Origin of the sequence: Staphylococcus sp. FSL W8-1270 (genome assembly GCF_038007165.1) — a bacterium.
In the GTDB taxonomy this organism is placed as follows: domain Bacteria; phylum Bacillota; class Bacilli; order Staphylococcales; family Staphylococcaceae; genus Staphylococcus; species Staphylococcus hominis.
On sequence record NZ_JBBOWQ010000001.1, the window covers coordinates 1,324,892 to 1,382,562 of the forward strand.

The window sequence follows — 57,671 nt, forward strand, 5'->3', positions numbered from 1 at the left end:
TTGATAATGAAGTATATGAATTTATTTATGCATCGGAGAGTTTTATTACTACATCTATTTTATTAGGTGCAACAAAAATTGGAGAAGTATGGGCAATGGTTTGTTTGTCATTAATGCTTGTTGCTTATTTAATGCTTAAACGTTACAAAATTGAAGCTTTATTTTTTGTTATCACAATGTCACTATCAAGTATATTAAATCCCTTACTAAAAAATATTTTTGATCGTGAACGTCCAACATTACTACGTTTAATTGATATTTCTGGATTTAGTTTTCCTAGTGGACATGCAATGGGTTCGACTTCATTTTTTGGAAGTGCAATGTATATTGCTCAGCGTAGAGCATCAGGAAGTACAAAAGGCGTCATTATTGGACTATGTGCGGCACTTATTTTACTCATTTCTATTTCAAGAGTTTATTTAGGCGTGCATTATCCAACTGATATTATTGCAGGAATCATTGGAGGTGCTTTCTGTATCGTTCTTTCAACTTTAGTATTAAAAGGATTACATGAGCCTACAACCTTATAAATAATAAATAAGTGCGCCTTATTTGGCGCACTTATTTATTATTTACGTCTCGTTTTAAAACGAACGTTTATTAGTATTTACGGACATATAAATTAAGGGGGGAATGGCTTGAAAATGATTATAATTCTAAGTATTTTAAATTATGGGGGAAACTTAGATTTAATTGATAATCATTTTCAATTAATATTATAACTTATTGATAACGATTGTCAATTAAAATCTTACTTTTATTTTATTCATTCTATTAACAAATAATTTTTGTGATAGAATATTGGTTATGTTATGAGAAGTCATACGTTTATTAAAAAAGAGGTGTCTGAAAAAATGACTAATATTTTAATCGTCGAAGATGAACAAAATTTAGCCAGATTTCTTGAATTAGAATTAACACATGAGGGTTATAAGGTGGACATCGAATATGATGGGGAACCTGGTTTAGAAAAAGCATTAAATAACGATTTTGATTTGATTATTTTAGATTTAATGTTACCAAATATAAATGGCCTAGAAATTTGTAGACGTGTACGCCAAGTGCAATCAACACCAATTATTATCATCACTGCTAAAAGTGATACTTACGATAAAGTGACTGGATTAGATTATGGTGCAGATGACTATATAGTAAAGCCCTTTGAAATTGAGGAGCTTTTTGCAAGAATTCGTGCTGTATTACGTCGTCAGCCTCATAAGGATATTATCGATATTAATGGTATCAGAATAGATATTGATGCATTTAAAGTAACTGTTGATGGTAAGCAATTAGATTTTACTAAAACTGAATATGATTTATTGTATCTATTAGCAACGAATCGCAATCACGTACTACAACGTGAACAAATTTTAAATCATGTATGGGGATATAATAGTGAAGTAGAAACGAATGTGGTTGATGTATACATCAGATATTTAAGAAATAAATTGAAACCTTTCAATAAAGAAAAAGTCATTGAAACTGTTCGTGGTGTAGGATACGTGATTCGATAATGAAAAATCATACATTACAATATAAATGGATGACTATCACTACATTGATTATGTTTACGACAATTATTTTATTTTGTCTTATTATTATATTCTTCTTAAAAGATACTTTAAGAGAAGGAGAAGTGGATGAAGCAGAACATAGTTTAAGTGATATTGTCAATTTAATTCAAACGCGTCCGATTAATAATATATCGATATTAGATTTAAGTGCTTCATTAGAAAATTATGAAGAAGTCATTATTTACAATCATACAGGTCAAAGAATAATGAAATCATCTAATGAAAGTACGATTCAGTTTATACCTAATAATAATTTACAAAAGACCGATCGAATTCAAGTAATGCGAAATAATGGAAAAGAGTATTTAGTTATTACTGAACCACTTCATAGTCCAAACTTTAAAGGTTATAGCGTACTCATTCATTCTCTTGAGCATTATAACAACTTAGTAAAATCACTTTATATTATTGCTGTTGTTTTTGGTCTACTTGCTACAGTGATTACTGCATGTATTAGCTATTTCATTTCTAAAAATATTACAAAACCGCTAGTAACAATGTCTAATAAAATGAATCAAATACGACGCGATGGTTTTCAAAATAAATTAGAACTTGATACAAGTTATGAAGAAACAGACAATTTAATAGAAACTTTCAACGAAATGATGTATCAAATTGAAGCCTCTTTTAATCAACAAAGACAATTTGTTGAAGATGCTTCTCATGAGTTAAGAACACCACTTCAAATCATTCAAGGCCATTTAAATTTAATTAAACGTTGGGGTAAGAAAGATCCTGCTATTTTAGAAGAGTCTTTAAATATTTCACTAGAAGAAATGAATCGAATTACAAAGCTAGTAGAAGAATTATTATTATTAACCAAAGATAAAGTAAATATGCAATCCTTAGAAAAAGAGGACGTTGATATCAATGAAGAAATTCAATCACGAATTAAGGCACTTCAACAATTGCATCCAGATTATCTATTTGAGATTGAATTAGAACAAAAACCTTTAGTTTTACAAATTAATCGTCATCAATTTGAACAATTAATCTTAATTTTTATAGACAATGCTATGAAATATGATAAAGAGAGAAAGCATATATGTATTAAAACACAATTGCGTAATAAACAAATAAGTATTGAAATTACCGATCATGGCTTAGGCATACCAAAAGAAGATCAAGAATTTATTTTCGATCGTTTCTATAGAGTAGATAAATCTAGAGCAAGAAGCCAAGGTGGTAATGGCTTAGGGCTTTCAATTGCCGAAAAGATTGTGAGTCAATATGGAGGTTACATTTCTGTAGATAGTGAACTTAATAAATTCACAACATTCAAAATCAATTTTAAATAAAAACACAGATGATTATCATCTGTGTTTTTTTATTAATATAAAATTAAAAAAGTTTATCTTTATTGAATTTTTTCTTTTTACATAATATTCAGTCAATAGTCTTTATCAATAGTTAAAATAGTGCTATGATGGTTTTGTAAGCGGTTTAACTATTTTGTGGAGGGTATAATATGGCAAAGGATAAAAGGGATGTTACAGAAGCTCCAGTAAATTTTGGGGCAAATTTGGGTCTTATGCTCGATTTATATGATGATTATCTTCAAGACCCAACTTCTGTCTCAGATGATTTACAAGTGCTTTTTAGTACAATAAAAAATGGCGAAGCACAAGTTAAAGCTAAGTTTACCACAGATGGGAGTGGTACTTCAGCAGATGATAGCACAATCAAACGTGTCATGCGATTAATTGATAATATTAGACAATATGGTCATCTAAAGGCTGATATTTATCCTGTAAATGCGCCTAAAAGAACGCATATCCCAAAATTAGAAATTGAAGATTTTAATTTAAATAAAGAGACATTAAAAAATATTTCATCTGGTATCGTATCAGATCACTTTAGTGATATATACGATAATGCTTATGAAGCGTTAAAGCGTATGGAAAAGCGTTATAAAGGCTCTATTGCGTTTGAGTACAATCATATTAACAATAATAAAGAACGTACTTGGTTAAAACGTCGTATTGAAACACCTTATAAAGCTACCATTAATAGTGATGAAAAAATTAACTTATTTAAAACACTTGCTCATGTTGAAGGTTTTGAAAAATATCTACATAAGAATTTTGTTGGAGCAAAACGTTTCTCAATTGAAGGTGTAGATACATTAGTGCCAATGTTACAACATACATTGAAGCGTGCTGCTCAAGAGGACATTCAGAATATTCAAATTGGAATGGCACATAGGGGACGTCTCAATGTTTTAACACATGTATTAGAAAAACCTTATGAAATGATGATCTCAGAATTTATGCACACGGATCCAATGAAATTCTTACCTGAAGATGGCAGTTTAAAACTTACTGCTGGTTGGACAGGAGACGTTAAATATCACTTAGGTGGCGTTAAAACTACTTCTTCATATGGTATTGAACAATGTATTTCTTTAGCAAACAATCCAAGTCACCTAGAAATTGTAGCACCTGTAGTTATAGGAAAAACACGTGCTGCTCAAGATGATACACATCATGCGGGTGGACCAACTACAGATTTCCATCACGGTATGCCAATTATTATTCATGGAGATGCTGCATATCCTGGTCAAGGTATCAATTTTGAAACAATGAATTTAAGTAATTTAAATGGTTATTCAACTGGCGGAGCACTACATATAATTACAAATAACCGAATTGGTTTTACAACTGAACCTATTGATGGTCGTTCTACAACGTATTCATCAGATATCGCTAAGGGGTACGATGTACCTATTCTTCATGTGAATGCAGATGATGTAGAAGCGACAATTGAAGCAATTGATATTGCTATGGAATTTAGAAAAGAATTCCATAAAGACTTTGTCATTGATTTAGTAGGTTATCGTCGATATGGACATAACGAGATGGATGAACCATCTATTACAAATCCAACGTTATATCACAATATTAGACAGCATGATTCAGTTGAAGTGATTTATGGAAATAAACTTGTAGATGAAGGTATTTTAACGAAAGAACAAATGTCTGAAATCATTGATTCTGTACAAAAAGAAATGCGTACTGCTCAAGATAAAATTGATAAATCAGATAAAATGAATAGTACTGTAATGAATAAACCTGAATCGCTTCAGTTACCTTTACAAAGTGATAAAAAAGAGTTTAGCTTTGAACATTTGAAAGAAATTAATGATGCAATGTTGAACTATCCTGAAGATTTCCAGGTATTTAGAAAATTAAATAAAGTATTAGAAAAACGTAGAGAACCTTTTGAAAATGAAAATGGCCTAGTTGATTGGGCTCAAGCAGAACAATTAGCTTTTGCAACAATTGTTCAAGATGGCATATCAATTCGTTTGACAGGTCAAGATAGTGAACGTGGCACATTCAGTCACAGACATGCTGTACTACATGATGAAGACAATGGCAATACGTATACACCGCTTCACCATGTACCAAATCAAAAAGCAACATTTGAAGTGCATAACAGTCCATTATCAGAAGCTGCAGTCGTAGGCTTTGAATATGGATATAATGTTGAAAATAAAAATAGTATGAATATTTGGGAAGCCCAATATGGAGATTTTTCAAATATGGCACAAATGATTTTTGATAATTTTATGTCATCTGCCAGAGCCAAATGGGGCGAGCGTAGTGGTCTAACTTTATTCTTACCACACGCTTTTGAAGGTCAAGGTCCTGAACATTCATCAGCACGTTTAGAAAGATTCTTACAACTGGCGGCTGAAAATAATAGTACAGTGGTCAATCTATCAAGTTCTAGTAACTACTTCCATTTATTACGTGCACAAGCTAAAAGTTTAAATACTGAAGCGATGAGACCATTAATTGTGATGTCACCTAAGAGTTTGTTAAGAAATAAAACAGTGGCTAAGCCAATTAGTGAATTTACAACTGGCAGTTTCAAACCAATTATTGTTGAAGATGCTCAAAAAGCTAAAGTAACAAAAGTCATTTTAGCTTCTGGAAAAATGTTTATTGATTTAAAAGAAACATTAGCAAAAGAACCTAATGAAAATATACAACTTATTGCTGTGGAAAGATTATATCCTTTCCCAGAGGAAGACATTAAAAAAGCTTTAGAAGAATTACCAAATTTAGAATCTGTTGCTTGGGTTCAAGAAGAACCTAAAAACCAAGGCGCATGGTTATTTGTTTACCCATATCTTAAATCTATTGTTGGACATCAATATAATTTAAGTTATCAGGGTAGAATACAACGTGCAGCACCTGCCGAAGGTGATGGAGAAATTCACAAACTTGTTCAACATAAAATTATTGAAAATAGTGTCAAAAATAACTAGGGGGAAATATAATGGCAGAGGTAAAAGTTCCAGAATTAGCAGAATCAATTACAGAAGGTACAGTTGCAGAGTGGCTAAAAAACATAGGGGATAATGTTGAAAAAGGAGACGCTATTCTTGAATTAGAAACTGACAAAGTGAATGTTGAAGTTGTATCTGAAGAAGATGGTATACTTCAAGAACAACTTGCATCTGAAGGCGACACTGTAGAAGTGGGCCAAGCTATTGCAATTGTCGGTGAAGGTAAAGGTAGTACAAGTAGTTCAAGCAAATCACAAAATAACGATTCAACTTCTGAAAATGAAAACATAAAAACAGATTCTGCAGAAACTAATCATTCAACACCACGCACTTCTACTGAAGCACAAGGTAGCGATACAAGTTCAAATGACGACTCAGAATCAATCAATAATAAAAGAGTGAATGCAACGCCATCAGCACGTCGTCATGCTCGTAAAAATGGTATTGATTTAAATGAAGTAGCTGGAAAAGGTAGCGATGTGATAAGAAAAGAAGATGTTGATAATCGTCAAAAAACAAGTCAATCTAATCAAAATACTCAACCTAATTCACAACAAGAAACATCTAAAAAATCAACTGCTAATACGCCTAATAAACCAGTGATTCGTGAAAAAATGTCTAGAAGAAAGAAAACAGCTGCAAAAAAATTATTAGAAGTATCTAATAATACCGCAATGCTCACAACATTTAATGAAGTTGATATGACAAATGTAATGGAATTAAGAAAACGTAAAAAAGAACAATTTATTAAAGATCATGACGGCACTAAATTAGGATTTATGTCATTCTTTACTAAGGCAGCAGTAGCAGCACTCAAAAAATATCCAGAAGTTAATGCTGAAATTGATGGAGACGATATGATTACTAAACAATACTATGATATTGGTATTGCTGTTTCAACAGATGATGGATTATTAGTACCATTCGTTAGAGATTGTGATAAGAAAAACTTTGCTGAACTAGAAAAATCAATTGCAGATTTAGCAGTAAAAGCACGTGATAAAAAACTTGGATTAGATGATATGGTAAATGGTTCATTTACAATCACTAATGGTGGTGTATTTGGTTCTATGATGAGTACACCAATTATTAATGGTAATCAAGCTGCTATCTTAGGTATGCATTCAATTATCACTCGTCCAATTGCTATTGATAAAGATACAATCGAGAACAGACCAATGATGTACATTGCATTAAGCTATGACCATAGAATTATTGATGGCAAAGAAGCAGTTGGATTCTTAAAAACAATTAAAGAGCTGATCGAGAGCCCAGAAGACTTATTATTAGAATCTTAATTTCATTTATTAAAGCGCTAAATATATTGAAATCTTAATCATAAATTGATAAAGAGTAGAATAAGTTCATAATGAATTTATTCTACTCTTTTTAAGTTTTAGTTATATTAGCATTAAAAAAATTACGCTAGAATATTTCGATATTATCATTAGTTAAAAATAAATATGTAATATAGAAATAAAAGAAGATAACGTAAATGTATCCTAATAATGAGAATATAAAAAATAGCAGAGAAGCGCATCCCTCATTATCCATTTATGACTTTTCCAAAGCAGATGCTAACATGTATAAAAATGATAAATTAAGTATTATATTTGGACAAAAAACAGCAAATATTCTTAAGAGTATTACAAAAGAATCTATTAAAAAATAATAATTATTAAAACTACAATAAGTTAAAAACGAACTTTATATAATTTATCAAGTTTGTTTTTAGACAATTAAATAACCTATGATATACCCCCCTACCTTTATAAAACAAGGTAGGGGAGGGGTATAACATATATATTATCTTATATATATGTTATTTATTATACAAACTTTAATCATTTATAATATTTTTATTTACGTATATTTTATAATAAAAAACAATACTCTTATTTAAGCGTTCAACATATTATTCATATATAAAATACGTTATAATGTTTAAGAAAAGATATATAAATGGGAGTGTCGATGAATGAGTGGACTAAGAAGTGTTACGATTGGAACAAGTGATCTCTCAAAAACACAGAATTTATTTCATAATATTTTAGGTCTTAATGTTGCAACAAAAAGACAGGCATTACGTTTTGGTGATGCTGAATTAAATCCTGGTACAAGACTTCACTTTGTAGAAGTTCCTAATCCTAATTATAGAAATGTACATATATCAAGCGTGGGATTAAGAACACCATCGAATGCTGGTTTAGAAGAATATCAACAAATATTAGAAAAAAATAATATTCAATTTAGTTCAATCACTGAATTAAACGGTAATCAGCACTTTAATTTTAAAGATGATAATCATCAAATTTTTGATATCTATTCTAATGAACTGAATGTTGGTATTGGATTAGGCACACCTACTTTTGAAAGTGCTGTTAATCCTCTTCACCAAATTCAAGGGTTGGGACCAGTAATTATTAAAGTAAACGAATTATTGGTTACAACTTCTATCTTTAAAAATGTATTTAATTTAACGCATTATGCTGAATATGAATCTACTGAATTTCCTGATCAAACTGTCCAGGTATTTAAAATCGGAGATGGTGGACTTGGTGGAGAAATTCATTTATATCAATCTAATGAACAAGTTGAATTAAAAGAAGAAGGAATTGTGGAACAAATTGAATTCAGTACAAATTCAACTGAAGACTTTGAACATGCACGAAAAGAACTGGATGAAATTGGTATTCCTTATCAAATATTAAATCAAGGTGATGCTCAATCGTTACGCATTACTGAAGGTAGCGGCATCTCTTTCATATATACTTTAGAAAAAAAATAATATAATTCATTTTATTGGAGGATTTAAAATGGCAATGTTACATGAAGATTGGAAATCACGCACACCAATTAAACAAGTGATGGTAGTTAATACTGATGCAAAAAAATTCACAGTATCAGATATGCTTACTATTGGAAAACAATATGATGTCATCAATGAAACTGAAGAATATTATCAAATCATTGATAACTCTGGTCTAGTAGGTGGTTATTACAAAGATTATTTTAAAGAAGTTTAAATACATTCAATTTCTAAAAGATAACGATTAAATTAAGACTCAGAGTGATGTACCAATATCTATACATTTATACACGCTCTTGGTCTATTTTTTCATCTTATAAAGGAGAATATTAAAATGCCAAATAATCATTATATCAATTCAGATCAATCTGTATTCAATGATGCACAAGCATTGTTTAATTTAAATAAAAATATTTTATTAAAAGGCCCTACAGGCTCTGGTAAAACACGATTAGCTGAAACTTTAAGTGAAGTAGTCCAAACGCCGATGCATCAAGTTAACTGTTCTGTTGATTTAGACGCAGAGAGCTTATTAGGTTTTAAAACAATAAAAACAAATGAACAAGGTCAACAAGAAATTATTTTTATTGACGGCCCAGTTATAAAAGCCATGCGAGAAGGTCATATCTTATATATTGATGAAATCAATATGGCTAAACCTGAAACATTACCTATTTTAAATGGCGTATTAGACTATAGACGTCAGTTAACCAATCCATTTACTGGAGAAGTAATTAAAGCAGCCCCTGGTTTCAATGTAATTGCTGCGATAAATGAAGGCTATGTTGGTACATTACCAATGAATGAAGCATTAAAAAACCGCTTTATTGTCATACAAGTTGATTACATTGGAGGAGACATTCTTAAAGATGTCATTAAACAACAAAGCCAGCTTCAAGATGATGATATAATTAAAAAAATCATTAAATTTAATGAAGACTTACGTACAATGTCAAAACAAGGACAAATTTCAGAAGAAGCAGCTAGTATTCGTGCGTTAATTGACTTAAGTGACTTAATTACAGTTATGCCAATAGAGAGAGCAATTCAGCGTACAATTATCGATAAACTTGAAGATGAACGCGAACAGCAAGCCATCAGAAATGCAATCGAACTAAACTTTTAGAGAGGGATTATTATGAGTGATCGTTTTATAAAATTTAATGATGAGCAGCTAGATGCTAAGCAAGTCATGATGTTACAAGATTTAGCGCGCTTACTACTGAAAAACGAACAAACTAAAGTAAAAATTCAAAAGTTCCCTTATTATGATCCTATTAATAATACTTTAATTACAAGTTGGTTTTGGTCTCATCGTCCAAAAGATATTGAAAGTGCAGGGTTAAAAACAGATGTCATGCTCGCTGCATACGGTTATAAAATGATGGACGAAGCTATCGTAAATGAAGTTCTTCATGATAATGAATTTAGCCATCCCAAATTTTATCATCAACTCTTTAGATTGCTAGAAGATATGCGCGTTTTTAATTTTATTAAAGAGGAGCGACCTAGCACTGCTAAACAAATTGATTTAAGAGTAAAAACTCGATTATCTTATACGGAATCACAAATTAAATTCTATAAAACAAAAACGGTATATACAGATTTACTTTTCTTATATTTAGAGCGCGCATTTTTAAGTCAAAACTTCTTTGATATACCCACGATACATCCACAATTAGATGACATATTAAATCACATGTTTCAATATTTACCTGATTTTTTCCAAAATGAATCATCTGAAGATAATATGTATCTTGCACAACGTGTCATGTTCCAAATCGATGAAATGTTATCACATGATATGTTAAATGAATATTATCATCTTCCTAGAAAAGTATATGAAGCTATTCATGAAATGTCTTACGAGGATATTAAACGTATGGATGCAAGTAATGTTGATGGCCAAGATAATACAAACGAAGAAACTGACACTACATCAGCCGAAGCTGAAACAAACGCTCAAGATAGTAAATCTGAAGGTGGCGCTTATCTTGAAATGGAATTACATGAAGGTGAAAATAGTGATGTTATGAGTGATAACGACACTGCACGTGAAGGTGATTCAACTGATGATATGACAGATATGATGACGAAAAAAGGACGTGGCTCTAATCATGCACTTGATCGTGATGAAGGCGGTTCTATAGGTTCTAATCCATCATTTGCTTTACGTGGTATTAATGAAAATGTCGAAATAGAATGGAAAGTACCTGATATAGAGCCAGAGTATATTTCAAGCTACCAGCAAGTTAAAAATGAAGTACAATTTGAAACTAAAGATTTAATTCAGATTATAAAGAAAACCATCGATAGAGAACATGTTGACGAACGTCATAATTTGACTAAAGGTCGTCTTCAACGTGATTTAACCAATTGGTTTATTGATGATCAATATAAATTGTTTTATAAAAAACAAGACCTTAGTAAAACATTCGATGCGACTTTTACATTACTGATTGATGTATCTGCTAGTATGTTTGATAAAATGGAAGAAACGATTAAAGGCGTCGTATTATTTCATGAAACATTAAAAGCACTCAACGTTAAACATGAGATACTTGCTTTTAATGAAGATGCTTTTGACTCTGATGATCGAAAACAACCCAATATCATTGATGAAATCGTTCATTACGATCGTTCAATCATGGAAAAAAGCGGACCACGCATTATGTCATTACATCCTCAAGATGATAATAGAGATGGCGTAGCTATACGAATTGCAAGTGAACGTTTATTAAGAAGAAGTCATCAACAACGTTTCTTAATTATCTTTTCAGATGGGGAACCTTCAGCGTATAACTATGCTCAAGACGGTATTTTAGATACGTATGAAGCTGTGGAAATGGCGCGTAAATTTGGAATCGAAGTATTTAATGTCTTTTTAAGCCAAGATCCTATTACTGAAGATATTGAAGAAACCATTCATAATATTTATGGACAATTTGCATTATTTGTAGAAGGTGTTGAAAATTTACCGAGTCACTTATCACCATTGCTAAAAAAATTATTATTAAAATCTTTCTAATAATTAAACTGTATATTGATTTATAATATTCAAATTTTTGTGACATACATAGACTTGTCAATTCTTTTTGTGCTAGAATGTTAAATATTGCAAACATATACATAAAAAGGAGCAATTCTATGAATAAACATACTTGGATTATCGGCTTTACGCTATTTGCTATGTTTTTTGGCGCAGGTAATCTAATTTTTCCTCCTAATTTAGGACAAGAAAGTGGTGCCTATTTCTGGCCAGCAATTTTAGCTTTTTGTTTGACTGGAATAGGCTTACCATTACTTGGAGTAGTCGTTGGGGCACTTGATAAACAAGGATATATTGGTGCCTTTAATAAACTGTCACCGAGATTTTCAGTTATCTTTCTCATTATTATTTATTTAACCATTGGACCTCTATTTGCTATACCACGTACTGCATCTACGTCTTTTGAAATGACTATTACACCCATTACGCATTCAAATAGTAATATGTCTTTATTCATTTTTACACTTATTTATTTTATTGTTGTTTTATATTTATGTATTAATCCTGGTAAAATAGTAGATCGAATTGGATCTTTATTAACTCCTTTATTATTAATTACAATTTTGGCCATGATTATTAAAGGATTTGTAGATTATAAGGGACACAGTTCATCTCATGGAAATCCAGAGATATATTCTTCAAATATAGAAAGTTTTTCACACGGCTTTATTGAAGGGTATTTAACAATGGATGCAATTGCAGCAATTGCATTTTCAATGATTGTGGTTAATGCCATTAAAGCAACAGGAGTTAAACACACCAATCAAATATTTAAACAAACAGTTATAGCTGGATTTATTGCCGCTTTAGCATTAATTTATATATATGTTTCTTTAGGCTATATTGGTAATCATATGGGAATAAGTCAAAATACGATTACATCTCTAATGGCTAAAAATCAAAATATAGGAACTTATTTACTTACTACCATGGCTACAAACGGCTTTGGTATTCTAGGAAAATACTTACTAGGTATCATTGTTGCTTTAGCTTGTTTAACTACAGCTTGTGGACTTATTGTATCTGTGAGTCAATACTTTTATAGTATATTTTCAAAAATTAGTTATAAGGTATATGTTATAGGTTTTACAATTATCAGTTTTATATTGGCTAATTTAGGATTAAATTCTGTTATAAACATGTCTGTTCCTGTGTTAAGTATTATTTATCCTGTAGCCATTACTATGATTATTTTAATTTTACTTGCGCGTTTTATTCCAACTAAACCTATTGCGCAACAAATACCTATTATTATTGTTAGTCTTGTTTCAATTGTAAGTACAATAAATACATTAGGTTTAATAAAATTAAATGTTATAAATCATTTACCCCTTAAGCAATATTCTTTAGAATGGTTACCTATAGCTATCATTTCAATCATAATAGGGTATATCGTATCTAAGTTTATAAATCAATCGTATATTGTTTATCAAAAGGAATAGATATACTAAACACCGGTTACTTCTTTAAATGAGAGCAATCGGTGTTTTAATTTTATCTATTCTTTTTTCATAGTAAGTAAATGTTCTTTTAATTCATTCTCGAGTTGTGATAATTCTCTTTCAGCTTGTTGACGTTTTTGACGTCCATTATATTGAATTTGCAGTGTTTGTTCAATCGTTTCAATGATGTCATTTTGAGTCGCTTTAAGCGTTTCAATATCTACGATACCACGTTCATTTTCAGTAGCCGTTTCAATTGCATTTTGTTTTAACATGGCTGCATTTCGTGTAAGTAAATCATTTGTGGTATCAGTAACTGCACGCTGAGCTGTTACAGCATTTTTTTGTCTCATTAAAGTGAGGGCAATAGCCATCTGATTTTTCCATAAAGGAATACTTGTGAGAATAGAACTTTGAATTTTTTCAGCTAATGCTTGGTTCACATTTTGAATCATACGAATTTGCGGCGCTGTTTGAATTGCAATTTGACGTGATAATTGTAAGTCATAAATTTTTTTATCTAATCGATCAACAAATTGTTCCATATCAGCGACACTTTGAATATCCATTTGATTACCAGATTGTTCTGCATGTTGACGCAATTTAGGCAATTCATTAGCATTTATTTCTTGTTTTTTACGCTGTGCAGCAGCAATGTATAGAGAAACATCATCAAAATATACTTTATTTTGTTCATAAAGATGATCGAGTAACTGAATGTCTTTAGTTAAATTTCCTTTATGCTTATCTAATTGAATGGTGATTCTATCAACTTGTGAACTTACAGATTGCATTCTAGAAAATACTTCATTTATTGAAGCTTTTGTTCGTCTAAATAAACGTTTAAGTTTAGATTGATTGTCTTGATTCAAGTCATCAGGATTAACTTCTCTTAACTTAGACATTAATTGATTTAAAGTATCACCAATAGGACCCACATCTTTCGATTGAACTTCATCTAACATTTGATGTGAAAATTGAGACATGTTCTGCTGTAGATGTGTCCCAAAAGATAATAGGCCTTCACTATCTAGTGGTTTGATTTGTTGACTAATTGAATCAATTTTTTTTAAATCTTGTTCGTTAAATTGTTGTTCAAAGTCTTGCTTAACATTTTGAGTTGAAACATCATGCGTTTGATGATCTATATAATCATCTAATGGATGTGAGTTAATAAATTGGTCTTTTTGATTCATTTAAAAATTCTCTCCATTCTTATCATAACTTTAAATTATTATTTTTTATATCGCTTGTGTTGTAACCGATTAAGTTCCATTTCAATATCTAAACGCTCATAATCATCTTCATTAAGTCTTTTTAAATCTGCAATAAGTGTACGTTTCACCTCATCTAAAGTAATACGTGTTTGCTCTAATTTTTGCTTTTCTTCAGCAGATTTTTTTGGCATTTTAGATAAACGGGTATATGCATCAATTAAATTTAGTGCATTATCTATATGCGAATAAAAGAAACTTTCTACTTTGAAAAATGATGAAGGTCTCTGTTTAACAGCAAAATGAATAGACTTAGAAATTTTATAAATATCATTAATTTGACGAAAATCTTTAATCGATCTGATATTAATATATGATTTTAAAATATTACGAATTTTATTATGTGATTGATTGAGTTGTTGATTAATAAAACGATAGTCTCTACGTGATAATCCAATTTCATTTAAATATTTTTTGGATGTCAATCTTTGAGTAGGAAAATAAGATACAAAAAACATTCCAATACCTATTAGGGCATCAAGTATAAAGGATAAATCAAATCCAAATACACTTGTCACCCATGAGATAATAGCTATTGGAATTCCTACTAAAACACCCAGAAGCCGAGAAAGGTTATATCTCAATATTCATCTTCCTTTATTTAATAAATCGTTTTAAATTCTGAGTATCTATTTGTTACGTCTAAATCTTCAATACTATAATCAGAAACTGAAGATGCAGGAGCAGCACCAGCAATCACTTTATCAATGAATGATTTTATTTGTTCCTCGTCACCTTGAGCATATATATCTACATAATCCTCAACATTTTGAACAGTACCAAATATATCAAGTTTTTTTGCAATTAATTCAGTATGATGACGGAACCCTACACCTTGGACAGTTCCAAATACTTGTATATGTTTATGTTGCATCATTATCACCTCTACATTATATTATACGTATTTTTCCTACAAAAAACTAATAATTAATATACATATCATCTTTATCTCAATTAAAAGAACGAAGTCTTTAAGCTTGAATTCGTCTAAAAAAAAGTTACAATATTTATTAGAGTTTTAATTTGAGAGGGGACTTAGTCATGTGGACAGTTGCAAAGATTCGTGCTGACTACGAGGGATGGTGGTTATTTAGCGACTGGACAGAAAAAATCGTAGAACAACATCATTATAGTAACTATGAAGAAATGTTAGAAGATTATCAATCAATTATTAAAAAAAGTAAAAAATATTATAATAATTATGTTATTGGGAAATATAATATTTATGCATTTTATAATAATTGTGATTTAAATTTTTGTGAAGATTGTGATGAAGATTTACAAATATTTTATAGTTTTATTGTTTTAAATAATAAAGAAGTTTATTATAATCTACCAAAAATTAATTAAAAGAGAATTTTCTATAATTGTATTGCAATTTAGTTCAAACTAACATATAATAGTTATCAAGCAATAGTTTTATTCCATATTGCAAAGAATATCTGTAATATTGATTGATAGCATTTTGTTATTTATACATATTTATAACACGTATTTTTTGTAATATGCGAATAATGCATATTGAATGAATTTTAGTCTTGGAGGTTTCACAATTATGAAACAAGGTACAGTTAAATGGTTTAACGCTGAAAAAGGTTTTGGCTTCATCGAAGTTGAAGGAGAAAACGACGTATTCGTACACTTCTCAGCAATTAACCAAGAAGGTTATAAATCATTAGAAGAAGGTCAATCAGTTGAGTTTGAAGTAGTTGAAGGCGATCGCGGTCCTCAAGCTGCAAACGTTGTTAAACTATAATTTATAGATTGCAAAAATTGACTTTAGTAACACCTTACCAAGATGTAGGGTGTTTTTTATATATAAATGAGGCTGGGACATAAATCTCAGAAAAAATAGCCAGTAAAAGAGTTTTTAAAAACTCTTTTACTGGCTTCTTTATTATGGTGCAACTTGAACGGGTAAGTATAAACTTTCTCGTTATTTTATTTTGTATCATTAATTATTAATTGACGTAATGATTGACGTTTGATAACTTCACGTGCTTTTCCATCTTTTAAGAAGAAAACAGGTGGTTTTTGCATTTGATTATAATTAGATGCCATAGAGTAATGGTATGCGCCAGTAGATAAAATGGCTAAATAATCTCCACGTTTTACAGAAGAAGGTAACATAGCATCTCGGATAATAATATCTCCAGATTCACATAATTTTCCGGCAATAGTTACCGTTTCGTCTGCCTTCTCATGACGATTTACAAGTAATGCTTGATATTTGGCTCCATATAAAGCAGTTCTAATATGATCACTCATACCACCATCAATAGAAACATATTTATTTACTTCAGGAATGTCTTTAATTGTTCCAACTTCATATAACGTAATACCCGCTTCGCCAACAATTGAACGTCCTGGTTCAATACCAATTTCAGGAACGTCATAGTTTAATTTTTCTGATTCAGATTTAATCGCATCTGTAATTTCAGCAATACCTTCTTCAATAGGGAAGCTTACATCACCTTCGACATATTTAATACCAAAACCGCCACCTAAGTTAAGTAATTCAACTTGGATATGATGCTCGTTAAGCCAATTTAAAACAATTTTAGCTGTTTCAATCATAGCTTCAGTACCCTCAATTTGTGATCCTACATGGAAATGTATTCCTTTTAAATGAAGATGTTTTGATGCTTCGACTTTTTCAACTGCTTGAATTGCAAGACCATGGCGAATTGAAAGACCAAATTTACTATCTTCTTGACCAGTTTGAATAAATTCATGGGTATGCGCCTCTACGCCAGGATTCACACGAATGACAACATTAACTCTATCACTTGCATAGCGATCGATTAATTCAATTTCTTCTAAAGAATCAATAACAAAGTAGCCAACGCCACTTTCTAAAGCATATTGTATTTCACGTTTCGTTTTATTATTGCCATGGAAGTGGATGCGACTAGGGTCAAATTTAGCCTCTAATGCTGTATAAAGTTCGCCTTCAGATACGACATCTAATTGTAAGTTTTCTTCTTGAACTAACTTTACCATTTGAATGCAAGTAAAGGCTTTAGAAGCATATGAAATATTGTATTTTAATCCACTTTTTTGAAAAGCATTATGAAATCGACGCATTTGATTGCGAATTTCATCTTCATCATAAACAATGGTAGGCGTACCAAAACTTTGAGCTAGTGTTTTCAAACTTGTACCCGCCATTGTTAATTCACCGTAATCATTATATTTAACTGACATTTTATCTAAACTCCTTTATAAGAGAATCGTGATTCATCGCACTAAGTTGTTCTGAATTAGCGCCAACACCTTTGAATGTGTATTCATCAATGCGTATATCATTATTATATAGTATCACTTCATCTTGTGCATGAACATCATCATCGACTTCAACAAACATATGACTCATCATTAATGCTCGAATAGGGTAACGTTTGCCATTAATTAATGCTTCGTGTGTTGCACGTTTTTTTAAAATACCATCACCATAGCCAATATCAACAACTGCAAGATGTGTATGATCATGCGTTGCTTCAAATGCAAAACTATAACCACAATAATCACCTTTATTTACTTCACGAACTTGAATTACATTTCCTTTTACGGTTAAGGCTTGTTCAATCTCATGTTCATCTAATTTGCTATATGGTCTTGAACCATATAAAGCGATACCTACACGTGCATGTGTATGATAGGGAAGAAGTTGTTGTCCTTCACGATAATAACTCGCACTATTTTGCGCATGGATAAGTTCAAATTGGTATCCTTCATTTAATAATGTATTAACGACGTTTAACCATGCTTCACGTTCAATCCCATATTCTGGAACATCAAATTCATCTGCATATCCAAAATGCGTCCATAGGCCAACGATATTCATTTCACTTCCATTATCATTTTCATGATGATGAAGTACTTCTTTAATTTCATCAAGATTTTTGAAACCTGAACGATGGAGTAAATTTTCAAATTCTAAGTGAACATTAATATCTTTTAATTCACTTTTGTACTGATAATAATATTCTAAAGAGGGAAGCGTCATTTGAATATTATTATTTCGAACTGTATCAAAGTCATAAACTGCATTCATTAAAAAAATTGTAGCATGAGGTGCAAGTTTACGAACTCTCACTGCTTCTTTTAAGGAAGTCGTACTAAATGTATGGATACCTGCTTCTAAAAATGTTCTTACTGCAAACTCTAATCCATAATGATAAGCATTATTTTTTACAACTGCCATTATTGATTGATTATTCTTTACTTTAGTTGCATTTCTTAAAAAGATTTTTGAATCAACTGACCAAACTGCTGTCAATTTAATTTACTCCTTTCCATAATGGTTCAATATTTGTTCATAGTAATTGGCAACATCAATAAGCACTTTTTCGTCAAAATTTAAATGCGATGTATGTAAGCCTGTGATAAAGCCTTTATCTTCACTTCGAGTTCCTACAAAAGCAAAGTAAGACGGTGCTAATTGTTGGCCATAAAAACTAAAGTCTTCGCCGAATAAAAATGGCAGAGGCTTTTCAATAACTTTTAAATTAGCAGATAGAATAGATTGTTCAACGATATGACGTAGTTTAGGACTATTCATTGTAGCAGGATATCCTTCTTCAAATTTGACTTCACAATCAACATTGAATAATAATTTCACACTTTTTGCAATTTTATTCATTTGATTTTTCACGATATTTAAATCAGTGGCATTATAAGTACGAATAGTTCCTTCTAAATAACCATTACTAGGAACCGTATTAATTGCTTCACCTGCATTAAAGTGGCCCATATGAACAATATTACGTTTTAGTCCATTTAAATGATATTGCTGTATTTGACCAACTTGATTTAAAACATGAATCAGTGCTTCGCCACATGAATGACCTTGCTCTTTATCAGCTACATGACTAGATAATCCTTTTAAGAAAAAACGATATTCAGTGGCACTTGCTGTAATTTCTTCATCGCGTATCACGACTTGTCCTTCGTCAGCGAAAGGATTTACATGAATGCCAAATACTGCTTCAATAGGATATTGATTAAAAGCACCGGCTTTAATTAAGCGATTTGCGCCACCGCCTGTTTCTTCAGCTGGTTGGAAGATAAACACGACATTATGAGGTAATTGATGTTGATCAGCCATCGCCTTACATCGTTTAACAAATAACATCAATGCTGTTGTATGACCATCGTGACCACAAGCATGCATCACATTATCTGTTTGACTACGATAATCGACATTATTTTCTTCAAAAATGGGTAGGGCATCAATGTCTGCCCGAAATGCAATTGTATGGTCACTATTACCTTCTAAATATGCAATAGCACCCGTTTCAAGAGGTTGCTCGTAAGATACATTTAATTCATCTAAAAATCGAGTAATATATTGAGTTGTCTCAAATTCATGAAGACTTAATTCTGGATGTTGATGTAAATGTCTTCTATGTTGTGTGACAAATTCTAATTCGCTCATCTTAATCAATCCTTTATTCATTTATTATTCAACTTATGTATTCATTTAATCGTAAAGGCTGAGAACATGTTGTCCCAGCCTTTAGCATTCAATTATTCAAGTTTGTCATTAATCATTTAATTTTCTTAACGCTGCAACGATTTCTCGTTTAGAGTCTTGAACTTCAGATGTTTGTTTAATGACTTTAGCAGGTGTACCAGCTACAACCGCACCAGCAGGAACATCTTGAGTCACGATAGCACCAGCAGCTACAATAGCGCCTTCGCCAACTCTTACACCTTCTAGAATAACTGCGTTTGCGCCAATTAATACATTATCTTCGATTACTACTGGAGAAGCACTAGGTGGCTCAATAACGCCCGCTAATACTGCACCGGCACCTACATGAACATTTTTACCTGTTGTCGCACGACCACCTAATGTTGCATTCATATCAATCATAGTACCTTCACCTACAACAGCGCCAATATTGATTGTTGCTCCCATCATCACAACGGCACCGTCTTCGATAATAGCTTGTTCACGAATGAATGAACCTGGTTCAATACGTGCATTTGTATTAGTTAAGTCTTTTAAAGGAATAGCAGAATTACGACGGTCCATTTCAATTTCTAAGTCAGTAATATATGATTGATTGGTTTCATAAAATGTTTTCCAATCATCCGCTTCACAAAATATTACTTTTGAATCATCAGATCCGAATACTTTAAATGTATTAGGAAAAGTGACGTCATTGAATTGTCCATTTACGTATACTTTTAATGGTGTTGATTTTTTAGCATCACTAATATATTGAATAATTTCTTGTGCAGATAAGTGTTGTACCATAGTTTAGAGTCTCCTTAAGTTATTTTATAAGTTGTCAAATGTATAGAAACCATTTGATTTTGTGTTTAATTTTTCAGCAGCTGTAATTGCGCCATTTGCAAAAATGTCCTTAGATTGCGCTTTATGAGAAATGGTAATTGTTTCATCTGTGCCAGCAAATAAAACATCATGTTCGCCTACAATTGTACCGCCACGAACTGAATGAATACCGACTTCATCTTTTTCACGTTTTTCAGTTCGCTCATGTCGATCGTAAACAGGCGTTACATTTTCACGTAATTCTTTAATAACATCATAAAGTTTGACGAGTGTGCCACTTGGCGCATCCACTTTTTTATTATGATGAGCTTCAGTTAACTCAATATCATAATCTTGTAAAAGGGGAACAGCTGCTTCTAGAATTTTAGTTAATGCATGGATGCCATAACTCATATTTGCACTGAAGAAAACAGGCATATGTTCGCTTAATTGTTCTAATTTTTGAATCAGTTTTTCTTTTTCACCAGTAGTAGCAATCACTAAAGGTAATTCAAACTCTTCATCTAATAAAGGTAATAATAGATTAGGATTAGAGAAGTCGATCGCTACATCGGCTTCATTTTGTGCGTCTGCAATATGATGATAAGCTTTATATGGTGAATGTTGATGTTCTTCTGGCTCAATTGTACCAACAATCTCATGACCTTTTTCTTCTGCTAATCTGGCAACGCGTTGATTCATTGTGCCATATCCAATGAGTAAAATTTTCATTTTTATTCCTCCGTTTTAAATGCTTTATAAGCATTCACTAATACATTTGCTTTTTCTTTCTCTAGTGGTAATAAAGGTAATCTTAATTCATAATTTCCAAATCCTAAATGACTTGTTAGAGCTTTAATTGGAATAGGGTTGACATCAACTGAAAGTGCATCTAACAATTGACCTATCGGTTCAAAGTCTTTCTCAATTTCTTTCCCATTTTGTTTAGCATCATAAAGTGCTTGAAATTCTTTCGGAATAACGTTAGCAATGACAGAAATTACGCCATTACCTCCACGATTATAGAATTCTACGACATTATCATCATTACCACTGTAAAAAGCAAATTCATCTTGATGAATACGTTTTTTCACTTCTTCGTAATAGTTAAAGTCATTTGTAGCATCTTTAATAGCTACAATGTAATCATTATGACTTAATGTTTCGACTGTTTCAGGATCAATTGTCATATTCGTTCTTGAAGGTACATTATATAAAACAACAGGTAACTTAACTTCATTCGCGATGGTTTCAAAATGTTTAATTAAGCCACGTTGATTCGTTTTATTATAGTAAGGTGTGATTAACATAATACCATCTACACCTAATTCTTTAGCACGTAATGAAGCTTGAATAGATTTAGCTGTATTATTTGTACCAGTTCCAGCGATAATAGCCACTTGATGATTAACTTGTTTAATCACCACTTGAAGTACTTTTTCTTTCTCTTCTTCTGTTAAAGTAGGGCTCTCTGCTGTAGTGCCGTTTACAATAATTGCTTTAACATTATTATCAAGTAAAAATTGAACATGTCGTTCTAATGCTTTATAGTCAACTTCATTATTAGTAAATGGAGTAGCAAGCGCTACACCTACACCTTCAAAAATATGTGCCATATTATCTAGCTCCTTTTAATTTAATGACTTGTTCTAACACTTGAACTGCATTTAAAGCTGCACCTTTAAGTAGGTTATCTGAAGTACACCAAACATGGAAAGTATTATCAAGTGAGTCATCACGACGAATTCTACCTACAAACACTTCATCTTTACCTGTTGAATTAATAGCTAAAGGATATTCATTATTTTCAGGATTGTCTACTAAAACAACACGATTATCGTTTTCAAATAAATCTTTAATTTCTTGAACTGTTGCCTCTTTATCAAGAGTAACATCAATTTCTACGCTATGACTATCTTGAACAGGTACACGTGCACATGTTGCAGTCACACGTAAGTCAGGTTGTCCTAAAATTTTTCGTGTTTCATCAATCATTTTTTGCTCTTCTTTTGTATATCCATCTTCTAAAAAAACATCAATATGTGGTAAAACATTATTATAAATAGGATGTGGATAAGCTTCTGGAGCTTTACCATTCGCACCTTCAGCTAAGTCTCTCTTACCTTTAACCCCTGAACCCGAAACTGCTTGATATGTTGTATAAGCTACACGTTTTAATCCAAAAGCATCGTATAAAACTTTAAGTGGCACGACCGACTGAATTGTTGAGCAGTTAGGATTAGCAATGATACCACGTTTAAATTCTGGTTGGTTAACTTCTGGTACAATTAAATCCACATCGTTTGTCATACGCCATTGACTTGAATTATCAATAACAATTGCTCCAGCTTTTTCGAAAATAGGGGCAAATTGTTTACTTGTTCCGCCACCTGCACTCATTAGCACGTAATCAAATTTTTCACTTGCTGCTTCTTCTGTAAGTTCTTGAACTGTATATGTTTTCCCTTGAAACTCAATTTCTTTACCTGCTGATCTTGCTGATGAGAATAATACCAACTCATCAAATTGGATATGTTTACGATCAATTGTTTCTAACATTTTTGTTCCGACTAATCCTGTTGCTCCAACTACTGCTAATCTTGTCATAAAAGAATCACTCCATTTAAATATTAATTGAATTTTGAATTACTTATTTTAACTTAAGTTTAAATATCAAAAGCATCGTATAGAACTTCAACCGCTTTATTTCCATTTTCTGCATCAATAACATAAGAAATACTAATTTCAGAAGTTGTTGTTTGATAAAATGGAATATTAGAATTAATTAACGTAATAAATGCTTTTGAAGCTACACCAGACATATCACGCATTCCTGAACCAATTAACGAAATTTTGACGTAAGCTTCATTAATTTTATAATCTAAAGCATCAAATGTTGTAGAAAGTTCCTCTAAGATACTTGAAATTTGTTGTACATCACTATCTTTAATAGAAAAAGATAGTTGTAAACCTTCAACATTTACGATTTGAGAAATCATATCCACATTAACTGAACCTTCATCTAAAGCAGTAAATAATTGAGTTAGAAGGCGATTATCTGGAAGAGGGTAACTAATTGTTACATGCATCATATGTATATCTAATGCAACTCCAGTTACGGCTTTTTTTTCTAATATTTCTGTTCTTGGCATAATCCATGTTCCTTTCACATTTGATAACGTTCTACCTAAATACAAGGGGATATCATAATTTTTAGCAAGTTCTACACTTCTTGTTTCTAACACACCAGCACCTAAAGCACTCATTTCCATCATTTCTTCATAAGACACATAATCTAAACGTTTTGCCTCACTCAAAATTCTTGGATCAGTAGCATAAACGCCATCAACATCAGTGTAAATTTCACAAGGGATTTGATTACTAGCTGCTAATGCAACAGCAGTCGTATCTGAACCACCACGACCAAGTGTAGTTAACTCTAATTCGTCGTTCACTCCTTGGAAACCTGCTACAACTAAAACATCCTTGTCTTTAAATTCCTTATTAAATGTTTCAGGATTAATTTCTGCAATTCGACTTTTTAAATGATGACCTACTGTTTTGATACCTGCTTGATATCCAGTCATAGCTCTAGCACTTACGCCAATATCATTTAATACCATCGACAAATAAGAAACTGTTTGTTGTTCACCAGTTGTTAATAATAGAGCAAGTTCTTCATCTTTTGGAGTTGTTGTAAGATGAGAAACATTTTCCATTAATTGATCTGTTGTTTTGCCCATAGCACTTACGACAACAATAAGTTGTTCACCGTCATCTACACGGCGTTTAAGCATTTCTGCAATATTTTTTATCTTTGTAAAATCGGCGACAGATGAACCACCGAACTTCAAAACACGTCGTTTCAAGATTTTACCTCCTAGAATTTAGGGGCACACGTCATAAAAAAGAGCAAGTTCGGAATGTGCGAACTTGCTCGTAATTTATATACAAGTGATGCACTCCATTATTAAATAATAATGACAAACTCTCAGCTCTTAACCACAAAGTCCAACGAACGCTTACTGCGGTTGCAATTCGTTTCGGCATCGCACCCTTTCTATATTAGCCGTGGCAGACAGTGTTCTAATATATACTAATGATTGATGCGCCTCATCAATTTCTTATTCAATTACTATGTTTTTAATTATACATAAGCACCTTTTAACTGTAAACCGATTATTGTGATTTTTTGAAATAAACTGAAAATTATTGAAGTAATATTACTGTTAAAGAAAAGAGATAGTAATAATAAGTAATTTGTATAAATAATAACAATAATTCGAAAATAATAGTATTTTATAAAAAAAACTGTCGCTAAAGTTCGTTATTTAGCGACAGTGTTATGCATAGTTTAAATTTTAAAAATAGAAGATGCTTTATTAAAATCCTATTATTTTAATTTTGTAACACACCAATTTCTTTTAGATATTCTTCATATGGCAATTCTTTAGATAAACTACCTGGTTGGTTTAAATCAATCACGCGATTAGCGATTGTGTTAATAAATTCAAAGTCATATGAAGTAAAGATAATTGATCCTTTGAATGAAGCTAATCCATCGTTAACAGCTGTAATGCTTTCTAAATCAAGATGGTTCGTTGGCTCATCAAGTAGTAAAACATTGGCACTTGAAAGCATCATTTTACTTAACATACAACGTACTTTCTCTCCACCTGATAATACACTTGCTTTTTTCTTAACTTCTTCACCGCTAAATAGCATACGTCCTAAGAAACCGCGTAAAAATGTTTCAGTTTGTTCATCTTCAGGAGCATATTGACGTAACCATTCAACTAAATTCATATCTACGCCTTCGAAGAAATCAGAATTATCTTTAGGGAAATAGCTTAATGAAGTTGTCACTCCCCATTTAAATGAACCTTCATCTGGTTCCATTTCACCAGCAAGTATTTTTAATAGGGTAGTTTTAGCAATTTCACTATCGCCAATTAAAATAGCTTTATCATTTGGATTCATAGTGAATGAAATATTATCTAAAACTTTTTCACCCTCAATTGTTTTTGAGATACCATCAACTACTAATAAATCATTACCAATTTCTCTTTCTGGGGTGAATTTCACATAAGGATAACGTCTTGAAGATGGTTGAATATCATCAAGTTCAATTTTTTCTAATTGCTTCTTACGACTTGTTGCTTGTTTTGATTTTGACGCATTCGCAGAGAAACGAGCAATGAAGTCTTGTAATTCTTTGATTTTTTCTTCTTTTTTCTTGTTTTGTTCTTGAGCCATTTTTTGAGCAAGTTGACTTGATTGATACCAAAAATCATAGTTACCAACATAGACTTTGATTTTACCAAAATCTAAATCTGCAATATGTGTACATACATTATTTAAGAAATGACGATCATGAGATACTACAATGACAGTATTTTCAAAGTTAATTAAGAAATCTTCTAACCAACTAATGGCAGGAATATCAAGACCATTGGTAGGCTCATCGAGTAATAAAACATCTGGATCTCCAAATAAACTTTGTGCCAATAATACTTTTACTTTTTGATTATTTTCTAACTCTGACATTTGCTTATCATGTAAATCTGGGGTAATACCAAGTCCTGATAGTAGGGAAGCTGCATCTGCTTCGGCATTCCATCCATTCATTTCAGCAAATTCACCTTCTAATTCAGCTGCACGAATGCCATCTTCATCACTGAAGTCAGGTTTCATATAAATTTCGTCTTTTTCTTTCATCACTTCAAATAGACGTTCATGTCCTTTTATAACTACATCTAATACACGTTCATCTTCATAAGCAAAGTGATCTTGTTTTAATACTGCTAAACGTTCATCTTTTCCAAGAGAAACATGACCCGTTTGTGAATCAATTTCTCCAGATAAGATTTTTAAGAAAGTAGATTTACCTGCACCATTCGCACCGATAAGTCCATAACAATTACCTTCAGTAAATTTAATATTTACATCTTCAAATAGTTTACGATCACCAAAACGTAAACTTACATCCGTAACTTGTAACATTCATTTACTCCTTTATTCATCGTTTATCTAACGCAAAAAATTATATCATATAATGTTCCTATATTCGACCTTATATCATTTATGCCAATGATACTTTATAAAACTCATGTTATAATACTTAGAAATAAACTGCTTAAAGGAGACAACTATGGCATTAGACAAAGATATCGTTGGTTCAATTGAATTTCTAGAAGTTCTTGGATTGGAAGGCTCTACTTATTTATTAAAAGGTCCAAATGGTGAACAAGTGAAGTTAAATCAGTCAGAAATCAATGAGGAAGATGAATTCGAAATTGGAGAAGAATACAGTTTCTTCATTTATCCAAACCGTTCAGGTGAATTATTTGCTACTCAAAATATGCCTGACATTACAAAAGATAAATATGATTTTGCAAAAGTATTAAAAACAGATAGAGATGGTGCAAGAGTAGATGTTGGTTTACCAAGAGAGGTGCTTATTCCATGGGAAGATTTACCTAAAGTTAAATCGTTATGGCCTCAATCAGGAGATTATGTATTAGTCACATTAAGAATCGATAGAAATCATCAAATGTTCGCACGTTTAGCTAGTGAAACAATTGTGGAAAAAATGTTTACACCTGTATCTAATGATGATATGCAAAATCAAGTATTAAAAGCAAGACCATATCGTTTATTACGTATCGGGACTTTTTTATTAACTGAGGATGGTTACAAAGTGTTTGTACATGAGTCTGAACGTAAACATGAGCCAAGATTAGGCGAAGCTGTAGAAGTACGTATTATCGGACATAATGAAAAAGGTGAATTGAACGGTTCATTCTTACCCCTCGCACATGAACGTTTAGATGAGGATGGTCAAGTTATCTTTGATTTGTTAGTAGAGTATGATGGAGAACTTCCATTTTGGGATAAATCAAGTCCGGAAGCAATTAAAGAAGTATTTAACATGAGTAAAGGTTCATTTAAACGTGCAATTGGTCATTTATATAAAAGAAAAATTATAAATATTGAAACTGGAAAAATCACATTAACTAAAAAAGGTAAAAGTCTTATTCAAGAATAATGAGTTCATGAAAATCGAGTTTCTTCCATATTATATAGATAGTTCAAAACCATTGAAAGGTAACACTCTCGATGGTTTTTTTTATGGGTTTTATTTATATAAAACATAAGTTTTTTGATAAATTAACAAAATATTTACAATTACTCTATTTTACATTAACAAAAGGTATGTAATATAAGCATTGTAAGAAATACATATAACATTTTGGGTTATCTATAATTAGGAGGATGTTTTAATGAAGAAATGGCAATTAGTTGGTACAACTGTTTTAGGTGCTACTGTTCTTTTAGGCGCATGTGGCGGTGGAAATAGTGGCGGCAGTGGTTCAGGAGATGGAAAAGACCTTAAAGGTTCTGCAAAAGGTGAAGGTTCATCTACTGTTGCTCCAATCGTTGAAAAATTAAATGAAAAATGGTCTAAAGATCATCCAAGCGCAACTATTTCATCTGGTCAAGCAGGTACTGGTGCTGGTTTTGAAAAATTCATCGCTGGTGAAACTGACTTCTCACAAGCTTCTAGACCTATCAAAGATGAAGAAAAACAAAAATTAGAAGACAAAAACATTAAATATAAAGAATTTAAAATTGCACAAGATGGTGTAACTGTTGCTGTTAATAAAGATAATGACTTTGTAAAAGAATTATCTAAAGATCAATTGAAAAAAATCTACAGTGGCGAAGCTAAAACTTGGAAAGATGTAGATTCTAGCTGGCCTAACAAAGAAATCAAAGCTTTCTCTCCAAACTCAAGTCATGGTACTTATGACTTCTGGGAAGAAGAAGTTATGGATAAACAAGATATCAAAGCTCAAAAAAATGGAGATACTAACGTTATCGTTCAATCAGTTGAGAAAAACAAAGAAAGTATTGGTTACTTCGGTTATAACTTCTATAAACAAAATAAAGATAAATTAAAAGAAGTTAAAATTAAAGGTGACGATGGTAAATCTGTAGAACCTACTAAAAAGACTATCCAAGATGGTTCTTATCCTTTAAGTAGACCATTATTCTTATATGTTAAAGAAAAATCATTAGAAGATAATGATGTTATGAGAGAATTCTTGAAATTCACTTTAGATGACAAAGGTAAATCAGCTGAAGATGCTGGATACGTTGCTTCACCAAGCAAAGTTTATAAAGATGAAATTAAAGAATTAGATAAATACAAAAAAGATTCTGACAAATAATAATCATTATTAATATAAAGGGCTGGGAATTAACAACTCATGTAACATTCATTTACATGAGTTGTTCAGGATATATACATGGGTGATTGTTAAAGTGTTTTAAATTAATTTGAACTCATTCGTTACCTGATAATTTCCTGCTCTTTTTTTAAAATCTATTGGGAGAAATAAAAAGAGAGGGTTATATATGGCTTCTAACACTAATGTTAGAGAGATGATAGCTAAAAATAACGCTAAAAAAGGTGGATTTTCTGATAAAATCGTGCCAATTATTTTAGGAATTATTGCTGCCATCTCTATTTTAACAACTATCGGTATATTATTTACATTAATCACTGAAACAATCACATTCTTTACACGTGTTTCAATTACTGAGTTTCTTTTTACTAAAGATTGGAATCCTACAAGTTCTGACCCTAAATATGGTATTTGGGCATTAATTCTTGGTACTTTAAAAATTACTTTCATTGGTACTTTAGTAGCTGTTCCTATCGGATTAGGCGCTGCAATCTACTTAAGTGAATATGCAAGCGATAAAGCAAGACGTATTATTAAACCTATTCTTGAAATCTTAGCTGGCATTCCAACTATCGTATTCGGTTTCTTTGCTTTAACTTTTGTAACACCTTTATTAAGAACATTTATACCTCAACTCGATAGTTTTAACTCTATCAGTCCTGGTATCGTGGTTGGAATAATGATTGTTCCAATTATTACAAGTATGAGTGAAGATGCAATGGCTTCTGTACCTAATAAAATGCGTGAAGGTGCTTTTGGTTTAGGTTCAACTAAATTTGAAGTTGCAACTAAAGTCGTATTACCAGCTGCCGCTTCTGGTGTAATTGCTTCAATTGTACTTGGTATTTCTCGTGCTATTGGTGAAACAATGATCGTATCATTAGCTGCAGGTAGTTCACCGACATCATCTTTAACATTAACAAGTTCTATTCAAACAATGACAGGTTATATTGTTGAAATTGCTACAGGTGATGCGACATTCGGTTCAGATATTTACTATAGTATTTATGCAGTTGGCTTCACATTATTCATTTTCACATTAATTATGAACTTAATTTCATACTGGATTTCTAAGCGTTATAGAGAGGAGTATTAATATGACAGCAACGACTGATCCAAGAACTAAAGGTTTAGTTGACAAAAGTAAAGTCGAAAAAAACCTATCTAGTCGCGATAAAAAAAATAGTCTTAATAAATGGCTATTCTTTGCATGTATTGTATTTGCTTTAATCGTTCTTGCCGCATTACTGATTCAAACACTTGTAAAAGGTGTAGGACATTTAACACCTGAATTCTTTACAAGTTTCTCATCTTCAACACCATCACAAGCTGGGATTAAAGGCGCATTAGCTGGTACATTATGGTTAATGATTACTATCATCCCAATCTCTATTATCTTAGGTGTTGGTACAGCAATTTATCTTGAAGAATACGCACGCGATAATATGTTTACAAGTTTCGTTAAAATTTGTATTTCTAACTTAGCTGGTGTGCCTTCAATTGTATTTGGTTTATTAGGATTAACATTATTTGTACGTGGCGCTGGTATTGAATCATTATCTTTAGGAAATACTGTTATCGCTGCTGCTTTAACAATGTCATTACTTATCTTACCGATTATTATCGTTTCAAGCCAGGAAGCGATTCGTGCCGTACCTAATTCTGTAAGAGAAGCATCTTATGGTCTAGGTGGAAATAAATGGCAAACAATTAGAAAAGTGGTTTTACCCGCTGCTTTACCTGGTATTTTAACGGGATTTATTTTATCACTTTCACGTGCATTAGGTGAAACAGCACCATTAATCTTAATCGGTATTCCAACTATTTTCTTAGCAGTACCATCTGGTTTATTCTCAATGTTTACTGCTTTACCAACTCAAATTTATACTTGGGCTAAAATGCCACAAGCTGAATTCCAAAACGTGGCTTCAGCAGGTATTATCGTATTACTTGTTATCTTATTATTAATGAACGGTTTAGCAATTTTCTTACGTAATAAATTTTCTAGAAAATATTAAGCATTTTATTATTAAAGTTATTTGGGATAGAGAGAAAGATTTCTGCTTTCTCTCTTAAAATAAAAGGAGTTTTATATATGGCAAAAATCAACGTAGATGAAAAGAAAAAGAACATTGAACAACATACAAATGATGTTGTTGATCAACACTCAAATCACACTCATCCAACAAACGACAATCAGTCTCAAAAGACAACAATTGTAACAACTAATAGCGAAAATAAAAAAAATATTAAACCTGACAGTGAAAGAAAAGTAGTTTATTCAACTCAAAATTTAGATTTATGGTATGGTGAAAATCATGCTTTACAAAACATCAATTTAGATATCTTAGAAAATAATGTCACTGCTATTATCGGTCCTTCTGGTTGTGGTAAATCAACGTATATTAAAACATTAAATCGTATGGTTGAATTAGTACCATCAGTTAAAACTGCTGGTAAAATTTTATACAGAGAACAAAATATTTTTGATAACAACTATTCAAAAGAAAAATTAAGAACGAATGTAGGAATGGTATTCCAACAACCAAATCCATTTCCTAAATCAATTTATGATAATATTACTTATGGTCCAAAAATCCATGGTATTAAAGATAAAAAATTACTTGATGAAATTGTTGAAAAGTCATTACGTGGTGCTGCAATTTGGGATGAATTAAAAGACAGATTACATACAAATGCGTATGGATTATCTGGGGGACAACAACAACGTGTTTGTATTGCTAGATGTTTAGCAATTGAACCAGATGTTATTTTAATGGATGAACCTACATCAGCATTAGATCCTATCTCTACTTTAAGAGTTGAAGAACTGGTTCAAGAATTAAAAGAAAATTATTCTATCATTATGGTTACACACAACATGCAACAAGCTGCACGTGTTTCTGATAAAACAGCATTCTTCCTTAATGGTTATGTAAATGAATATGACGATACTGATAAAATCTTCTCTAATCCTTCAGACAAACAAACAGAAGATTATATTTCTGGTCGTTTTGGTTAATGCTTAATGAAAATTATTAGACAAAAATATGAAGGCCAATTGGACGATTTAATTAAAGAACTTCGTCGTCTTGGTCTTCGTGTTTATTCAAATGTTAACAATGCTATTGAATCATTAAGTGAAGATGATAGAAACTTTGCTAGACACGTCATTGAAAAAGATAAAGAAATTAACAAATTTGATTATGACATTAACGAACAAGTAATCATGTTAATTACGAAACAACAACCAATTGCTACTGATTTAAGAATGATGATGGCAGCTTTAAAAATTTCTACTGATTTTGAAAGAATGGGGGATAATGCTGCAAATATCGCTCATATTCGACTAAGAGTAAAAATTACAGATCATTATGTCTTAACACGTTTAAAAACAATGGGTAAACTTGCATTATTAATGTTAGAAGACTTAAATACTGCTGTTAAAAGTGAAGATTTAACATTGATTAAAGAAATTATCGAACGTGATAAAGATATTGATGATTTATACGTGAATATTGTTAACACAACTTATCTAATTGATAATGATCCATTTGTAGCTGGTCAAGCGCATTTAGCTGCACGTAACTTAGAAAGAGTAGGGGATCATGTAAGAAATATAGCAGAAAGTATTTATTATTACTTTACTGGTGAACATTTTGATAAATATGATCGTTAAACTACTTTATAGTTGATAGTTTTATTCAAACTAAAAAAATCAAAGTAAAGGAGTGAGACACGATTCATTTTGAATCGTGTCTCACTCCTTTATAATATATTAATTATGTTCAATTTCATTTGTAAGTGTTTCTACTTCATCTACTAATTCTGAAATATACGCAATAGTAGATTTAAGTGGGGCATTTGTTGTTATATCAACGCCTGCTACTTTTGCAAGTTCAACTGGATTTTTACTTCCTCCAGCTTTTAACGTTTCTAACCATGCATCGACTGCTTTTTGTCCTTCTTTTTTAATTTTTTGAGAGACCACTGTGCCAATAGTTAATCCAGCTGAATACGTATATGAATATAATCCCATATAATAATGTGGTTGTCTCATCCACGTTAATTCCATTCCATCAGTAAGTTCAACCGCATCACCAAAGAATTGTTCATAAACGTTTCTCATTAACTTATTAAGAACGGGTGCTGTTAAAGATTCACCGTTATCAACTTTTTTGTATACTTCTCTTTGATATGCTGCTTCCAGTAAATGCGTGACCATATTATGATAATATGTGCGAGATATAATTGAGCCAATCACCCATCGTTTAAACCGTGCATCATTACTATTACTAAATAAGTAGTTTGCCATCAGCATTTCATTCATTGTAGAAGGTGCTTCTACAAAATACATAGATGCTTCTGAATCTAATAAATGTTGATGTTTTTGTGACAATGTAAAATGACCAGCGTGACCCAATTCATGCGCTAATACGAAAGTTTCTGCCATTTTACCTGTCCATGAAATAAATACATATGAATGCGTAAAATAAGGGCTAGCACAATACGCACCAGTATCTTTACCTTTATTTTGAGCAAAATCAATCCATTGATGATTATAAGCATTATCAACCATTTTAATATAGTCATCGCCTAAAACACCTAAAGCACCGTGAATATATTGTTTTGAGTCTTCTATTGAAATATCTGGTTCATAACTAGGATCAACTGATATTTTTAAATCTTCAAATCGCATTTTATCTAAGTTATGAATTCTTTGCAGTATTTTAGCATATTTTTGCATCACAGGTGCTAAATCACTCATGATGACATCAATTTGTCTATCATACATTTCACGTGTAACTTCTTGTTCTTGTAGTAAATAATCTATAACAGAATCATAGCCTCTTAAATTAGCCTCAATTTTTTCTTGTTGTACATGTTGATTATATGTTGCAGCTGTTGTGTGTTGATATTTACGCAATGCATTACTAAAAGCTTCGAAACTTTTACGTCTAAACTCTGGATCTGAACTGTCTTCATACTCATTTTCAAAAGTTGCATAATCTAAAGGATACATTTCATGATTATGTTCAAACGATTCAAACGCAATATCAAGCATTTTAGTTGTTCCATAGAGTTCATAAGCACTTTGAAAAGTAGGCGACAAACTGGCAAGCACTTCTTCAACTTCTGAAGATAATTGATAAGGTTTACGTTTTATTAATTTTTCTAGATAATGAGGACTATTGAACTGCTCTTTTAGCTCTTTTAATTTATCATCAGAGAGTATCATTATTTCAGATTCAACAAATGATAATAAACTAGATATCTTACCATAAGATGTTGATAGTTTGGCATTTAATGTTTGCGCTAATTCATTTGTAGTATCAACACTTAATCTAAGTTCAGCATAATTACCTAATCGATCAAATTGTATAAGTAAGTCTTCATATTCTTTAAGTGCATCTAGAATAATTTTAGTTTCTGATAAATTATTTTTATATTTTTGATTAAATTGAGCGGATTTCTCTAATACATCATTTAAAGTATTATAAAATGCTTCATCATTCGTAAATAAATCTTCTAAATTCCATTTTTCATTATCTGGAACATGTTTTCTGAGTGGTAAGCCTGTGTTCATTTTATTCACTCCTAAATAGTTATTCTCATATATATTATACATAATATTATTTGTAAACTCAGTTTTAAGCCTTTAGTCTGAGTCATTTTAATAATTAAGAAGGTATAATTATTTATAAAAGTATTGTATATTACATATTATAAAATATAAAAGTTGAGGCGTTTTTTATGACGATATTTGATATGCCAAATTATCTTTGGATCACAATCCTAGCAATGATGGTATTAACTGTCTTTTGTACATTGGTACTGAAAAAATGGTTTTCAGCAGCAGTAATTACCTTCGTTGTTTTAGCAGTATTAGCTTTCTTTATTCCTAATTTTTATAATATAACGTTCCAGCCTTTATTAGGCTATGCCGCTTTTCTTGCCATTATCAGTTTAATGATTAGTTTCCTTTTATGGTATTTTACAAGAGGATGGCGCCGAGAACGTAAAGAAAAGCAATTGGAAAAAGAGATGAAAAAATATGATAACGACGAGTACATGTATCGTCGTCGTGATAGAAGATAAATATAAGGGAGTAGGATAGAATTCATTTTGAATTCGTTATCCCACTCCCATTTATATTTTTAATAGTGTATAAAAGGATTATTTTTTAAAGGCTTTTTCAATTTTGTTTAATTGATGAATAGTTGTTTCAATGCCACCTTCACTAAAATACCAAGCATTAGCTTCAAATTGATAGACTTGGTGATTTTTTATTGCTTTCATATCTTTTATCACTTGATTATTCAAAGCAGAAGGTAACGTTTTGTCATCCGCATTTTTAGTTCGATTAATTACAAACAATTTATCAGGATTAATTTTATTTAAATACTCATTAGTAACTATATTACCAGCTGAATTTGCTTTCATTTTAGGATCAGCGTGGTTAATTCCTAAATCTTTATTTAAGAAGCCTCCAAATCTACCAGTTGGTCCGAAGGCACTAATGCCTTTATCATCAACATTTAAAAGTAATACGGTATCTTTATTAATTACTTTTTTAGCCTCTTTCACTTCTTCACTTAATTTATGATTAAGTGCTTTTGCTTTTTCTTCTTTTTTGAAAATTTTACCAAACAATGTCGTATGTTCTTTAATTGATGAAATATAATTATCATTATCGGGACTAACAAATAAAATCTTAGCATTAGGCGCCGCTTTTTTCATTTCATCTATTGTTTTCGTATGTGCTTGTCTAAATGAAGCAAAGATAACATTAGGTTTTGATTTAGCTAATTCATCATAATTAGGTCTTCCTGGATTGCCTAGATTTGTATATTTACTGTTTTTAAATTCCGAAAGGGAAGAAGGCAAAAATGAAGCACCTTGTCCTTTAGCAATAGAAACTATTTTGTCTTGAAGTCCCATTTGCTGCATAATATCTAACGCGCCATAATCTAGTACTGCTACACGTTTCGGATTAACTGGTACTTTAACTGTTTCTGTTTTATTTTTGCCTCTACTATGTGTATGATTCTTATCCTTAAATTCATATGTATTTTTTACTGTAATGGTATCTTTACTAGATGAAGAATTTGAATTCGATTGCTTATCACATGCTGATAAGATTAAAATAACTGATAAAATTAATAGAATATATTTAAATGATTTTTGCATTTTCTAACCTCCTAGAAAGTATTATAATAGAAAATGATAATCATTATCAATTAAATATTTACATTTTATTATCTTATTTTACCTAAAATATTACATATTCCTTTTATATTGTTGGTGATTTCTTTAACATGTATATTAGACTTAAAATAAGTAGCCTTATTGACTTATTTGATGATTTTAAAAGGGGTATGTTGCTCATAATACTGGAAAGGTATATTTAGTAAAATCGTGTTAATAGACGAGACGATAGTCAAACTTATAAGAATGGATCACTTTTTATGATATTAAAGTCTTTCTTTGAAATAATTGTTATTAGAAATAATGGTTCCAATATCACCGATAATCTTTAAATTGATAAGGTAGAACAAAAGATATAAATTATTTATCTGCAAATTCATATGGTATCTTGCATTATGTAAACTAGCTAAGCATTCAATAATTGATTCATTACTATATTAATTATCAAAATAAATTATGTCACAAATATCGAACACTAAATTCATATTAGTATTTTCTACATTATATATAATACATATAATGTAGTTGATTTTTATCATAACAAATTATAACTAAGTCAATCATTTTAGATAGATCAATGTTAACCAAAGAATGATAACTAAAATATATCATTGAAGTGTCATTAAAATAGAATAGGTCCCCTGATCGTTATATATACAACTTCCTATAATATATATTATGTAAACTAAATTGTCGAAATCTGTATTTTTATATGAATATCTTCAATTTAAGCTTTTTAACAAAATACAGATTATTTAAAGTTTTAATATATACCTTAACTCGTTTACATATGCCCATGCATTCTAATTTTAGTAGTATTTATTTAAAGTTATTTTTTCTACAGTTCGATAATCATTATCTAAAGTATTGAATCATGGATATTGGCATTACGATTCATACAATCGTTCTTAATTATTTCTCAAAATAATCTAAAGCGGAATGATTCCAATTAGATTAGTTATTTAATAATATAATAACTATGTATTTATTATTCAAATTATAAAACACTATAAATTTCATTTATTATAAAATATTAAAAATAAATTTCTTTTGGTGTATCATTGATAAAAATAATTGATATGCTATTATTAATTTGTAGGATGCAACTTGTATTTACAACTTAGAATTTACCTACACTATTTATAATTAGTCTCTATCACTAATTATAAAAAAGCATACTGGCAAGATTGCCAATATGCTTTTTATTCTAATTGTTATTTTTTAATCTTCTTACGTATACGATTCAATGTTTTAAATAGCCAATATTTAGGTTTATTAATTGGTTTATAGAAATCCCCAATTAACTCCTCGATATACACATTAAACCCTCTTTTAAAGCGATAAACACCATAATCTTCACTATTTTCAGTAAAATCACCAGATAAACCATAAAAATTATATCGATCATATCCATGATCAAAGCAATAATTCATCATGAACCAATGCATCATATATGGTCCCATATAATTATTGTATTTTTCTGATGAGCCACCTGAGAAATAGTTTACTTCATAAGCATTTGCAAAGTATACTCCAGAAGCTAAGTTTAAAATTTGTCCATCAGTTTGACGTAATTCACTTGCATGTAAGAGTTCTTTTTGGTCGTGTTCTATTTGTTTATCTAGTTCAGCAATTTTTTTCAGCTGTTTGTCACTTTTATTTTCTTTAGACATCATTTGATCACGACGCGTTTCTTTATCATTTAAAGAGGTTTGCAATGATTTAATATAGTCATCTAAATCAATATATGCTAATGGCACTAATGCTTTATCGCCGTATGTATCTATAAAATTATAAAAATATTCATCTGTTTTTGATACAAAACCAGTACGTACTTCTGTTTCACGATACAAGTCTAAGAAAATGTTTAGTTCATCTCTTTTAAGAAATCTTACTTTTACTCCATAGTTTATCGCTTTATTTATATTTCTTTTACGTTGACTATCAAACTGCTTTTTCAATGATGCAGGTGTTTCACCTTTTAGATAATTTACGCCCATCCATCTCACTTGACTAGAGCGATCGTATTTCGTAGTGAAACCATGATGTTCGTAACCATGTGATTTAAATAAATTAACTAAAGCATCATTTTTTTCATGACCTTCTACCGAATTGATATCTTTATCATAAATTTGATAAATCCAATATGGATCAAGTTTTACATATAAACATTGATGTTGGTGTAGGTATTTTTCTAACTCTCGTAGGTAAAAATCAACAAGACCTAAATCGGAATAATCCATCACTGGTCCACGATTTGAATAGTATACATAACTTCCCATAGTTGGAATTTTTGAGAAAAGACTTGCAGCAATCACTTTATTACTTTCATCTTTTACACCTAATAACACAACTTCAAATCCGTCATTTTCTCTAGTTTTTATATTTTCAGTAACTTGGAAGTAATGACTCTCTAATGATGGATTTTGTACGAAGGTTTCATATTCTTTAACTGTTAACTCTGTAAATTTCATATTCGCACTATTCCCCTCTTAATTCAATCTTTTTTTAATTTTTTTAAGTATTGTATATAGTGAATACATTGGTTTATTTATAGGTTTAACGAAATCACCAACATATTCAATTACATCTGCATTAAATCCCTTTTTAAATTTCACAACACCTGCATCTTCAGCATCATCTGTAAAATGACCACTAATCCCATAAAAATTATAACGGTCAATGTCATGATCAATTGCATAATTAATCATAGTCCATTGAACTGCATAACTTCCAGCGAAGTGTCTATATTTATTTGACGTTCCACCTGCATAATATACAACTTCAAATGGATTAATAAAGAAGAATCCAGCAGATATTGGTAATTCGTTACCGTGTTCTAATTGAAGTTGTGTTGCTTCATCAATTTTTTGCTCATTTGCTTTTAATTGCTGTTCTAAATTTATTTTTTTATTTTGTGCTTTTTTGTTATCTGGTCGTTTTTCAATATCTTTTAGAGCTTTGTTTAAGTCTTTATTTAATGTCTGACGTTCTGCATGAAGTTCTTCAAGATATTCATCAAATTTTATATATGCGAGAGGTACTAATACTCTATCTTTAAAATGATCAAATCGATTATAGTAGAAACTATCCTCTCTATCAGAAAATTCTTTAGTCTCTGATGTATCTTCCATAAATGATCTGAAAATAGGTAATTCTTCTTTAGTAAGAAATCTTACTTTAACACCATTTTTTTGGACTTTTTTAGTATTTCTTTTTCGTAAACTATCCATTCCATTTAATACATCTTTAGCAGTTTTATCCTTTAAATTTAAAACTGAATGGAACCGAATTTGTAATATTGGATCAAATCCTGTTGTAAACCCTTCGTGTTGATATCCTAATTGCTTCATTTTATCAAAGAACCAATCATTCCCAGCATTCCCTGTAATATCACCATCATGATTACGATATTGATAAGGCAAATAAGGGTCTATACGTACGTATAAACAACGTTGCTGTTTTAAATATTTACTTAATTCATTAAAGAAAAAGTGAACGAGCTCTTTGTTTTCATAATCAATGACTGGACCACGATTTGAATAAAAATATTTAAAAATTTTCATAACGGGTACAGCAGTTAGCATACAAGCAGCAATGACTTCATTATCTTTATTTTTAATTCCTACTAAATGAGTTTCAGTTTTCTCGGCAACTTTTAACTCATAATTTTCAGTCATTTGTGTAAAATGGCTATATGGCATTTTTTCAGTAAAATCGCCAAATTCTGTAGCTGTTAAATTTGTAAACTTCATTATCTCTATAACTCCTAATTTAGAATCTTTATTTAATTTGAGTTGACTAATTTTAAAATTTTAGCTTATGTATATGTTGTGAATACGCATCGGTCTAATCTCAATAAGTATACACTAGATAAGGTTAAAACTAAAATATAAACCTGTATATACTTCCAATTAACCTAAATGCTCTTAAATTCTTGGCTTCTTCTATCTTCTCCAAATAATAAGAGCTGAAAAAGAATGATTTTCAGCTCTTAAATTCATATCTAATTTTATTTTAAATCAATTAATACTACATTGCTACTAATTCTTAAGTATTTCATGCTATGAATACTCTAAATAGCTTTTATTTTATACTATGCTAATAGTTATTTAAAATTTGTCTAATCTCCCTTAAGTATTCTCCTGTTTGATTTAAGTCATCATTTTCAAATCTTCGAACGATTTCACTTCCAATAACAACACCATCTACATCTTTTACCAAATCTTTTATATGGTCTGTAGTTCTTATTCCAAATCCTGCTACAACTGGAAGAGCTGTAAAAGATTTAATCATTTTTATCTGGTCTTTAAGCTTTGGATGAAACGTTCCATCTTCTCCTGTAGTAGCATTCATCGTTACAGTATAGATAAATCCTTCAGCATGTTTTGCTATATTTTGTATACGATTTGTATCTGCCGTCATTGCTATTAATGAAATTATTTTTACTACTCTATTATCATTTAAATGTTGTTTTAATTGTTCTATTAATTCAAATGGTAAGTCTGGAATAATTACTCCATAAACACCAATATCATCGCATTTTTTAAAAAAGGCTTTTTCTCCATAACTTAAAATAACATTATAGTATGTCATTAGGACATATTTACAATTAATTTCGTTTTGATGTTTATCTAACTCATCAAATATATAGTCGATTGTTATATTATTTTGAAGTGCTTCATGACCAGCTTTCATAATGATAGGTCCATCAGCTACAGGATCTGAAAATGGAATACCAATTTCTATCATATCTGCTCCACTTTTATCAAGTAATTTTACATTTTCTAAAAATTGTCTATTACCCATGATATAAGGAATAAATAATTTACTCATTTTTATCCTCCTTTCTTTGTTGGATATATTGTTGAATCGTTTCCATATCTTTATCTCCACGTCCAGATATTGTCACTACTAATATATCGTTTTGTTTCATTTGAGGTGCTAATTTTTCTACATAACTTAATGCATGTGCACTTTCTATAGCGGGGATAATACCTTCTATTTTGGTGAAGCGGACAAGTGCTTCCATTGCTTCTTCATCGCTAGCACATTCATAGGTTACTCTTCCAATATCATGATAATATGAATGTTCAGGTCCAATACCTGGGTAATCTAATCCTGCTGAAATAGAATGTGCCAATTCAATTTGTCCATGTTCATCTTGGATTAAATACATTTTTGATCCATGAAGCACACCAGCCTTTCCTTTCCCTATCGCAAGTGCATGTTGATTAGTATCCTTACCTCTGCCAGCTGCCTCCACCCCGTATAATTTTACATTATCTTTGATAAAAGGATAAAATGTTCCTATTGCATTAGAGCCTCCTCCTACACAAGCAACTACTGCATCTGGCAAACGATGTTCTTTCTCTAATATTTGTGATTTTATTTCTTGACCAATTACACTCTGAAAATCTCTAACCATCGTTGGAAAAGGATCCGGCCCTAAAGCTGATCCTAATAAATAATGTGTATCTTCCACGTGACTTACCCAATACTGTAGCGCTTTATTAACTGCGTCAGATAAAGTTCCTTGACCTTCATCCACAGCTTCAACTTTAGCTCCTAATAATTCCATTCTAAATACATTAAGTGGTTGTCTTTTGATGTCTTCTCTTCCCATAAAAACAATCAGTTCCATATCAAATAATGCAGCCACTGTGGCACTTGCAACTCCATGTTGTCCAGCTCCCGTTTCTGCAACAAGTTTATTTTTGTCCATTCGTTTAGCGAGCAATGCTTGACCTATGGCATTATTGATTTTGTGGGCACCAGTATGATTTAAATCTTCTCTTTTTAAATAAATTTTAGCCCCACCTAATGTTTCTGTATATGATTTCGCATAAGTTAAGGGTGTTTCTCTCCCAACATAATCCTTTAAATAATATGCTATCTTTTGTTGGAATTTAGGATCATTTTTTGCTTTTTTATACGCTCTCTTTAATTCAATGATAGCTGGCATTAATGTTTCCGGTACATATTGTCCTCCATACTCACCAAAAAAACCTAGTTCATTTGCTTCCGTTTGTATCTGTTTCATATTCTAAGCTCCCTTTAACGTAATTTATAATTGTTTCCATTTTCAATTTATCCTTGCATTCATTTGTCTCTATACCACTGGATATATCATAGCCTTTATGTGATAAATCCAGCTTTTCAATCTGTTGAATAGCACTTATATTTATTCCTCCTGCAATAAGATAAGGAATGTCTTGGCTTACTGATTCTAATATTTTCCAATTAAACGTTTGACCAGTACCACCAAATTGAATTGAAGGGGTATCAATAATAAATAAATCTACCCATGGCTTATATTGATTCATATCTCTATTCAAGTTTTCTGTAGCCGGCAACGCTTTAATTATCTTAATATTCTTAAAATTTAATTTAACTTTTTGGATTAATTCAATTGTTTCATTACCATGAAATTGAATGCCGTTCACATTGGTTTGTTGCAACAATGTATTTAATTCTTTATATGTAGGATTCACAACAACTATAACTCGATGAATGTGCTTTGCTACAAATTGATTTAAATAGTTAATTTGTTCTATATTTAAATGACGTTTACTTTTTGGATAATGAATAAAACCTATCATATCTATGTCTAAGGAATTGGCTTTTAAAATATCACTTTTTGTTTTAAAACCACAAAATTTTAGTATATTCATTTCTCTTTATTTAGTTTTAATGAAGGTAATAACGATGATATATTATTACTATTCATTAAAGCTCCTCCCACAAGTAATCCGTCTATGCCACTACTTACAATTTTTTTTACATCATTTAAAGTTGTAATACCACTTTCAGAAATATAGTAATAACCTTCTTTTTTCATTTCCAAAATGTCATTAGTATGTTCTACTTTAGTAATAAATGTTTTTAAATCTCTATTATTTATACCAATGATTTTAGGTTTAATTTGATAAGCGCGTTCTAATTCTTCTTTGTTATGAACTTCAACTAAGACTTCTAAGTTTTGAGATATTGCATAATGATATAAAGACTGAAGTGTATCATTGGTTAAAATATTTACTATTAATAAAATAATAGAAGCTCCGGCTCTCTTAGCAAGATCAATTTGAAGCGGATCAATGATAAAATCCTTACATAATACTGGTAAATGTGTGAGTTGTGTTAACGTTTGTAGACGTTCAAAACTTCCTCCAAAATATTTTTCATCGGTTAAAATTGAAATAGCACTTGCTCCATGATTTTCATATTTAGCAATTTGATGCTCTAAGTTAATGTCCTTGAATGCTTTTACAGAAGGACTTTTAGATTTTATTTCTGCAATAATACTCAATGTTGATTCCCTTTTCAAAGTGGTTTCTAGAGCTGACTTATAAGATACATCAACTTTTTTAATATGTTTTATTTTATCTGTATAATACCCATCGTTTAGTAACTGTTTTTTATACTGTACAATCTCATCTAATATTGTCAATTTTATTCCCCTTTCATCAACTGACATTGTTTTAAAGCTTTGCCACTATCAATTAAATCTTTTGCTAAATCAACGCCCTTTTTAATACTATCCACTCTATTTGATATATATAAGGCTAATGCTGCATTCAGCACTACGACATTTCTTTTAGGGGAATGATCTTTTCCACTTAATATGTCAATGGTAATGTTTTTATTTTCTTCAGGTGTGCCACCTTGAAGTTCTATATTATTTGCATGAGCTATGCCATAATCTCGTGCATTTAAAACATAATGTGAAATAGTCCCATCTTCATGTAATTCATATATTTCGTTATCCCCAGATAATGTTGCTTCATCCATTCTATTCGCTCCATGAAGTACGATGCCTCTTCGTCGTCCTAAATCTTTCATAGTTTTAATAATCATGGGTAATTGGGAAGCATCGTAGACCCCCATTACTTGATAATCTAATTTAAAAGGATTGATTAATGGTCCGACAATATTGAAAATAGTTGGTTCATGAATAAGTTTTCTAATAGGTTGAATGTATTTCATAATTGGATAAGATTCCATAGCGCTGATAAATGCTAAATGTGTTTTAGATACTTGTTTGGCTACATTTGCTACTTTCGTAGTAGGAATGTGTAATTGTTGTAATAAATCGGTACTTCCAGAATTAGATGTAATACTTTTATTTCCATGTTTAATGACTGGAACATCTGCGCTTGCTACTACAAATGATACTGTCGTTGAAATATTGAAACTATTTGATTTATCTCCTCCTGTTCCACAAACGCATATACTTCCTTTGTATTCAGGTTGAGTTGAATACATCGTATGAATAAGACTTTTCACTATATAAGTTAATTCTTTTTGTTGTATCGACTTATTTGTGAAAGCTTGTAATAACTTTACTTTATCTTGAGTATGACATTCTGGATTGATGAGATATTGAATAAATTCAGTAGTTTCATGTTGTGAGAGTGTTGCATGACTTTGAATTTGGTTGAGTAATGTTAAGGTCATCATATTTACCTCTTTCCTTTACGATATCGATAAAATTTTTAATTATTTGTTGTCCTTGGTCTGTTGCAAACGACTCGGGATGATATTGAATACCAAAATGTAATCCATTTTTTGTCTCATAAGATTGAATGCAATCTTTTGTCCTTCCAGTAATTATTAATTGTGATGGAAAAGAGATTTCATCACTTATTAATGAATGGTAACGCATTATATTAAATTGATTTGCTAAGTTGTTATATAATTTAGTATGTTGAATAACTGTTAATATATCGACTTTACCGTGCATGACTTTTTCGCCTTGAATAACACGGCCACCGTAATAGCATGTTATTGCTTGTGCACCTAAACATACGCCTAATATCGGTAAAGATTTATACCTTTCAATAATATTCAATAGATGGTTACTATCTAAAGGATGACCAGGTCCTGGAGATATGATGAGACCATCACTTTGGTTAACGTAGTTAAGCACATCTTTATCGTCCGGATATTTAACAATGACATCATCTAATTGACTTACTATATCAACTAAGTTATATGTAAATGAATCATAATTATCAATGATTAAAATCATGGTGTTACCTCCAATAAACTTTTTGCTTTTAATAATGTTTCTTCTAATTCTTTTTCTGGTACTGAATCATAAACCACCCCACACCCTGCTTCGACTTTCACAGTAGTATCATCAATTAACATTGTTCTTATTGCTAAAGCAAAATCTAAATTCTGATTACAATTAATGTAGCCTACACCCCCACTATATAGTCCACGTTTATATGGATATGTCTCATATATACGCCTAATTGCTCTAAGTTTTGGAGCTCCTGAAACAGTTCCTGTAGGTAATAAATTAGCAATTACTGTCATAGGAGATAATTTTTGCTTAATCTCACCTTTTACTTCGCTTACAATATGCATGACATGCTCATATTTTTCAATTTCCATTAATTTTGTAATTTTTGAACTACCGGTTCTACTGACTCTATGTAGATCATTTCTGCCTAAATCAACAAGCATTCGATGTTCGCTTAATTCCTTTTCATCACTCAATAATTGCTCTGCATTTTGTTTATCTTCTTTTATGGTTTTACCTCTTTTAATTGTTCCAGCGATTGGATTCGTAATAACCGTTCCATCTTGTACAGCTACAAAACTCTCTGGAGAACTGCCTATAATAATTTGTGTATTCATATTAATATAGTACATATATGGACTTGGATTACGTCTTTTTAAGTTTTGGTATAATTGATAACTTAATTGCAATGTATTATTTTTAAAATGATGATTGTAGCTATATATTCTAGATGGTACAACTTGAAACATATCGCCTTCTTTTATAAGCTTTTTCAATTGCTTTATAGTATTTATAAATTCATCATCTGATACATTTGGTATGATATTTGAAGGCGTAGGAGGACGAATATAATCATCTGTATAAGCTTTAATTTGAGATAGTTCCTTTATTCTATCTTTTACTCTTTTTTCTAAATCTTTCTGTTCTACTTCTGAAAATTGATTTGTAGCAATAACATATAATTCATCTTTATAATGATCAAATACATATACATCTTCTATCATGTGAAATTCAATATCATTGCTATCCTTAATTTCTTGTATAGATTGCTGTTTTAAAATTGGAAATTCATGTCTTACTAAGTCAAAACTACACGTACCAATAAAGCCAGATACAAATGGTAAATGTTTTAATTTTTCATCTGTAATCTGAATATTAAATTGATTGATATAATCTTTTAAATATTCATAAGACTTTTCAGTAATTTCAACATTTTGTTTTTTTGTTTTTATCTTTAGTAAGTCGTTATTTAACACAACAGAACCATAGCTTTCGAATGCTACAATAGAATATCTACCTTTAATTTGCTTTTGACTGGTACTTTCTAAAATAATCTTATTTTTCTTTAACTTTCCTAAAACTTCGGGTGTAATATTTGCTCTAAGTATTTCATAATATAGTTTCATTAAGCTTTAATCCTTTCTCAAAAAAATATCAGCATCCTTATTTAAAAGGACGCTGACGCGCGGTACCACCTTAATTAACTAAATATTTCGAATTATCAAAATATTTAAAGTTCACTTATTTTTTATTTGATTTTTTATAAGTATAAACCCAATTTCATTATTAGTGATGTTAGTTTTCATCAACCACTAACTTTCTATGATTATCTAGCTAATAATTACTATATTTATACCAAAAAGACACCACGATTACGTTCCATAGATAAGGACGCGTTACCGTGGTGCCACCTTAATTAACATTACATGTTCACTTTACTGTTATTAAATTTAATCTTCTAAGTCCAATTCAAACATATGCTGTGCTAATTTACATCATCCATTAGCTTTCTATTTGCTACATCACATATCTTCTACTCAATTCTCAGAATTATTAAAATATTATTATAATTCAGTATAATACATAAATAAATCTTCCTTGTCAATATTTATTTCAATTTATTGATGACAAGCAATAGGCATATAATAAGTTTTGAGCGGCATGTATAGAATCAATATGTGTTCGTTCCAGTGCATGAGAGGACTCAATACCAGCTCCAAATAATCCATGTTTAATATCTGCTCCTGCTTTTAATGCTGCAGATGCATCTGACGTATAATAAGGATAAATATCTATTTTATACGGAATATGATTAAATTTACATAAGTTTACTAGATGTGTTTTTAATTCTTTATGATAAGGTCCAGACGCATCTTTAGCACAAATAGATACTGTATATTCGTCAGAAGATTGTCCCTCTCCAAGTGCTCCCATATCAAAAGCAATAAATTCTACAATTTTATTAGAAATAGATGCATTCGCTCCATATCCTATTTCCTCATTATTAGAAATATAAAATTGAATAGTATGTGGTAATTTAATTTGTTCATTTTTTATTCTTTCTAATAAATCTAATATCATTGCTACACTTGCTTTATCGTCTAAGTGTCGGGATTTAATAAATCCAGATGATGTTATTTCTGTTCTTGGATCAAAGCTAATAAAATTACCTACTTCTATTCCTAAATCTTCTGTCTCTTTCTTAGAAGACGTTTTTTCGTCTATACGGACTTCCATATGTTCAATATCTCTTGGTATTTTTTCATTTTCGCGATATACATGAACACTTGTTTCATGTAAACATATTGTCCCTGTGTACGTTTCGCCAGAGTCTGTTTCAATCTGACAATATTCTCCTTCAATCGCATTATATTTAAATCCACCAATTAGATCGATTGTTAAACGACCATCTTCTTTAATTTCTTTTACCATTGCACCTAAAGTATCTACATGAGCAGTAATACAACGTTGACGTTCATTATCTTCACCCTCAACTGTGATAATTAATGCACCTTTATTTGTTAATTGAGTTGAATATCCTAAATGTTCTACTTTTTGTTTTACATAACTTATTGCGTTATAAGCATTTCCCGAAGGACTATTAATGTTAGTTAAGTTTTGAATTAATTCTAATATCTTTGATTCCATTCAACTTCCCCCTTTAATACTTTAAATATATTTTAACCTAGATAAATAGTGAACTCTAATGAATAGTATTGTTTAAAATGAATGACTAATTTAAAATATAGATATTCTGAATATTTAGAAATAAGGAGGGCTCATATGAAAAATATTTTATTTGTTGGTTTAGGATTAATTGGTGGAAGCTTAGCTAGTAATTTAAAATTTTATCAATCTGATCTTATAATTTCTGCCTATGATACTGATGTAACTCAATTAGATAAAGCAATGTCTATTGGTATAATTGACAAAAAGATTAATGATTATGCTCTTGGTGTTAAGGAAGCGGATATTATTATCTTTGCTACTCCAGTTCATCAAACAGCAATATATCTAAATTCATTACCTAATTATGAAACCAAATCACATTTGATTGTAACGGATACTGGCAGTACAAAACTTATCATTCAAAATTTTGAAAAACGTTTATTAGAATCAAATATTCATCTTGTTAGTGGGCATCCAATGGCTGGTAGCCATAAATCTGGTGTCCTTAATTCTAAAAAACACTTATTTGAAAATGCATACTATATTTTAGTTTACGATGATGAACGTAATACACAAGCGGCTAAAACATTACAATATTTGCTCTCCCCTACACTAGCTAAATTTATTATTACTAATGCGAAAGAACATGATTATGTAACGGGAATTGTTAGTCATGTTCCACATATTATTGCCTCTAGTTTAGTACACTTGAGTTCAAGCCATGCAAATGATCATGCTTTAGTCAAACAGCTTGCTGCTGGTGGATTTAGAGATATTACAAGAATTGCAAGTAGTAATGCCGAAATGTGGAAGGATATCTCACTTAGTAATAAACAAAATATCATTAGTTTACTAGAAGATATGCAAACCAATATTAAGGATATGATAGTTAAACTTAAAAATGAAGAAGAACAACAAATATATCAATTCTTTGAAGATGCAAAAATTTTTAGAGATCAATTACCTCTTAAGCAACATGGTGTAGTCAATGTTGGGTATGATTTATATATTGATATTCCAGATAAAGCGGGTATGATTAATAAAGTTACTTCTATACTTAGTTTACATAATATTTCTATAAGAAACTTAAAAATTTTAGAAGTTCGTGAGGATATTTTAGGTGCTTTACAAGTTACCTTTAAAACTCCAAAAGATCGTGAATTAGGTATTGTTGCTTTAAATGAATTTGATACTTATATTCCATAAAAATAGAAGTGGGCCAAAATTCAAAATGAGTTTTGACCTACTTCCGTTTATTTACATTTTATGACCTGCCATTAATCCTAATCTATTATGTTTTGTTCCAGATTCAGTATAAGAAATTGCTTTTGAAACGATGCCTTTACCATATTTCTTTTGTAACGTATCAATCGTTTTAGCTAAATTTTCATCTCTTTGTCTTTTATATTCATCTACAAATAAATTTAATTGTCGATTTTCTTCATTAATGAACTGTGTTAGTGAAACACTTAACGTACGATACAAAGCCTGTTTATCACACAACTGATTCGCATAATCATTAACGACTTTAAATATATCTTGTTCTAGATTTGTAGCATCAGTTAAAGTGTGTTGTTTATGTATTCCTCCACCTTGAGTATATCCAAATGAAAAATGTATAGTACGTGCTAATTGCTTTCTTTCTCTTAATCTACAAGCAACATCTTCAATCAACTCTTGCATCACAATTTTTGTTTCATTAAATTGATAGTCTCTCATCAAAATTTGGCTTTTACATATAGTTGGATTATTAATTTTACTTTTTTCTCTTATTTTACTTTGATCTATACCGTTAGCATGTAAATGCATATCAGTGCCTAATATACCAAAGTCTTTCTTCAAATATCTATGAGGATAATGGGCTAAATCACCTATTGTAATAATTCCTTTTTTATTTAACTTTATTTCTGTTTTTTTATTGATTCCCCAAAATGATTTTAATGGTGAAATACACCATAATTTATCGGGAATGTCATGATACCGCCACTCAGTAATACCTTCTTTGGTGTGTTTAGCTTCGATATCCATAGCTACTTTACTAAGTAACAAGTTAGATCCAATACCTATTGTGCAGTATATTCCCGTCTTATCCAAAATTTCTTTTTGAAAACACTTAGCAAAAGAATATACTGTAGTATTAAAAAGATGGTAGCTATTTGTTACATCCATAAAAAATTCATCAATACTATACTGATGTAAATCTTCCCCTGGAACATATTTAAGAGCAATTTTAGAAATTTCTAATGATACTTCTAGATATCTTCTCATACTTGGATTAATAATATAAATATCATTACGTTGTGGAATTTCAAATAATCTAGATCCCGTTTTAATACCAAGTTCTTTTAATTTAGGTGTTGCTGCCAAAACAACAGATCCTTGTCGCTTAGTGTCAGCTACCACTGCTAATTTTGTCATTAAAGGATCTAATCCTTTTTCTATACAAGACACACTAGCATAAAAACTTTTCTGATCTACACATAGTATGTCTCTATCTTCAAGTAAATTATAATCATACATATCAACCCCCTCCTTAGATAATTCAATTATATAAGAACACTTGTTCTCTTACAACATTAAAAAGAACAAATGTTCTATTTAAATATCTTGAAGTTCATTTTTTAAAAATGATATACTAAGCACATAATTATATAAGGAGGAAAACATCATGCCGATTGTAAATGTAAAATTATTAGAAGGACGCTCAGATGAGCAATTAAAAAACTTAGTCACTGAGGTTACAAATGCAGTAGAGAAAACAACAGGCGCAAATAGAGAAGCAATCCATGTAGTCATTGATGAAATGAAGAAAAATCACTACGGTGTAGCTGGCGTAAGAAAATCAGATCAATAATATTATAATCTTCAAAGTTTACATAATAATATTATTGTAGTTAAATAGATAATAAATAAGCAGGCCACTTTGGCCTGCTTATTTATTATTCGTCTAAAAATGATTCTATTGCTTTTTTATTTTTCTCTTTATCAATATCTAATGCACTACCATCGTTATTAGTATTGATATTTTGATAAGAATTTTTTAACGGTACAGTTAGTGTTTCCACATTTTTATCGCCTCGTATTCCAAAACTTAGTCCTGTTTGGAAAATAGCTGAGTTTGGCATATCTGTATTAATATATCCTCTCAATATACCAGCTACTTTAGGTAATTTCACGATTGTACTTGGGGTAATCAATTCTTTCTTAAGTGTTTGCATAACTTGTTGTTGACGTCTCACACGTCCAAAGTCTCCCTCTGGATCATGTCTAAATCTCGCATAACCTAATAATTCTTTACCGTTTAATCGATGGTGTCCTTTTTTTAATGAAACCCCTATATTTTCTGACATATCTTTTTCAACATCAATTGGCACACCATTAGGTTCTAATTCATCAATCATTTTTTCAAAGCCAGTGAAATCAATGACTGCATAGTATTCAGGATTAATACCTAAATTTTTATTTAGTGTTTGTCTCAACAACTCTGGTCCCCCAAGTGAGTATGCAGCATTAATTTTATATTTGTCATAACCAGGAATTTCCGCATAAATATCACGCATAATTGACATCATTTTCATTTTTTTCTTAATATAGTCATACTGTACAACCATAATAGAGTCAGTTCTTGATTTTCCACCATTAGCTTGGTCAGCACCGAGCATTAATACTGTGATTTTCCCGTCATTTTTAACGGCTCCATTAAATTTATGAATTTTAATATCTTTTGCATGTTCTTGTGCATATTTCATACCACTTTGATATCCATGAACGACATACGTAATCATTGCAATAAGTAAAACTACAATAATCAGTATTACAAAAGGTAATTTTCGAAGTTTTTTCTTCTTGCGTCGTTTAGAAGGTATCGTTGTCCCCGTTTGTCGTCTTAATATTGTATTATCCTTCTCTTCTGTCATATTTACCTACCTTACACTCTCTAAAATCTTCAAAATAATATTCGGATATACTATAATATATAAATAAGTTATATAAAATATCTTAAAAAATCAAGTGTTTTCAATAAATATTACAAAGGTGTTATGAAAGGATGGCGTAAATGAATATTAATACAGCATACTTCGCAGGAGGCTGTTTCTGGTGTATGACAAAACCGTTTGATCAATTTGAAGGTATTGAATCAGTAACATCAGGTTTTATGGGAGGATCAGTTAAAAATCCAACCTATGAACAAGTAAAGAGCGGAACTACTGGACACTATGAAACTGTTAAAATAGAGTATGATGTTGCTTTATTTTCTTATCATAAATTATTAGAAATATTTTTTTCAGTCATTGATCCATTAGATGCTGGGGGTCAATTCCAAGATAGAGGGTCACAGTATCAAACAGCTATTTTTTATACAAATGATGATCAAAGAAAAGTTGCGATTAACTATATCAAAGATTTAGAACAAACGATGCATTCTGATAAAGCCATTGCTACTAAGGTTCTTCCCGCTTCAAATTTTTATAAAGCAGAAGAATATCATCAAAATTTCTATAAAAAAAATCCTGAACGTTACGCACAAGAACAGCGAGATCGCGCAAATTATGATCCTCGTTCTAACTCATAATAAAAAAGATATCCGAAATTGTTTTCGGATATCTTTTTTATTTATGTCTAATCACTCGCATTACTTTTAACATACTGTACCAGAGAGAACTATCTTTTCTATACACCAAAAATCGCGGTTCCCACTGGGGACTATATTTTTCTTTATATCTTCGTAACCCCTGAAAACGATATAAACCATTAAAATGTTCAAACACACGTCCCGCAATACGTTCTCGTAAATAAGAATAATCGAGTTGACCTACATTTGATAAGGTAGCCATACCCATGTTAAAAGCTTTATAACCTTTTTCTTTACCCCATAATAACATATGTAGATATAATCCATCCATTAGAGGTAAATCTAATTCAGGTAACCAACGAATTAAATCTACTGAAATTGCTTCGTTATAGTATGTCGGCATTAATGTACAAAAAGCAATAATCTTACCTTCTTCATTTTTCATAATTCCAATTGGGGCTTTATCTAAATACTGTTCTGTAAATTGCCCAACAGAAAAATGCATTTCAGTACGTCCATCGAGCCACTTATCACTTACTTTTCTAAGCTCTTCTATAAACGCTTTAGAAAATGGTGGTTCTATAATGTCAAATTTAATATTTAAATCATTAAATTTATTCAGTGTTGCTCTAAAACCACGTCTTTTTTTTCCAGAAGTAGTAAATTGTGTTAAATCAATAATAGCCTCTTCGCCTAATTTAAAAAATTGATTTCCAAAATTATGATACAACGGCATAAAACGATCAGATACTTGATAGAAAATGACATCATAACCTAACTTTTCAGCATAACTATAGAAATCAGCCAACAATGATTGGAATGATGCCGTATTTCCAATTGGATCTCCCAATACGACCAGCGCATTTGATTTATATCTATACATAAGAAAAGCTTGTTCACTGTCATACATAAATACATCTTTATCACCGCTATATATCAAATGACTTAAATAATTCCCTCCATATGTTTCTATGATTGATTTACATTGAGAATATTCTTGTAATTGATGTGGGCGTTCAAAGCGACGACCAAATAACCATGCAATACCAACAATTAATAATATAACAACTATCACAGTTAACCAGAAATAGTATTTTAATAATGACGTATCCATTTCCAAGTGATATAAATCTAAAGCATATAAAGTTTCAGAAATAATGAAATGATTAATATATAAAACAATCACACTAATGACTAAGGTAAATATTAAGTTTTTTAATCTAAATGGACGTTTAAATACTTTCGCACGTCGATAAGCTAAAATAAGTAAGATAAAAATAATGATGAGCCATGTAAGTAACATGATAGAAGCATACGTATATAACGTTGCAAGAAATATTAACACAAGTGAAATCATTGAATAAATAATTGCTCTCTTACTTTGCTTATATATACCCCTTACATTAACAAGTAATATTAAACATGCACTTGTATGAATAGACAACATGATATAGTAAATAAAATGATCAGCATCATATAATCCATCATAAACAATCGTCACATTATTAATAAAGAAAATAAAACTTGTTAATAGTGCAAGAATAGATAAAGCAAATGCTGGGATTTTTGAAATAATATCTTTTTGATAAGACAGTATGAATGAGGTAACATCTTTAGCGGGTACAAAATATTTAGATTCTTCAAAGTACTTACGCGCAGAATTGCCAAATTCAAACGTAGATAGAATTAAAGCAATGATAATAGGTACAAAATAATAAGCAAAACGATATAGCAGTAAGGCAATCAATATTTTTTCTTCAGGAATATCTAAAGATTTTAGTCCTAATAAAACAACTAAATCAAATGCCCCGAATCCACCTGGAATAAAACTAATCAGTCCAGAGAGTGCAGCAATAATAAAAATACCAAGTAATGTTGTAAAAGCTACATGAATATCAATAATCCATGCCGACAAGTAAAGTACAACAGCAGCAGCTATCCATTCAATACTTGAAACAAGCGTGCAATATATCCCTACCAATTTATTATGTTCAGTAACCGGTTTAACGACTGTATACACTATAAAAATAGGTAAAAATAAAGCGACTACGTACAATACCCATTTTACAAAACGTACTTTATCAAGAATATGAGAAGCATCGAAAATATGAAGTACGACTAAAATAGATAAGAAGCTTAAACCAGTTAACATTGAAACTAATATGATTGAAATAGCGTGAAGTAATCTTTTTCTATCAGAAGTATAATTTTTATAAATAAATGTTCTAAATCCTGCGCCTATAAATCCACCAAATCCAACAATAGCATTAAATGCATTAATAATATAACTCAAACGAAATACTTTGTTCAGTGGTATACTCAACTTTAAAGTTTTAACAAGAATGACATCATATAAACTTAAAAGTAGCATTGATGCGCCACCACATATAAATAAACCAATTAAAAACCATCGATTGATTTTACTAAATGCTTCTAATGTTTGTTTGAAGTTAATATGTGACAATTCATGATATAAAGTAGCAACTACTACAATAAAAAGTGTGATAGCAAATACCACTTTTAATATAGATATTAATCTATTTTTATGTTCTTCAGTCATTATTCATTATTATCCTTTACATTATATTAATATAAAATATATCATATCATATTCTAGTTATATATCTTTAGACTATTGAACTAACATAATTGTAAGATAAAAGAGAGTGGAAGAGAATTCATCGTCCCACTTTTGCAAGATGATTAGTACTATATTAAAAAGCCTAAGACAACTCATTATGTCTCAGGCTTTTTAATATAGTGCTTTATTCTGCTTCTGTGTAATTTTTATGTTCTTCTTTTTTAATTTCATATTGACCTGCATCGTCACCATAATATTTATTGTAACGACGTTTAAATAATAAGAAAATGTGAGAAGCTAATACTTTTAAAATAGCATAGCCAGGAATACCTAAAATAACTCCTACAATACCTAACAAATTACCCGCACTTAATAAAATAAAGATAATTGTTAGAGGATGAATTTTTAATGTTTTCCCCATAATATTAGGAGAAATAAAATGACCTTCAATAAATTGAACTAACGTCCACACAATAATCAATTTTAATAGCATAAACGGTGAAGTAATAATCGCAATAATAATTGCCGGAGAAATTGCAATTGTTGGTCCTAAGTATGGGACTACACTCGTTACTGCAGCAATTGAAGCTAGAACTAACCCATAATCCAAACCAATAATCGAATAACCAATAAACAATAAAATACCAATACAAAATGATACAATAATTTGGCCTTGAATATATGATCCGACCTGTACACTCATTTTTTCTAATAAATCATGATAGTCTTTTCTAAATTTAGGTGGCATAATTTTAGTTGTATAGTCTCTAAATTTAGTTCCATCTTTCAACATAAAGAATAATACAAATGGTGTAGTTGCAATCACAACACCGACATTCACAATAGCTTCTGCAAATGTTCTAATTTTAGTTCCAAATCCACTAAAATAATCTGATGTCAACGATGGAATCTTTTTAGAAGTAGAATCAAGCCATTCCTGAATTTGATTATAAAATGAAGATAAAATAGACATATGTGTCACTTTATCAATAGCTCTATTAAATTTTTCAATATATTTTGGGAAGTTATTTGCAAGTTGTTTAATTTGATCACCAATCACAGGAATTAATAAATCAATAATTAATGTTGCACCTCCAATAATCACTAGAAAGACTATTGTAATTGCTAATAATCTTGGAATATTATAACGTTCCATCAAATTAATTACTGGATTTAACAAATAATACAAAATAAGCGATAAAATAATTGGCGCTGCAATAGTATTAAAGATAATGACAAAAGGCTGAAAAACATAAGAAATTTTGTCAAAGATGAATATAGTAATACCAAGTAATACTAATGAAACTAGCGCAAATAATAAATCTTTACCACCCAGAAACTTCATAAAGCGTGTTTCAGAAAAGCTTAGCTTATTAGCTTTCTTTCCTTCAACCTTTTTGTGGTCCATTGACATATCATTTTCACCGTACCCTTTAATCTAAAATAAAATAATCTATATTATATCATACCATGTAGCTTATTAATTTTGTGTGTTATTTTGAGATTGAAAATGATAAATATGCAAAGCTAAATAAACAATTTCTGAATCATCTATATCAATATCTAGATCTTTTTGAATAACTTTAGAAATCTTATATGCTGTACTATAACAATTAGGGTAATATGTTTTGACCATATTGATAAACTCATCTTGTGCATGAACGTATTCCTTTTTATTTAAACGACGAATTAGGAATTGAATATGTCTAATAAATCGTTGATATTGAACAGTTCGAGGATTTACAGGATACCCTATGTCATTTTCGATAATTAATACACATTTACTTATCATTTTATTAATTAAAGATATTTCACTCATAGGTAAATCTTCTTTATTTGAAGCAATATGCAATGCTATAAAACCTATTTCATCATCAGGAAATGTGACGTCTAATTTCTCATTTAATCGCTGTATAACTTGTGTGGCGATATCATATGCCTCACTATATAAATGTTTAGTTTCCATTGCAAAGGGATTACTAATTATTTGATTTTGTTTTAAGCGTTTATATGCAAAAGTAATATGATCGGTTAAGGCAATGACTAGTTGTTTATCATCTTTCATATAAGTTGTACTTGTAATATAGTTAACTGATTCAATAATTGCCTGTAAGACCTCTTCATCAGCTATTTCAACTAGAGATTTATAATATTCTTGTTGTTGTTTTTGATCTAATTTATACACTTTCTCAATAGAAGCATTATCATCTACGACCATTCCAGGCTTTTTATTAAAACCAATGCCTTTACCGATTAAAATAACTTCTTGATTACTATTGATGCATATGATGACGTTATTATTTAAAATTTTTGAAATATGATATTTGCTCATCATTATCATCCTT

The 57,671-nt window shown here is 30.6% G+C and carries 52 protein-coding genes and 1 riboswitch (1 of these 53 cut by a window edge); of the genes, 23 read left to right on the forward strand and 29 right to left on the reverse strand.

Annotated features, from left to right (window positions below; all coding sequences use genetic code 11):
* The 11 genes from NSU06_RS06750 to brnQ3 all read left to right on the forward strand — a co-directional run.
* Nucleotides 1–530: the 3' portion of a phosphatase PAP2 family protein gene (locus tag NSU06_RS06750; protein WP_017176326.1), read on the forward strand. 94 nt of this gene lie to the left of the window's left edge; 530 of the gene's 624 nt are visible here — the last part of the coding sequence; its start codon lies off the left edge, out of view; the stop codon is at nt 528–530.
* 324 nt (nt 531–854) lie between these two features.
* Nucleotides 855–1,514: a response regulator transcription factor gene (locus tag NSU06_RS06755; protein WP_019835254.1), complete on the forward strand. Its 660-nt coding sequence runs from the start codon at nt 855–857 to the stop codon at nt 1,512–1,514.
* Nucleotides 1,515–1,564: 50 nt separating this feature from the next.
* Nucleotides 1,565–2,872, forward strand: a complete 1,308-nt coding sequence (locus NSU06_RS06760; protein ID WP_371089565.1) for a HAMP domain-containing sensor histidine kinase — start codon at nt 1,565–1,567, stop codon at nt 2,870–2,872.
* 170 nt (nt 2,873–3,042) lie between these two features.
* The gene (locus tag NSU06_RS06765) at nt 3,043–5,850 is read left to right on the forward strand and encodes a 2-oxoglutarate dehydrogenase E1 component (RefSeq protein ID WP_017176329.1); all 2,808 of its coding nucleotides are present in this window, start codon (nt 3,043–3,045) and stop codon (nt 5,848–5,850) included.
* An 11-nt stretch (nt 5,851–5,861) separates the two neighbouring features.
* Nucleotides 5,862–7,169 (forward strand): 2-oxoglutarate dehydrogenase complex dihydrolipoyllysine-residue succinyltransferase, encoded by a 1,308-nt coding sequence (gene odhB / locus NSU06_RS06770; RefSeq protein ID WP_017176330.1) that lies wholly within the window; start codon nt 5,862–5,864, stop codon nt 7,167–7,169.
* A 197-nt stretch (nt 7,170–7,366) separates the two neighbouring features.
* Nucleotides 7,367–7,543 carry a hypothetical protein gene (locus NSU06_RS06775; protein ID WP_019835255.1) on the forward strand — a complete coding sequence of 59 codons (177 nt, stop codon included), beginning with the start codon at nt 7,367–7,369 and terminating at the stop codon, nt 7,541–7,543.
* Between the two features lie 306 nt (nt 7,544–7,849).
* Nucleotides 7,850–8,659: a lactoylglutathione lyase gene (locus NSU06_RS06780; RefSeq protein WP_017176332.1), complete on the forward strand. Its 810-nt coding sequence runs from the start codon at nt 7,850–7,852 to the stop codon at nt 8,657–8,659.
* A 34-nt stretch (nt 8,660–8,693) separates the two neighbouring features.
* Complete coding sequence (locus NSU06_RS06785; RefSeq protein ID WP_025987180.1) at nt 8,694–8,897, forward strand: DUF6501 family protein; 204 nt, start codon at nt 8,694–8,696, stop codon at nt 8,895–8,897.
* A gap of 117 nt (nt 8,898–9,014) precedes the next feature.
* Complete coding sequence (locus NSU06_RS06790) at nt 9,015–9,806, forward strand: ATP-binding protein (RefSeq protein WP_017176334.1); 792 nt, start codon at nt 9,015–9,017, stop codon at nt 9,804–9,806.
* Between the two features lie 12 nt (nt 9,807–9,818).
* On the forward strand, nt 9,819–11,708 hold the full coding sequence (locus NSU06_RS06795) for a vWA domain-containing protein (RefSeq protein ID WP_019835258.1): 1,890 nt from the start codon (nt 9,819–9,821) through the stop codon (nt 11,706–11,708).
* 119 nt (nt 11,709–11,827) lie between these two features.
* Nucleotides 11,828–13,171 (forward strand): branched-chain amino acid-like transporter carrier protein BrnQ3, encoded by a 1,344-nt coding sequence (brnQ3, locus tag NSU06_RS06800; RefSeq protein ID WP_049415960.1) that lies wholly within the window; start codon nt 11,828–11,830, stop codon nt 13,169–13,171.
* A 56-nt stretch (nt 13,172–13,227) separates the two neighbouring features.
* On the opposite strand, the gene NSU06_RS06805 is transcribed toward brnQ3, so the two are convergent.
* Genes NSU06_RS06805 through NSU06_RS06815 form a run of 3 tightly spaced genes read right to left on the reverse strand, consistent with a single transcriptional unit; the run spans nt 13,228 to nt 15,319 of the window.
* Complete coding sequence (locus NSU06_RS06805; RefSeq protein WP_037541020.1) at nt 13,228–14,367, reverse strand: toxic anion resistance protein; 1,140 nt, start codon at nt 14,365–14,367, stop codon at nt 13,228–13,230.
* A gap of 38 nt (nt 14,368–14,405) precedes the next feature.
* The gene (locus tag NSU06_RS06810; protein WP_049415957.1) at nt 14,406–15,029 is read right to left on the reverse strand and encodes a 5-bromo-4-chloroindolyl phosphate hydrolysis family protein; all 624 of its coding nucleotides are present in this window, start codon (nt 15,027–15,029) and stop codon (nt 14,406–14,408) included.
* A 17-nt stretch (nt 15,030–15,046) separates the two neighbouring features.
* Nucleotides 15,047–15,319, reverse strand: a complete 273-nt coding sequence (locus tag NSU06_RS06815) for an acylphosphatase (RefSeq protein ID WP_037541019.1) — start codon at nt 15,317–15,319, stop codon at nt 15,047–15,049.
* 167 nt (nt 15,320–15,486) lie between these two features.
* Here NSU06_RS06815 and msaA point away from each other — a divergent pair, with 167 nt between their 5' ends.
* On the forward strand, nt 15,487–15,795 hold the full coding sequence (msaA, locus tag NSU06_RS06820) for a regulatory protein MsaA (RefSeq protein WP_017176340.1): 309 nt from the start codon (nt 15,487–15,489) through the stop codon (nt 15,793–15,795).
* Between the two features lie 205 nt (nt 15,796–16,000).
* Complete coding sequence (cspA, locus tag NSU06_RS06825; RefSeq protein ID WP_001831260.1) at nt 16,001–16,201, forward strand: cold shock protein CspA; 201 nt, start codon at nt 16,001–16,003, stop codon at nt 16,199–16,201.
* 185 nt (nt 16,202–16,386) lie between these two features.
* Here the strand turns inward: cspA and lysA are convergent, their stop codons facing one another.
* The 9 genes from lysA to NSU06_RS06870 all read right to left on the reverse strand — a co-directional run bounded on the left by lysA (nt 16,387) and on the right by NSU06_RS06870 (nt 26,734).
* On the reverse strand, nt 16,387–17,652 hold the full coding sequence (lysA, locus tag NSU06_RS06830) for a diaminopimelate decarboxylase (protein ID WP_017174711.1): 1,266 nt from the start codon (nt 17,650–17,652) through the stop codon (nt 16,387–16,389).
* A 1-nt stretch (nt 17,653) separates the two neighbouring features.
* Nucleotides 17,654–18,727: an alanine racemase gene (locus tag NSU06_RS06835; protein WP_017174710.1), complete on the reverse strand. Its 1,074-nt coding sequence runs from the start codon at nt 18,725–18,727 to the stop codon at nt 17,654–17,656.
* A 6-nt stretch (nt 18,728–18,733) separates the two neighbouring features.
* Nucleotides 18,734–19,885, reverse strand: a complete 1,152-nt coding sequence (locus NSU06_RS06840) for an amidohydrolase (RefSeq protein WP_049420520.1) — start codon at nt 19,883–19,885, stop codon at nt 18,734–18,736.
* Nucleotides 19,886–19,993: 108 nt separating this feature from the next.
* Nucleotides 19,994–20,713, reverse strand: a complete 720-nt coding sequence (gene dapD, locus NSU06_RS06845) for a 2,3,4,5-tetrahydropyridine-2,6-dicarboxylate N-acetyltransferase (protein WP_019835540.1) — start codon at nt 20,711–20,713, stop codon at nt 19,994–19,996.
* A gap of 24 nt (nt 20,714–20,737) precedes the next feature.
* Nucleotides 20,738–21,463: a 4-hydroxy-tetrahydrodipicolinate reductase gene (dapB, locus tag NSU06_RS06850; RefSeq protein ID WP_049420523.1), complete on the reverse strand. Its 726-nt coding sequence runs from the start codon at nt 21,461–21,463 to the stop codon at nt 20,738–20,740.
* A gap of 2 nt (nt 21,464–21,465) precedes the next feature.
* Entirely contained in the window at nt 21,466–22,347 is an 882-nt protein-coding gene (gene dapA / locus NSU06_RS06855) for a 4-hydroxy-tetrahydrodipicolinate synthase (protein ID WP_340779661.1), read from the reverse strand.
* Nucleotide 22,348: 1 nt separating this feature from the next.
* Complete coding sequence (locus NSU06_RS06860) at nt 22,349–23,338, reverse strand: aspartate-semialdehyde dehydrogenase (RefSeq protein WP_017174705.1); 990 nt, start codon at nt 23,336–23,338, stop codon at nt 22,349–22,351.
* A 59-nt stretch (nt 23,339–23,397) separates the two neighbouring features.
* Complete coding sequence (locus NSU06_RS06865) at nt 23,398–24,603, reverse strand: aspartate kinase (RefSeq protein WP_176746863.1); 1,206 nt, start codon at nt 24,601–24,603, stop codon at nt 23,398–23,400.
* A 77-nt stretch (nt 24,604–24,680) separates the two neighbouring features.
* A riboswitch (Lysine riboswitch) is annotated at nt 24,681–24,856 on the reverse strand.
* Between the two features lie 273 nt (nt 24,857–25,129).
* Nucleotides 25,130–26,734 carry an ABC-F family ATP-binding cassette domain-containing protein gene (locus NSU06_RS06870; RefSeq protein ID WP_017174704.1) on the reverse strand — a complete coding sequence of 535 codons (1,605 nt, stop codon included), beginning with the start codon at nt 26,732–26,734 and terminating at the stop codon, nt 25,130–25,132.
* Nucleotides 26,735–26,882: 148 nt separating this feature from the next.
* Between NSU06_RS06870 and cvfB the strand changes: the two genes are divergently transcribed.
* The 6 genes from cvfB (at nt 26,883) to phoU (ending at nt 32,662) form a co-directional block, all read left to right on the forward strand.
* Entirely contained in the window at nt 26,883–27,779 is an 897-nt protein-coding gene (gene cvfB / locus NSU06_RS06875) for an RNA-binding virulence regulatory protein CvfB (RefSeq protein ID WP_017174703.1), read from the forward strand.
* A gap of 235 nt (nt 27,780–28,014) precedes the next feature.
* Nucleotides 28,015–28,965: a PstS family phosphate ABC transporter substrate-binding protein gene (locus NSU06_RS06880; RefSeq protein WP_017174702.1), complete on the forward strand. Its 951-nt coding sequence runs from the start codon at nt 28,015–28,017 to the stop codon at nt 28,963–28,965.
* A gap of 187 nt (nt 28,966–29,152) precedes the next feature.
* Nucleotides 29,153–30,079, forward strand: a complete 927-nt coding sequence (pstC, locus tag NSU06_RS06885; protein WP_017174701.1) for a phosphate ABC transporter permease subunit PstC — start codon at nt 29,153–29,155, stop codon at nt 30,077–30,079.
* A gap of 1 nt (nt 30,080) precedes the next feature.
* Nucleotides 30,081–31,001: a phosphate ABC transporter permease PstA gene (pstA, locus tag NSU06_RS06890; RefSeq protein WP_017174700.1), complete on the forward strand. Its 921-nt coding sequence runs from the start codon at nt 30,081–30,083 to the stop codon at nt 30,999–31,001.
* A 77-nt stretch (nt 31,002–31,078) separates the two neighbouring features.
* A complete protein-coding gene (gene pstB / locus NSU06_RS06895; protein ID WP_017174699.1) occupies nt 31,079–32,005 on the forward strand; it encodes a phosphate ABC transporter ATP-binding protein PstB in 927 nt (308 codons plus the stop codon).
* Nucleotides 32,006–32,011: 6 nt separating this feature from the next.
* Complete coding sequence (phoU, locus tag NSU06_RS06900; protein ID WP_017174698.1) at nt 32,012–32,662, forward strand: phosphate signaling complex protein PhoU; 651 nt, start codon at nt 32,012–32,014, stop codon at nt 32,660–32,662.
* A 99-nt stretch (nt 32,663–32,761) separates the two neighbouring features.
* On the opposite strand, the gene pepF is transcribed toward phoU, so the two are convergent.
* Nucleotides 32,762–34,570: an oligoendopeptidase F gene (gene pepF / locus NSU06_RS06905; protein ID WP_017174697.1), complete on the reverse strand. Its 1,809-nt coding sequence runs from the start codon at nt 34,568–34,570 to the stop codon at nt 32,762–32,764.
* A gap of 167 nt (nt 34,571–34,737) precedes the next feature.
* Here pepF and NSU06_RS06910 point away from each other — a divergent pair, with 167 nt between their 5' ends.
* On the forward strand, nt 34,738–35,082 hold the full coding sequence (locus tag NSU06_RS06910) for a membrane protein (protein WP_017174696.1): 345 nt from the start codon (nt 34,738–34,740) through the stop codon (nt 35,080–35,082).
* Nucleotides 35,083–35,160: 78 nt separating this feature from the next.
* Here the strand turns inward: NSU06_RS06910 and NSU06_RS06915 are convergent, their stop codons facing one another.
* From NSU06_RS06915 to NSU06_RS06965, 11 genes are all read right to left on the reverse strand, one after another.
* Nucleotides 35,161–36,174: a siderophore ABC transporter substrate-binding protein gene (locus tag NSU06_RS06915; protein ID WP_070647595.1), complete on the reverse strand. Its 1,014-nt coding sequence runs from the start codon at nt 36,172–36,174 to the stop codon at nt 35,161–35,163.
* 1,232 nt (nt 36,175–37,406) lie between these two features.
* Complete coding sequence (locus NSU06_RS06920; protein ID WP_049420528.1) at nt 37,407–38,666, reverse strand: aminoacyltransferase; 1,260 nt, start codon at nt 38,664–38,666, stop codon at nt 37,407–37,409.
* Between the two features lie 18 nt (nt 38,667–38,684).
* The gene (locus NSU06_RS06925) at nt 38,685–39,947 is read right to left on the reverse strand and encodes an aminoacyltransferase (RefSeq protein WP_048681885.1); all 1,263 of its coding nucleotides are present in this window, start codon (nt 39,945–39,947) and stop codon (nt 38,685–38,687) included.
* Nucleotides 39,948–40,293: 346 nt separating this feature from the next.
* Nucleotides 40,294–41,028, reverse strand: coding sequence for a tryptophan synthase subunit alpha (trpA, locus tag NSU06_RS06930; protein WP_049420529.1), 735 nt, complete (start codon nt 41,026–41,028; stop codon nt 40,294–40,296).
* Nucleotides 41,021–42,235: a tryptophan synthase subunit beta gene (gene trpB / locus NSU06_RS06935; protein WP_049420530.1), complete on the reverse strand. Its 1,215-nt coding sequence runs from the start codon at nt 42,233–42,235 to the stop codon at nt 41,021–41,023. The genes trpA and trpB overlap by 8 nt, the downstream gene beginning before the upstream one ends.
* On the reverse strand, nt 42,207–42,866 hold the full coding sequence (locus NSU06_RS06940) for a phosphoribosylanthranilate isomerase (RefSeq protein ID WP_048681664.1): 660 nt from the start codon (nt 42,864–42,866) through the stop codon (nt 42,207–42,209). Before NSU06_RS06940 ends, trpB begins: the two co-directional genes overlap by 29 nt.
* Nucleotides 42,863–43,642: an indole-3-glycerol phosphate synthase TrpC gene (gene trpC, locus NSU06_RS06945; protein ID WP_017174689.1), complete on the reverse strand. Its 780-nt coding sequence runs from the start codon at nt 43,640–43,642 to the stop codon at nt 42,863–42,865. The genes NSU06_RS06940 and trpC overlap by 4 nt, the downstream gene beginning before the upstream one ends.
* Nucleotides 43,643–43,644: 2 nt before the next feature.
* Complete coding sequence (gene trpD / locus NSU06_RS06950) at nt 43,645–44,649, reverse strand: anthranilate phosphoribosyltransferase (RefSeq protein ID WP_169925290.1); 1,005 nt, start codon at nt 44,647–44,649, stop codon at nt 43,645–43,647.
* Nucleotides 44,594–45,223 (reverse strand): anthranilate synthase component II, encoded by a 630-nt coding sequence (locus tag NSU06_RS06955; protein WP_017174687.1) that lies wholly within the window; start codon nt 45,221–45,223, stop codon nt 44,594–44,596. Before NSU06_RS06955 ends, trpD begins: the two co-directional genes overlap by 56 nt.
* A complete protein-coding gene (locus NSU06_RS06960; RefSeq protein ID WP_017174686.1) occupies nt 45,220–46,629 on the reverse strand; it encodes an anthranilate synthase component I in 1,410 nt (469 codons plus the stop codon). Before NSU06_RS06960 ends, NSU06_RS06955 begins: the two co-directional genes overlap by 4 nt.
* 487 nt (nt 46,630–47,116) lie before the next feature.
* The gene (locus NSU06_RS06965) at nt 47,117–48,151 is read right to left on the reverse strand and encodes a M42 family metallopeptidase (RefSeq protein WP_037541014.1); all 1,035 of its coding nucleotides are present in this window, start codon (nt 48,149–48,151) and stop codon (nt 47,117–47,119) included.
* A gap of 135 nt (nt 48,152–48,286) precedes the next feature.
* On the opposite strand from NSU06_RS06965, the gene NSU06_RS06970 reads away from it, so the two are divergent.
* Nucleotides 48,287–49,378, forward strand: coding sequence for a prephenate dehydrogenase (locus tag NSU06_RS06970; RefSeq protein WP_048683130.1), 1,092 nt, complete (start codon nt 48,287–48,289; stop codon nt 49,376–49,378).
* Nucleotides 49,379–49,429: 51 nt separating this feature from the next.
* On the opposite strand, the gene NSU06_RS06975 is transcribed toward NSU06_RS06970, so the two are convergent.
* Entirely contained in the window at nt 49,430–50,692 is a 1,263-nt protein-coding gene (locus NSU06_RS06975; RefSeq protein WP_017174683.1) for a Y-family DNA polymerase, read from the reverse strand.
* A gap of 148 nt (nt 50,693–50,840) precedes the next feature.
* Here NSU06_RS06975 and NSU06_RS06980 point away from each other — a divergent pair, with 148 nt between their 5' ends.
* Nucleotides 50,841–51,026: a 2-hydroxymuconate tautomerase gene (locus NSU06_RS06980; protein ID WP_017174682.1), complete on the forward strand. Its 186-nt coding sequence runs from the start codon at nt 50,841–50,843 to the stop codon at nt 51,024–51,026.
* A gap of 85 nt (nt 51,027–51,111) precedes the next feature.
* On the opposite strand, the gene NSU06_RS06985 is transcribed toward NSU06_RS06980, so the two are convergent.
* Complete coding sequence (locus NSU06_RS06985) at nt 51,112–52,089, reverse strand: LCP family protein (protein WP_017174681.1); 978 nt, start codon at nt 52,087–52,089, stop codon at nt 51,112–51,114.
* Between the two features lie 140 nt (nt 52,090–52,229).
* Here NSU06_RS06985 and msrA point away from each other — a divergent pair, with 140 nt between their 5' ends.
* Nucleotides 52,230–52,745: a peptide-methionine (S)-S-oxide reductase MsrA gene (gene msrA, locus NSU06_RS06990; RefSeq protein ID WP_002449832.1), complete on the forward strand. Its 516-nt coding sequence runs from the start codon at nt 52,230–52,232 to the stop codon at nt 52,743–52,745.
* A gap of 37 nt (nt 52,746–52,782) precedes the next feature.
* Here the strand turns inward: msrA and mprF are convergent, their stop codons facing one another.
* The 3 genes from mprF to glcT all read right to left on the reverse strand — a co-directional run bounded on the left by mprF (nt 52,783) and on the right by glcT (nt 57,658).
* Nucleotides 52,783–55,305 (reverse strand): bifunctional lysylphosphatidylglycerol flippase/synthetase MprF, encoded by a 2,523-nt coding sequence (mprF, locus tag NSU06_RS06995; RefSeq protein WP_048762429.1) that lies wholly within the window; start codon nt 55,303–55,305, stop codon nt 52,783–52,785.
* 205 nt (nt 55,306–55,510) lie between these two features.
* Entirely contained in the window at nt 55,511–56,740 is a 1,230-nt protein-coding gene (locus tag NSU06_RS07000; protein ID WP_048762427.1) for an AI-2E family transporter, read from the reverse strand.
* Between the two features lie 66 nt (nt 56,741–56,806).
* Entirely contained in the window at nt 56,807–57,658 is an 852-nt protein-coding gene (glcT, locus tag NSU06_RS07005) for a glucose PTS transporter transcription antiterminator GlcT (protein ID WP_048762426.1), read from the reverse strand.
* Nucleotides 57,659–57,671: the final 13 nt, after the last annotated feature.

What these genes read in the sequence shown, in the direction of transcription:
- NSU06_RS07000 (WP_048762427.1), bottom strand. Translation starts at nt 56,740, where the DNA reads ATGTCAATGGACCACAAAAAGGTTGAAGGAAAGAAAGCTAATAAGCTA.
- NSU06_RS06955 (WP_017174687.1), bottom strand. Translation starts at nt 45,223, where the DNA reads ATGATTTTAATCATTGATAATTATGATTCATTTACATATAACTTAGTT.
- mprF (WP_048762429.1), bottom strand. Translation starts at nt 55,305, where the DNA reads ATGACTGAAGAACATAAAAATAGATTAATATCTATATTAAAAGTGGTA.
- NSU06_RS06985 (WP_017174681.1), bottom strand. Translation starts at nt 52,089, where the DNA reads ATGACAGAAGAGAAGGATAATACAATATTAAGACGACAAACGGGGACA.
- NSU06_RS06880 (WP_017174702.1), top strand. Translation starts at nt 28,015, where the DNA reads ATGAAGAAATGGCAATTAGTTGGTACAACTGTTTTAGGTGCTACTGTT.
- pstB (WP_017174699.1), top strand. Translation starts at nt 31,079, where the DNA reads ATGGCAAAAATCAACGTAGATGAAAAGAAAAAGAACATTGAACAACAT.
- NSU06_RS06815 (WP_037541019.1), bottom strand. Translation starts at nt 15,319, where the DNA reads ATGCAACATAAACATATACAAGTATTTGGAACTGTCCAAGGTGTAGGG.
- NSU06_RS06965 (WP_037541014.1), bottom strand. Translation starts at nt 48,151, where the DNA reads ATGGAATCAAAGATATTAGAATTAATTCAAAACTTAACTAACATTAAT.
- trpB (WP_049420530.1), bottom strand. Translation starts at nt 42,235, where the DNA reads ATGAAACAGATACAAACGGAAGCAAATGAACTAGGTTTTTTTGGTGAG.
- NSU06_RS06920 (WP_049420528.1), bottom strand. Translation starts at nt 38,666, where the DNA reads ATGAAATTTACAGAGTTAACAGTTAAAGAATATGAAACCTTCGTACAA.
- pstC (WP_017174701.1), top strand. Translation starts at nt 29,153, where the DNA reads ATGGCTTCTAACACTAATGTTAGAGAGATGATAGCTAAAAATAACGCT.
- NSU06_RS06780 (WP_017176332.1), top strand. Translation starts at nt 7,850, where the DNA reads ATGAGTGGACTAAGAAGTGTTACGATTGGAACAAGTGATCTCTCAAAA.
- trpA (WP_049420529.1), bottom strand. Translation starts at nt 41,028, where the DNA reads ATGAGTAAATTATTTATTCCTTATATCATGGGTAATAGACAATTTTTA.
- NSU06_RS06765 (WP_017176329.1), top strand. Translation starts at nt 3,043, where the DNA reads ATGGCAAAGGATAAAAGGGATGTTACAGAAGCTCCAGTAAATTTTGGG.
- NSU06_RS06970 (WP_048683130.1), top strand. Translation starts at nt 48,287, where the DNA reads ATGAAAAATATTTTATTTGTTGGTTTAGGATTAATTGGTGGAAGCTTA.
- msrA (WP_002449832.1), top strand. Translation starts at nt 52,230, where the DNA reads ATGAATATTAATACAGCATACTTCGCAGGAGGCTGTTTCTGGTGTATG.
- glcT (WP_048762426.1), bottom strand. Translation starts at nt 57,658, where the DNA reads ATGAGCAAATATCATATTTCAAAAATTTTAAATAATAACGTCATCATA.
- NSU06_RS06775 (WP_019835255.1), top strand. Translation starts at nt 7,367, where the DNA reads ATGTATCCTAATAATGAGAATATAAAAAATAGCAGAGAAGCGCATCCC.
- dapD (WP_019835540.1), bottom strand. Translation starts at nt 20,713, where the DNA reads ATGGTACAACACTTATCTGCACAAGAAATTATTCAATATATTAGTGAT.
- NSU06_RS06915 (WP_070647595.1), bottom strand. Translation starts at nt 36,174, where the DNA reads ATGCAAAAATCATTTAAATATATTCTATTAATTTTATCAGTTATTTTA.
- lysA (WP_017174711.1), bottom strand. Translation starts at nt 17,652, where the DNA reads ATGTCAGTTAAATATAATGATTACGGTGAATTAACAATGGCGGGTACA.
- NSU06_RS06760 (WP_371089565.1), top strand. Translation starts at nt 1,565, where the DNA reads ATGTTTACGACAATTATTTTATTTTGTCTTATTATTATATTCTTCTTA.
- cvfB (WP_017174703.1), top strand. Translation starts at nt 26,883, where the DNA reads ATGGCATTAGACAAAGATATCGTTGGTTCAATTGAATTTCTAGAAGTT.
- cspA (WP_001831260.1), top strand. Translation starts at nt 16,001, where the DNA reads ATGAAACAAGGTACAGTTAAATGGTTTAACGCTGAAAAAGGTTTTGGC.
- pepF (WP_017174697.1), bottom strand. Translation starts at nt 34,570, where the DNA reads ATGAACACAGGCTTACCACTCAGAAAACATGTTCCAGATAATGAAAAA.
- NSU06_RS06960 (WP_017174686.1), bottom strand. Translation starts at nt 46,629, where the DNA reads ATGAAACTATATTATGAAATACTTAGAGCAAATATTACACCCGAAGTT.
- NSU06_RS06840 (WP_049420520.1), bottom strand. Translation starts at nt 19,885, where the DNA reads ATGAGCGAATTAGAATTTGTCACACAACATAGAAGACATTTACATCAA.
- odhB (WP_017176330.1), top strand. Translation starts at nt 5,862, where the DNA reads ATGGCAGAGGTAAAAGTTCCAGAATTAGCAGAATCAATTACAGAAGGT.
- NSU06_RS06975 (WP_017174683.1), bottom strand. Translation starts at nt 50,692, where the DNA reads ATGTATGATTATAATTTACTTGAAGATAGAGACATACTATGTGTAGAT.
- NSU06_RS06980 (WP_017174682.1), top strand. Translation starts at nt 50,841, where the DNA reads ATGCCGATTGTAAATGTAAAATTATTAGAAGGACGCTCAGATGAGCAA.
- brnQ3 (WP_049415960.1), top strand. Translation starts at nt 11,828, where the DNA reads ATGAATAAACATACTTGGATTATCGGCTTTACGCTATTTGCTATGTTT.
- NSU06_RS06860 (WP_017174705.1), bottom strand. Translation starts at nt 23,338, where the DNA reads ATGACAAGATTAGCAGTAGTTGGAGCAACAGGATTAGTCGGAACAAAA.
- NSU06_RS06805 (WP_037541020.1), bottom strand. Translation starts at nt 14,367, where the DNA reads ATGAATCAAAAAGACCAATTTATTAACTCACATCCATTAGATGATTAT.
- NSU06_RS06795 (WP_019835258.1), top strand. Translation starts at nt 9,819, where the DNA reads ATGAGTGATCGTTTTATAAAATTTAATGATGAGCAGCTAGATGCTAAG.
- NSU06_RS06790 (WP_017176334.1), top strand. Translation starts at nt 9,015, where the DNA reads ATGCCAAATAATCATTATATCAATTCAGATCAATCTGTATTCAATGAT.
- trpD (WP_169925290.1), bottom strand. Translation starts at nt 44,649, where the DNA reads ATGACCTTAACATTACTCAACCAAATTCAAAGTCATGCAACACTCTCA.
- NSU06_RS06940 (WP_048681664.1), bottom strand. Translation starts at nt 42,866, where the DNA reads ATGAATATACTAAAATTTTGTGGTTTTAAAACAAAAAGTGATATTTTA.
- NSU06_RS06785 (WP_025987180.1), top strand. Translation starts at nt 8,694, where the DNA reads ATGTTACATGAAGATTGGAAATCACGCACACCAATTAAACAAGTGATG.
- pstA (WP_017174700.1), top strand. Translation starts at nt 30,081, where the DNA reads ATGACAGCAACGACTGATCCAAGAACTAAAGGTTTAGTTGACAAAAGT.
- NSU06_RS06870 (WP_017174704.1), bottom strand. Translation starts at nt 26,734, where the DNA reads ATGTTACAAGTTACGGATGTAAGTTTACGTTTTGGTGATCGTAAACTA.
- phoU (WP_017174698.1), top strand. Translation starts at nt 32,012, where the DNA reads ATGAAAATTATTAGACAAAAATATGAAGGCCAATTGGACGATTTAATT.
- dapB (WP_049420523.1), bottom strand. Translation starts at nt 21,463, where the DNA reads ATGAAAATTTTACTCATTGGATATGGCACAATGAATCAACGCGTTGCC.
- NSU06_RS06755 (WP_019835254.1), top strand. Translation starts at nt 855, where the DNA reads ATGACTAATATTTTAATCGTCGAAGATGAACAAAATTTAGCCAGATTT.
- NSU06_RS06910 (WP_017174696.1), top strand. Translation starts at nt 34,738, where the DNA reads ATGACGATATTTGATATGCCAAATTATCTTTGGATCACAATCCTAGCA.
- NSU06_RS06925 (WP_048681885.1), bottom strand. Translation starts at nt 39,947, where the DNA reads ATGAAGTTTACAAATTTAACAGCTACAGAATTTGGCGATTTTACTGAA.
- dapA (WP_340779661.1), bottom strand. Translation starts at nt 22,347, where the DNA reads ATGGCACATATTTTTGAAGGTGTAGGTGTAGCGCTTGCTACTCCATTT.
- msaA (WP_017176340.1), top strand. Translation starts at nt 15,487, where the DNA reads ATGTGGACAGTTGCAAAGATTCGTGCTGACTACGAGGGATGGTGGTTA.